The organism is Mucilaginibacter dorajii, from assembly GCF_024808255.1.
GTDB lineage: Bacteria > Bacteroidota > Bacteroidia > Sphingobacteriales > Sphingobacteriaceae > Mucilaginibacter > Mucilaginibacter dorajii.
In genome coordinates this window covers 346,028-403,698 of record NZ_JANTYS010000002.1, presented here as the reverse complement: position 1 = coordinate 403,698, position 57,671 = coordinate 346,028, and the positions used below count along the sequence as shown (strand labels likewise).

General features: G+C 43.7%; 40 protein-coding genes and 1 tRNA gene (2 of these 41 running past the window's edge). 21 read left to right on the top strand and 20 right to left on the bottom strand.

The features are described 5' to 3' along the window. A protein-coding gene (locus FHS10_RS03695; RefSeq protein WP_259087717.1) for a GLPGLI family protein crosses the window boundary here: on the bottom strand, positions 1-784 show its 5' portion. Its footprint begins 119 nt before the window's first position; only the first 784 of its 903 coding nucleotides appear in the window; its start codon is at positions 782-784; its stop codon lies off the left edge, out of view. 196 nt (positions 785-980) lie between these two features. Between FHS10_RS03695 and FHS10_RS03690 the strand changes: the two genes are divergently transcribed. Next, positions 981-2,156: a sensor histidine kinase gene (locus tag FHS10_RS03690; RefSeq protein WP_259087715.1), complete on the top strand. Its 1,176-nt coding sequence runs from the start codon at positions 981-983 to the stop codon at positions 2,154-2,156. Then, entirely contained in the window at positions 2,153-2,851 is a 699-nt protein-coding gene (locus FHS10_RS03685) for a LytR/AlgR family response regulator transcription factor (protein ID WP_259087708.1), read from the top strand. The genes FHS10_RS03690 and FHS10_RS03685 overlap by 4 nt, the downstream gene beginning before the upstream one ends. 337 nt (positions 2,852-3,188) lie before the next feature. Here FHS10_RS03685 and FHS10_RS03680 read toward each other — a convergent pair whose 3' ends face one another. Then, a complete protein-coding gene (locus tag FHS10_RS03680) occupies positions 3,189-4,085 on the bottom strand; it encodes a helix-turn-helix domain-containing protein (protein ID WP_259087706.1) in 897 nt (298 codons plus the stop codon). Between the two features lie 173 nt (positions 4,086-4,258). Here FHS10_RS03680 and FHS10_RS03675 point away from each other — a divergent pair, with 173 nt between their 5' ends. The 7 genes from FHS10_RS03675 to FHS10_RS03645 all read left to right on the top strand — a co-directional run bounded on the left by FHS10_RS03675 (position 4,259) and on the right by FHS10_RS03645 (position 8,707). Further along, positions 4,259-4,618, top strand: a complete 360-nt coding sequence (locus FHS10_RS03675) for a nuclear transport factor 2 family protein (RefSeq protein ID WP_259087698.1) — start codon at positions 4,259-4,261, stop codon at positions 4,616-4,618. Between the two features lie 90 nt (positions 4,619-4,708). Beyond that, a complete protein-coding gene (locus FHS10_RS03670) occupies positions 4,709-5,692 on the top strand; it encodes an aldo/keto reductase (RefSeq protein ID WP_259087696.1) in 984 nt (327 codons plus the stop codon). Positions 5,693-5,706: 14 nt separating this feature from the next. Then, positions 5,707-6,693 carry an aldo/keto reductase gene (locus FHS10_RS03665; protein ID WP_259087694.1) on the top strand — a complete coding sequence of 329 codons (987 nt, stop codon included), beginning with the start codon at positions 5,707-5,709 and terminating at the stop codon, positions 6,691-6,693. 18 nt (positions 6,694-6,711) lie between these two features. Beyond that, the gene (locus tag FHS10_RS03660; protein ID WP_259087692.1) at positions 6,712-7,116 is read left to right on the top strand and encodes a (R)-mandelonitrile lyase; all 405 of its coding nucleotides are present in this window, start codon (positions 6,712-6,714) and stop codon (positions 7,114-7,116) included. Between the two features lie 125 nt (positions 7,117-7,241). Next, complete coding sequence (locus FHS10_RS03655) at positions 7,242-7,526, top strand: SDR family NAD(P)-dependent oxidoreductase (protein WP_259087691.1); 285 nt, start codon at positions 7,242-7,244, stop codon at positions 7,524-7,526. Between the two features lie 32 nt (positions 7,527-7,558). After that, positions 7,559-7,993 (top strand): nuclear transport factor 2 family protein, encoded by a 435-nt coding sequence (locus tag FHS10_RS03650; protein WP_259087689.1) that lies wholly within the window; start codon positions 7,559-7,561, stop codon positions 7,991-7,993. A gap of 135 nt (positions 7,994-8,128) precedes the next feature. Next, positions 8,129-8,707 carry an NAD(P)H-binding protein gene (locus tag FHS10_RS03645; RefSeq protein WP_259087688.1) on the top strand — a complete coding sequence of 193 codons (579 nt, stop codon included), beginning with the start codon at positions 8,129-8,131 and terminating at the stop codon, positions 8,705-8,707. Positions 8,708-8,807: 100 nt separating this feature from the next. On the opposite strand, the gene FHS10_RS03640 is transcribed toward FHS10_RS03645, so the two are convergent. The 5 genes from FHS10_RS03640 to FHS10_RS03620 form a co-directional block, all read right to left on the bottom strand. Next, on the bottom strand, positions 8,808-9,698 hold the full coding sequence (locus FHS10_RS03640) for a hypothetical protein (protein WP_259087687.1): 891 nt from the start codon (positions 9,696-9,698) through the stop codon (positions 8,808-8,810). Next, positions 9,695-9,964: an acyl carrier protein gene (locus FHS10_RS03635; protein ID WP_259087686.1), complete on the bottom strand. Its 270-nt coding sequence runs from the start codon at positions 9,962-9,964 to the stop codon at positions 9,695-9,697. The genes FHS10_RS03640 and FHS10_RS03635 overlap by 4 nt, the downstream gene beginning before the upstream one ends. Positions 9,965-10,149: 185 nt before the next feature. Beyond that, positions 10,150-10,851, bottom strand: coding sequence for an outer membrane beta-barrel protein (locus FHS10_RS03630; protein WP_259087685.1), 702 nt, complete (start codon positions 10,849-10,851; stop codon positions 10,150-10,152). Positions 10,852-11,090: 239 nt separating this feature from the next. After that, positions 11,091-12,179 carry an MBL fold metallo-hydrolase gene (locus FHS10_RS03625; protein ID WP_259087684.1) on the bottom strand — a complete coding sequence of 363 codons (1,089 nt, stop codon included), beginning with the start codon at positions 12,177-12,179 and terminating at the stop codon, positions 11,091-11,093. A 418-nt stretch (positions 12,180-12,597) separates the two neighbouring features. After that, positions 12,598-12,975 (bottom strand): winged helix-turn-helix transcriptional regulator, encoded by a 378-nt coding sequence (locus FHS10_RS03620; RefSeq protein WP_259087683.1) that lies wholly within the window; start codon positions 12,973-12,975, stop codon positions 12,598-12,600. A 187-nt stretch (positions 12,976-13,162) separates the two neighbouring features. Between FHS10_RS03620 and FHS10_RS03615 the strand changes: the two genes are divergently transcribed. Further along, positions 13,163-13,765, top strand: coding sequence for an FMN-dependent NADH-azoreductase (locus tag FHS10_RS03615; protein ID WP_259087682.1), 603 nt, complete (start codon positions 13,163-13,165; stop codon positions 13,763-13,765). 90 nt (positions 13,766-13,855) lie between these two features. On the opposite strand, the gene FHS10_RS03610 is transcribed toward FHS10_RS03615, so the two are convergent. The 3 genes from FHS10_RS03610 to FHS10_RS03600 are packed head-to-tail and all read right to left on the bottom strand — an operon-like array spanning position 13,856 to position 18,881. Next, positions 13,856-16,126 carry a TonB-dependent receptor gene (locus tag FHS10_RS03610; protein WP_259087681.1) on the bottom strand — a complete coding sequence of 757 codons (2,271 nt, stop codon included), beginning with the start codon at positions 16,124-16,126 and terminating at the stop codon, positions 13,856-13,858. Beyond that, positions 16,126-17,451 carry a HupE/UreJ family protein gene (locus tag FHS10_RS03605; protein WP_259087680.1) on the bottom strand — a complete coding sequence of 442 codons (1,326 nt, stop codon included), beginning with the start codon at positions 17,449-17,451 and terminating at the stop codon, positions 16,126-16,128. The genes FHS10_RS03610 and FHS10_RS03605 overlap by 1 nt, the downstream gene beginning before the upstream one ends. Positions 17,452-17,456: 5 nt before the next feature. Then, complete coding sequence (locus FHS10_RS03600) at positions 17,457-18,881, bottom strand: DUF3500 domain-containing protein (protein ID WP_259087679.1); 1,425 nt, start codon at positions 18,879-18,881, stop codon at positions 17,457-17,459. Positions 18,882-19,441: 560 nt separating this feature from the next. Here FHS10_RS03600 and FHS10_RS03595 point away from each other — a divergent pair. The 8 genes from FHS10_RS03595 to FHS10_RS03565 all read left to right on the top strand — a co-directional run bounded on the left by FHS10_RS03595 (position 19,442) and on the right by FHS10_RS03565 (position 35,076). After that, a complete protein-coding gene (locus FHS10_RS03595; protein WP_259087678.1) occupies positions 19,442-21,742 on the top strand; it encodes a hypothetical protein in 2,301 nt (766 codons plus the stop codon). Positions 21,743-21,766: 24 nt separating this feature from the next. Further along, a complete protein-coding gene (locus tag FHS10_RS03590) occupies positions 21,767-21,931 on the top strand; it encodes a helix-turn-helix domain-containing protein (RefSeq protein ID WP_310504177.1) in 165 nt (54 codons plus the stop codon). A 750-nt stretch (positions 21,932-22,681) separates the two neighbouring features. Then, the gene (locus tag FHS10_RS03585) at positions 22,682-25,753 is read left to right on the top strand and encodes a CBM35 domain-containing protein (protein ID WP_259087677.1); all 3,072 of its coding nucleotides are present in this window, start codon (positions 22,682-22,684) and stop codon (positions 25,751-25,753) included. Between the two features lie 195 nt (positions 25,754-25,948). Beyond that, positions 25,949-26,038, top strand: a tRNA-Ser gene (locus FHS10_RS03580). A gap of 186 nt (positions 26,039-26,224) precedes the next feature. Then, positions 26,225-28,993: an AAA domain-containing protein gene (locus FHS10_RS03575; RefSeq protein ID WP_259087676.1), complete on the top strand. Its 2,769-nt coding sequence runs from the start codon at positions 26,225-26,227 to the stop codon at positions 28,991-28,993. Positions 28,994-29,246: 253 nt separating this feature from the next. Then, positions 29,247-29,411: a GIY-YIG nuclease family protein gene (locus FHS10_RS29280; protein ID WP_374759821.1), complete on the top strand. Its 165-nt coding sequence runs from the start codon at positions 29,247-29,249 to the stop codon at positions 29,409-29,411. A 138-nt stretch (positions 29,412-29,549) separates the two neighbouring features. Continuing rightward, a complete protein-coding gene (locus FHS10_RS03570) occupies positions 29,550-31,097 on the top strand; it encodes a serine hydrolase domain-containing protein (protein ID WP_259087675.1) in 1,548 nt (515 codons plus the stop codon). Between the two features lie 328 nt (positions 31,098-31,425). Further along, positions 31,426-35,076 carry an ABC transporter permease gene (locus FHS10_RS03565; protein ID WP_259087674.1) on the top strand — a complete coding sequence of 1,217 codons (3,651 nt, stop codon included), beginning with the start codon at positions 31,426-31,428 and terminating at the stop codon, positions 35,074-35,076. 110 nt (positions 35,077-35,186) lie between these two features. Here the strand turns inward: FHS10_RS03565 and FHS10_RS03560 are convergent, their stop codons facing one another. The 6 genes from FHS10_RS03560 to FHS10_RS03535 form a co-directional block, all read right to left on the bottom strand. Further along, positions 35,187-36,092 carry a VOC family protein gene (locus FHS10_RS03560; RefSeq protein WP_259087673.1) on the bottom strand — a complete coding sequence of 302 codons (906 nt, stop codon included), beginning with the start codon at positions 36,090-36,092 and terminating at the stop codon, positions 35,187-35,189. Between the two features lie 455 nt (positions 36,093-36,547). After that, on the bottom strand, positions 36,548-37,312 hold the full coding sequence (locus FHS10_RS03555; protein WP_259087672.1) for an SGNH/GDSL hydrolase family protein: 765 nt from the start codon (positions 37,310-37,312) through the stop codon (positions 36,548-36,550). A 79-nt stretch (positions 37,313-37,391) separates the two neighbouring features. Beyond that, positions 37,392-38,870 carry a RagB/SusD family nutrient uptake outer membrane protein gene (locus tag FHS10_RS03550; protein ID WP_259087671.1) on the bottom strand — a complete coding sequence of 493 codons (1,479 nt, stop codon included), beginning with the start codon at positions 38,868-38,870 and terminating at the stop codon, positions 37,392-37,394. Positions 38,871-38,895: 25 nt separating this feature from the next. Continuing rightward, positions 38,896-42,228 carry a TonB-dependent receptor gene (locus tag FHS10_RS03545; protein WP_259087670.1) on the bottom strand — a complete coding sequence of 1,111 codons (3,333 nt, stop codon included), beginning with the start codon at positions 42,226-42,228 and terminating at the stop codon, positions 38,896-38,898. Positions 42,229-42,459: 231 nt separating this feature from the next. Further along, positions 42,460-43,677: a FecR family protein gene (locus tag FHS10_RS03540; RefSeq protein WP_259087669.1), complete on the bottom strand. Its 1,218-nt coding sequence runs from the start codon at positions 43,675-43,677 to the stop codon at positions 42,460-42,462. Positions 43,678-43,783: 106 nt separating this feature from the next. Next, positions 43,784-44,386: an RNA polymerase sigma factor gene (locus tag FHS10_RS03535; protein ID WP_259087668.1), complete on the bottom strand. Its 603-nt coding sequence runs from the start codon at positions 44,384-44,386 to the stop codon at positions 43,784-43,786. Between the two features lie 957 nt (positions 44,387-45,343). Here FHS10_RS03535 and ppsA point away from each other — a divergent pair. The 3 genes from ppsA (at position 45,344) to FHS10_RS03520 (ending at position 50,244) form a co-directional block, all read left to right on the top strand. Then, complete coding sequence (gene ppsA / locus FHS10_RS03530) at positions 45,344-47,947, top strand: phosphoenolpyruvate synthase (protein ID WP_259087667.1); 2,604 nt, start codon at positions 45,344-45,346, stop codon at positions 47,945-47,947. A 521-nt stretch (positions 47,948-48,468) separates the two neighbouring features. After that, positions 48,469-49,287, top strand: coding sequence for an SDR family NAD(P)-dependent oxidoreductase (locus FHS10_RS03525; protein WP_259087666.1), 819 nt, complete (start codon positions 48,469-48,471; stop codon positions 49,285-49,287). Positions 49,288-49,353: 66 nt separating this feature from the next. Then, complete coding sequence (locus FHS10_RS03520; RefSeq protein WP_259087665.1) at positions 49,354-50,244, top strand: helix-turn-helix domain-containing protein; 891 nt, start codon at positions 49,354-49,356, stop codon at positions 50,242-50,244. 190 nt (positions 50,245-50,434) lie between these two features. On the opposite strand, the gene FHS10_RS03515 is transcribed toward FHS10_RS03520, so the two are convergent. The 4 genes from FHS10_RS03515 to FHS10_RS03500 all read right to left on the bottom strand — a co-directional run. Next, on the bottom strand, positions 50,435-51,415 hold the full coding sequence (locus tag FHS10_RS03515; protein ID WP_259087664.1) for a 3-keto-disaccharide hydrolase: 981 nt from the start codon (positions 51,413-51,415) through the stop codon (positions 50,435-50,437). Between the two features lie 104 nt (positions 51,416-51,519). Further along, entirely contained in the window at positions 51,520-55,200 is a 3,681-nt protein-coding gene (locus tag FHS10_RS03510; protein WP_259087663.1) for a T9SS type B sorting domain-containing protein, read from the bottom strand. 255 nt (positions 55,201-55,455) lie between these two features. Beyond that, entirely contained in the window at positions 55,456-57,363 is a 1,908-nt protein-coding gene (locus tag FHS10_RS03505) for a DUF294 nucleotidyltransferase-like domain-containing protein (RefSeq protein WP_259087662.1), read from the bottom strand. After that, on the bottom strand, positions 57,360-57,671 hold the 3' portion of the coding sequence (locus FHS10_RS03500; protein WP_259087661.1) for a 3'-5' exonuclease. The gene runs 390 nt beyond the window's last position; only the last 312 of its 702 coding nucleotides appear in the window; the start codon falls outside the window, past its right edge — the gene reads right to left on this strand; the stop codon is at positions 57,360-57,362. The genes FHS10_RS03505 and FHS10_RS03500 overlap by 4 nt, the downstream gene beginning before the upstream one ends.

Below are 57,671 nucleotides of genomic sequence, written 5' to 3'. Positions count from 1 at the left end.
CTTGCGCAAATGCGTTGGGGTCTTTCTCCATCGTCTCCTTCAGTTTATCAAATTCCTTTTGTGTGGTTTTGATCGTTCGGGGCGGTGTTCCTATCAAATTCATATCATCATCCAAATCCCGCAATATTGGAGGCTGATCTGCCTGGGGCTGGCTTTTAGGTGGCGATGGGATCGCGTGCTCCAAGCCGTCAAACTTAAATACTACTTCGTTTTTTGCATCGCGGGCGTCTACGATCACGCCGGGCAACCCGTTTAATTTCCAGGGGCCGGTATGCACCGGCAAATCGGGGCAAAACCATACGGTGTAGTCCCGGCCTTTAAAATAGCCAGTGGCTTTCTGGCAATGCAAACCACCAAAAGTTGACGTATCACTGCTGATCTTCCAGTCGATAGCAGGTATTGGTGCTTCTATCAGGTAGTTGTTAAACATCAGCTGATCTTTCGTGAATAATTTTTGATCATTCGGGTACTGGTAATATTCTACGGGTGTACCCACGCCCCTTCTGTTTATTCTAACCTGGCCATCCGGGCTGGCGGCGGCGGCTTCGGCATACGCTTTTTTAAACTGGGCATTTGCCGATATCCGGTCGTAACTCCTATATGCGGCCGCGCTTTTGCCTACATATAATACCATATTTTCGGTAAAGGGGTGTGCCCGATCTGTGGTGTCCCTTACATGCGTAAACTTATAGTGTACCAGTAGCCTTGCCGTATCTGTTTTTTGAGCTTCGGCAGTAACAAATGCCCCCAGTAAAATAACGAACAGTAGTAATTGCTTTTTCATAATTCATGAGATTTTTAAACAATACTATTTACAGGACAGCACTTCTTAAAAACTTTGGTATGAATATGGGTTTAGTGTGGTTGAAAAACGGTTATTTGTTATCCGGGGATTTCAAATACGCCGCGTTTGGCTATCAATTTGGCCGGTTAGTAATAATATTTTTTGATGGCAACCGCTATAATTTACCTTTGTTAATATGCGTTGGGCTAAAAAAAGACTTTGGATAGAGATATTGCTGCACATGGTGTTTTGGGCGGGTGTTTTCTATACGCTTACGTCATTAAACAGTTCGCATATTCACATATGGGCTAAAACCGCCCATGTGATCAGCGATCAGTATGATGAGATTGCCATCTCGTCCTACGTTTATCTTATTTTAGTATTCCTGGCCGTGCTTTTTTATGGCAATATCTTTTGGGTATTCCGAAAAGCGATCCGGTATAAGCGGGTGATCGTTCGCCTGGCCATTTGCGCCGGATGGTTCATTTTAATTTTTGGAGCGAATTATTTTGTGACTGGCCCCTTGTTCGACCAAGCCAACCGATCTGTTGAACCACCGCCGCGGGAGATCGCTGATCTTCGTAAGCTTGAGCGTATTAAGCTTGACTCAGGGATAAAGCCGGATATGCCACATGGTCCCGATCCTGCCCGTGTAGGGATGATCAACTTCATGATCAGCGACTGGCAGCACCTGCAACCGGTAATACTGGTCGCTTTCCTGGTAATACTGGGCATATCCTTTGCTTACTTTTTCCTGAAGCAATGGGCCAGGAGCGAACTCATCCAGCTAAATACCGAAAACAAGTTTCTCCGCTCACAGGTTAACCCGCATTTCCTGTTCAATACGCTTAATAACTTATTTTCGATGGCGCAAGGCAAAGGGAATGATGAGTTGGCCGACGGAATTTCCAAGCTTTCGGGCATGATGCGCTATATGCTCTATGAGAGTAACGAGGAGCGCGTGCCGCTGAAACAAGAGATAGAATACCTGCAGAATTGCATCGTGTTAAACAAATTACGCTATGCTGATGACGAGGTAAAAGTGATATTTGATTACCCCGATAAAACCGAAGGTGTTTTTGTTGCTCCTATGATGTTTATACCTTTCATTGAAAATGCTTTTAAGCATGGGGTGTCCATTGGTACTTCATCGCAAATCGATATCTCCATTTCGCTCAGCGATAAGCAACTGATCTTTAATTGCGGGAACGCCAATTATAGTTTTATCAAAAAAATGGAAGTAGGAATAAGCGGCATCGGCCTGGGAAATGTAAAACGAAGGCTGGAGCTGATTTATCCAGCGAAACACAGCCTTATGATTACCGATGAGGACAAGGAATTTATGGTTAAACTCAAAATAGATCTGTCATGATAAGCTGCATAGTCATTGACGATGAACCAAAGGCTCTGGAGGTGATAGAACGGTATTGCCAAAAAAGCAACCTTTTGAATTTGAAAGCCAGTTTCCGCGAACCGGTGAAAGCAATTGAATACCTGAACCGCGAAAAAGTGGACCTCATTTTCCTTGACATAAATATGCCCGACATCAATGGCATGCAACTGGTGCAAACGCTATCGTCAAAACCGATGATCATATTCACAACCGCCTATAGCACCTATGCTGTAGAAAGTTATGGCCTGAACGCTGTTGACTATTTGCTGAAACCCATCACCTTTGAGCGGTTCCTGGCGGCTGTAAATAAGGTAGCCAACCTGGTGGCCATAAAAAACAATGCCACTGCCCGGGATGATGAAGCGGCGACTGTTTTTATCAAAAGCGGCCCGCAAACCTACCAGGTGAAAGTAGCCGATATTCTGTACCTTGAAAAGGATGGCAATTACATTACCGTTCACCTAAAGGATAAACAAATATTGATCCGCGAAAACATGAGCGACATTTTTGACCTGGTGCCGGCGGCCGGCTTTGTGCGGGTACACAAATCATATGTGATATCCATCAGGCATATCACAATGATTGAAGTGCACCAACTGATCATCAACGGCGAAAAAATTCCTATTGGCACTACCTACCGCGACTCATTACGCGCACGGTTGGGAATGAGTTAGTTGCATAAAAGGGGGGGCGTCGCCGTTGCCTGAAGGGGGATGACAATATAAAGCTATGTCATTGCAGGTTTTAAAATCCCACGGACTGTGAAGGTGGAAATGACAATCACCGTTAACCCCGCTGTCATGCTGAACTTGTTTCAGCACCCCACGCGCTAAGTATACATCATACGGAAAACCTGTCCTGTGGGGTCCTGAAACAAGTTCAGGATGACTTCCGTTTTACAACTTGTCATGGGTAGGCACGAAGCAATCGCGAACTGTGCAGATTCGCCCTGTTTAGCGTGCGATGGCTCCGTGCCTTTTTTGTTTTAAACAGCTTTTAAGCAAATAAACCCTAATTCAAAGATCGGTATTCAACAGGCGTATAACCTACCCGTTGCTTAAATACGCGTGTAAAATGCTGTGGGTATTTAAAACCTAATTCATAAGCAATTTCGCTTACCGATTTATTTTTATCGAAGATCTTTTCTTTGGCAACATCCATTAATTTTAGCTGAATGTATTCCTGGGCCGATTTTCCTGTTTCTTTTTTAATCAGGTCGCCAAAATAATTGCTTGATAAATTCAGTTGTTCGGCACAATAGGTTACTGATGGCAAGCCAATGGTTTGCGGTTTGTTTGATTGAAAATATTCGGCAAGCAAATCTTCAAAGCGTTGGAGAATGCCTTTATGAGCAGTTTCGCGGGTAATAAACTGGCGATCATAAAAACGGATGCAATAATTTAAAAACAGCTCAATATTGGTTACAATGAGTGTTTTGCTATGCTTATCAATAGCGTGTTCTAATTCAAACTTTATTTTAGATAAGCAGTCGTAAATGATCTTACGTTCGCCTTCAGATAAGTGAAGCGCCTCATGTATATCGTAAGAAAAGAAAGAATAATCCTGGATATGGCGTGCAAGTGAAGTGCCTTTGATCAGGTCGGGATGAAAGATGAGGGCTGTGCCATGCGGCTGAAAATATTCGCCATTATTCTCAATGCCGATCACCTGCCCCGGCCCGATAAAAACCAAAGTGCCTTCTTCATAGTCATAGTAATTGCAGCCATATTTGAGATCACCACATTTGATCTCCTTTAAAAAAACGGTATAAAATCCAAAATTCTGCCGTGCATTATGCCTTCTGTTTGATTTTGAGAGGTCAACAACGCTCACCAGCGGGTGCAGGGTTTCATTGTTATTGAACGCGTTATACTGACCAACAGTGTCAAAATTGATTACGTTATCCATCTTCTTTCATTTAACTCATTCAAAGTTAACGCTTCGGATATGGTTTTCATTATTGTTAGCGGTCAATCAGTGATATTGGTAGGTAATACAGTGATTGGTATAACAACAAAACAGAATTTAGCGCAGACCTTTGTATTCGTAAACATTCACAAAAGCTATAATATAAATATCTGATGAGTACTGAAGCTGAAATCCTGCAATTATCCTTAGATAAATTCCGGTGGAAAACGGAAGGCAAAATTGACCTCGTTGCCGACCTGTTTGATGATGACCTGGTATTCATTCATATTACCGGGTACCAAACCACAAAGATCGAATGGATTGGGCAGTTACGCTCCGGGAGTTTTGTTTATAACCGCATTCATCAGCGCGAAGCGACTGTAAAGATTTATGGAGATACGGCAGTATTGGTTGGAAAGGCCGACTTTACCGTTAACGGCGGCAGCCTTTACAAGCTCATCTACACAGAAGTATATACTCAAAAAAACAACCGGTGGAAACTGGTGAATTTACATACAACATCTACTTACTAAATAGAAGCTAAAAGCAAAATGCACAAAGCTTAAAGCTAAGGTTTTGATTTGCAACTTTAATCGACTTTATATAAATAAAAGATAACCATCATGGAAAAAAGAAAATTAGGCAAAAGCGGCCTGGAAGTATCGGCCTTAGGATTGGGCTGCATGGGTTTAAGTTTTGGTTATGGCCCCGCCGCCGAAACGAAAGATGCTATTAAACTTTTGCATGTGGCTGTGGAAAAAGGTGTTACTTTTTTTGACACTGCCGAAGCTTATGGTCCTTTCAAAAACGAAGAGCTATTGGGCGAAGCGCTTGCACCTTATCGTGATCAGGTAGTTATTGCTACCAAATTTGGTTTCAGGGATGGCGATTCATCCAAAGGTGTTGATAGTGATCCGAAGCGCATCAGGCAGGTTGCCGAAGAATCCCTGATCCGTTTGAAAACAGATCGTATCGACCTTTTTTACCAGCACCGTGTTGACCCGAATGTGCCAATGGAAGACGTTGCCGGAACGGTTAAAGATCTGATACAGGAAGGCAAAGTGAAACACTTTGGCATGTCTGAAGCAGGTGCGCAATCTATCCGTAAAGCACACGCGGTACAGCCCGTTGCCGCCTTACAAAGCGAGTACTCCTTATGGTGGCGCGAACCTGAAAACGAAATTCTGCCAACACTGGAAGAATTAGGGATTGGCTTTGTTCCGTTTAGTCCGCTGGGTAAAGGATTCCTGACAGGGGCCATCAACGCGGACACTACCTTCGACAAAACGGATTTCAGGAACATTGTACCACGCTTTTCAGCTGATGCCAGGACAGCTAACCAGGTAATGGTTGATCTGCTTACCAAAATAGCGCAGGAAAAAGAGGCTACCCCGGCGCAAATTGCATTGGCATGGTTGCTGGCTCAAAAGCCGTGGATTGTACCCATTCCCGGAACAACCAAAATACACCGCCTTGAAGAAAACCTGGGAGGGGCGGCGATAGCATTGACAACAGAAGATCTGAAGCAAATTGAAGAAGCCGCTTCCCTAATCAAAATTGAAGGCGCGCGCTATCCGGAGCATTTACAAAAAAGGGTAGGCAATTAATATCAGCACAAAAAATGAAATTAAGAAAATTAGGAAACAGCGGGCTGGAAGTATCCGCATTGGGCATGGGCTGTATGAACCTGAGTTTCGGTACAGGGCCAGCCCGTAATATTAACGATGGTGTAGCGGTGATCAGGGCGGCCGTTGAACGGGGTATCACCTTTTTTGATACCGCGGAAGGCTATGGCCCTTATACCAACGAGGAGTTAGTGGGCAAAGCATTAGAGCCTTTGCGCAAAGATGTGATCATTGCCACCAAATTTGGTTTCAAGCTTGAAAACGGCCAGATCACCGGTGTGGACAGTCGCCCCGAAAATATACGCGCTGTTGTGGAAGCATCTTTAAAGAGGTTAAGGACAGATCATATCGATTTGTATTATCAGCACCGTGTTGATCCCAACGTACCCATTGAGGATGTAGCAGGAACATTAAAGGATTTGATACAGGAAGGTAAGATTAAATACTACGGCCTTTCAGAAGCTGGTGCGCAAACTATCCGCAGGGCCAATGCGGTTCACCCGGTTGCAGCCGTTCAAAACCAATACTCTATATGGACGAGAGAGCCTGAAGCCGAAGTATTACCCACCTGTTTAGAATTGGGTATAGGCTTTGTACCCTGGGGGCCATTGGGTACAGGTTTCCTTACCGGTAGTATCGACACCAATACCCGGTTTGACAGCAACACCGATTTGCGGGCAAACTTCCCGCGCTTCAGCCCGGAAAACATCAAAGCTAATATGCCGGTGGTGGATATGCTGCGCAGTATCGCAGCTAAGAAGAATGCTAACCCGGTACAGATTGCGCTTGGTTGGTTACTGGCGCAAAACCCCTGGATAGTGCCTATCCCCGGCATGGATAAAGTGGAATACATTGACGATAACCTGAAAGCGATTGAGCTGGAATTAACAGCCGAAGACCTAAAGGAGATTGATAACGAATTAGCAAAAATTAATGTGCAGGGCGACCGCTTAGATGCTGGTTTGCTAAGCATGTCTGAATAATTAAAAAACACAAATACCATGAATACCGAAGAACAGAACGCGATTTTTCCGAAGGGCAATCAAGGCCCCGCAGATTATTTTAATGGCACTGCCTGGGTTAACATATTAGTACCTAAAGACCAAACGGGCACTTACTCCGTTGGCAACGTTGTTTTTGAGCCGGGCTGCCGCAATAACTGGCATACCCATGCTACAGGACAGATATTATTAATTACAGATGGTAAAGGCTGGTACCAGGAAAAAGGCCAGGTTGCAAGACCCTTGACTAAAGGCGATGTGGTGGTGATACCTGTTAATGTAGAGCATTGGCATGGCGCTGCAAAGGATAGCAGTTTTACCCATATTGTAATTACCAATAACTCGCCCGAAGGCCCGGTGAAATGGTTGGAAAGGGTTTCAGACCAGGATTATAACGCTCTTTAATAACCCAAGGGTAAAAGGCCATGTAAAAGATAATCTTAATCAATGTTACCACGCTTTGTTGTATACAAGAACATTGAATGCCATTGTCTGCATAAGCGAGGTAACAGCCGCAAAAGCTTAAAAAAATGAACGCAGGAAAAGTATGGTTTATAACAGGAACCTCAAAAGGTTTGAGGTTGACATTGGTGAGGAACCTTCTGGATGAAGGATACCGTGTGGCCGTAACTACCAATAACCTCAATAGCCTTAAAACGCTGGTTAGTGACCTGCACAAAGGGCGATGCCTGCCCTTATTAGTAAATGCACGTGACAAAGCATCGCAAGGCAGGGCATTGCTTGAAACAATAAATTACTTTGGCCAAATTGATGAGGTGGTAAACGATGCCCGGCTTTGGAAAAACATGCGCTAAGTAAAAGAACTGGACATTTAAAATTAAAACTCATGAAATTAATTATTGCTATGGTAGTTATGCTATCAGCATTGACCGGTTATGCGCAGTCGCCGGCCGAAGTTGCAGCTCTTAAATTATCAGCCCGGGTATTTACCTGGGAGGTGGATAATAAGATTGATTCACTGCATAACGTATTTGATGCAAAGTTCATTGCTTATACAAGCAGCGGCGACCATCAGCTTAAAGAACAATACATAGCTACATTGAAAAGCGGCAAGGTGGTTCACAATAGCATAAACATCGAAGAAAGTAGGGCAACAGTAGCCAGCAATACCGCAACAGTAGGTGGTAAAGGTAAATTCACCATAACCGTTAACGGTAATCAAAAAATCATTCACCTGTCCTACCTGGAAGTCTTCATCAGAAAGGATGAGCGTTCACCATGGAAAATGCTGGCATTACATGCCGGCTTACTGCCAAATTAATTATTGATACAAACTGAAAAACATGGAAACAAAAAATGTAAAAGCCTTTGGTGCGGAAGCTGCCAAAGCACCTTTAAAAGAAATGACCATACAGCGCAGGCTCATTTGAGCGGGCTTCTATCAATAAAATAAATTATGAAAAATGTAATTATCCTTGGTGCAGGCGGCGGTATCGCAAAAAAGGTAACCGAACTATTGGTGGCGAATAGGGACGTTAATCTGACCTTGTTTCTTCGCAGCAAAAACCGGTTGAGTAAAAGCGAAGGGACAAAAGCTAACATCATAGAAGGGGATGTTTTGAATTACAACCAACTCAGGGCTGCAATATCCGGTCAGGATATTGTATACGTAAATTTGGCTGGCGATTTGGAAAATATGGGAACAAATATTGTTAAGGCGATGACCGAAACAGGCGTAAAAAAAATTATTGCCATCAGCTCCATCGGGATTTACGAAACGCCGCTTAAGGCAGTTTTAAAACCCTACCGCAAGCTTGCTGATATTATTGAAGCTTCTGAACTTGACTATACCATAATACGCCCAACCTGGTTTACAAATGTGAACGAAGTAGATTATGAAATTACTTATAAAGGCGAGGCTGAAAAAGGTTCTGTGATTTCGCAAAAAAGCCTTGCTGCATTCATTACAAAGGTGATTGAAAATCCTGAAGACTACACCCGAAGTAACTTAGGAATTAATAAGCCCAATTCTTAAAAGGCGTATTCCTCTGTCCGTAGTCTTCCGCTGTTCGAATGTCTCTGAACGACTCCCGTATCCCGAAGTTAAAAACTTCGGGATACGGGGAAAACTTAAGTTAAATTTGCACCTGGAAAGCAAATTGTAAAAAATTCTGGTCCTTTAGTCCGTTCAAGGGATCGGAGCCGAGGTTATAACTGGCACCTACAGATACTGTGGAGCTTGCACTGTTAATAAAATAATAATTGATGCCGGTGCTAAGCAGTTTGGTATAACGTTCGCCATTCCCGGTATTATTAGCAGCCGCGTACCGGTTGGTATAACTTGCGGCAAGCTCAAATTTTTTGGATGCTGCCAATCCCTTTGTCCGCGCGCTGTTCCATGCAAGGGAGGCGGCCAGGGAAACCAATGGCCGTACTATGCCCCCGGTGTGTAAATCATTGCCAAAGTACTGCTGATATTGCACCTGTACAGAGGGATCTATTTGATAAGTCATCTTTTGATTATCAAAACTACGCGGCCGGCCAAAATTTAAATAATCTTTACCTGTACGGTAAAAACCGATACTCAGCGTAGTTGCAACCGAATGCGCTGTATCTATCACGTCCCGCACGTATTTCGCATTGGCCGTCCATGATAAAGCAAACTGTCCGTCTGGTTTGGTATGTAAATAAGCATAGTTAAAACCCAGCTGCCAGTTATATTGGGGATTGCTGATCAATGTGTTGCGGTGAAATTCGCCCACGAGATTAGAAACACTATTTACACCACTCAGCGGCACCACCCTTGCAGCAACGCCTGCATCCACCAGCCAGCTGCTGCCGCCTGATGATGGAATGGTGAGCATCAATTGCGCCGGACTTTCTTTCGCAGTGGCATCCTGGAAAGATTGCCGCAATTGAAATTTATCAAACAACGGACCGCGACGCACGGTATCGGTGTCGCAACGCATGGCAAAACTACCTGCTGCTACCAGCAACAATGCAGCTGTTATGATTAACTTTCTCATGATTTGCATTTCTTTAATTTTCCCTTAACCATGCTAACCACATCGCCCACGGTAGTGCCGGTAGTAATATCGCCTGCCTTAATGGTTTGTTTACACCCTTGTTCGTTTTGTATAAAATCGTTAAGGCGGTCTTTGAGTTCTGAGCACATAGCGCTGGTAAAACCCAGGTCGGCTAACGCGCTGTCATCTTTCAGATCGCCGGGTTCGTCGGGTAGTCCGGCAACGTCGATGATGATTTCTTTAATGCGTGTTTCAATGGCATCCATGGCTAAAAAGGTTTAAGTTAAACAATCAATATTGATTAACTAAAAATACGGCAAGGAATTACTAATTCGGTACCGTATTTTTACCCTTTTTATCATGGCGGCCTGGAGTTTTCAGATGTTCGAAATAGGCAATAGGCCTTTATGCAGCGGACTTATTATTCCAAAAGTAGGTTATTGAACTTTCATCAAAATTTATAACCAAGCGAAATACCGAAACCCGAATTTTTTAGTTTGCCATTAGTTGTTGCACCATCAGTTTGGGGCTGCAGGTTAGCCAACCCTAACTGTGCGCCCAATTGAACAGACAACTTACTAAAGAACTCGTAGCCTGCTAAAAAATTCAAACCATAATCCAGCGGTTTTCCATATAGATATGAATTTAAATCCCCTCCGTCCATAGCATTGTTTTTGAAAATAATATTTCCTTTTTTTCCTACATTCATATCTCCAATAGCGGCATCATTGTCTGACTTCCAGTTGCCACCCGTTCCGTACCCCATATAGGGGCCGGCACCAAGTAATAAATTGCCGGTACCTAAATGTGGCTTAAACAGCAGATTGACCGGTACTTCTATATAGGAGGCGTTAACTTTAAAGTTGGTGGCAGAGCCATAAAAGCCACCAGTTGCCTGTTTGTACCCTTTACGGGCATATTGTGCTGCCGGCTGTATATAAAAATTACCGGTGATTGGGATATCAACAGTAAGCGCAAGGAGAATGCCCGGCACCGATTGGGTATTTATTTTATTGCCATTTTCATCGTTCATCAATACGTTTGAAAAATTCACCCCGGCTTTTATACCCACTCTGGTTTGGGCATTGGCCATGTTTACGGCGGTTATCAGGGCAGGCAATAATATCAGTAGATATAACTTTCTGATATTCATGAAATAGTTTTTGTTATATAATACGTTGCTCAGTGCTTAATCGCTACAATTACCGTATCCTTTACTGTTGCACTTTGTTGTAGGTTGACAACACTCCTGCTGCCCGCAGCCTTCCGTTGTTCGAATGCCTACTACTTCGAACTGCTATGCCGGTAGTTTATAACTACGGCTGAAACCCGAAAAATCAAACTGGAAGTGGTGCGGTGAAAAACACCGACCACATGCTGGAACGCCATTATTTATTTAAAATCCCACCAAACCTTCTGTTTAGGCGGATCGCCCAAAGTATAAGGTTCGCCGATACGTGGAACGTTTACCGGGATGCCCAGCTTTTGGGCAGCGGGCAGGAGCTTTTCTATAGGTTCGTTCCAGGGATGATTGGCTTCCACAAACTTAGCCCAGTGTACGGGCTGCAGTAGCCGGGCCTGCAGGTCAACGGCAGCCTGGGCGGCCTGCCCAAGCCAAAGATGTGTCCATGGCCAATTCAGACTGTACTGTCCGCATTCCAGCAACGCCAGGTCAAACGGTCCATATTGTTGGCCTGTTTTTTTAAAGTGTGGTCCATAACCACTATCGCCACTGTAAAACAGCCTGTATTGATCTGCCTGGATCACGTAAGCTGCCCAAAGTGTTTTATTTTCCTGGCTATACGAGCGATTGCTGCGGTGCTGCGCCGGCGTAGCGGTAATGCGCAAACCACCAGGCAGCAAGGCCGATTGGTTCCAATTGAGTTCGATGATCTTTTTGGGGTCAAATCCCCAGTATATTAAGTCTGAACCTACGCCCAATGGCACTACCGCCAGTTTAATGCGGTCTTTCAGTTTTTTGAGGGTGCGATAGTCCAGGTGATCATAGTGGTCATGGGAAATGATGAGCACATCAATTGGTGGCATATCGCTGGCATGGTAATGTGTGGTGCCTTTAAACGCAGTAATCAAGCCCGGCACCGGCCCGGCATGGTTGCTAAAAACAGGATCGATGAGGATGTTACCCTGCATAGTTTTGATGAGTAAAGACGAATGCCCGAACCAAACGATGGTTGGCGCAGGAGCAGCCGGCGTATTCAAATCGGTTTTAACCCAAGGCAGCTCGTGAGAAGGCCTGATGGTTTTAGGGCGGCTATGTAGAAAAAGAAATTTGCGCTTAACTGTGGAGTCGGCGCGTTCGGCCAGGTTTTCGAAACCGCCATTTTTGTAATTTGGCAAAGTATCCAGCCGGGCAAGGGCTTCTCCCCGCGGGTTTTCACCCATTGACCTTACCACCCCACAGCCGGCAATTGCCGTAAGTAACAGCGCGACAACCCCGACCCCCAAACAACTAACTTTCATATCCTAAAAAGCAAATAACGCTTAATGTTGAACATTGTTGGGGTTGGAGAGATTTAAGAGCGTGGGAATGTGTGATTTCTTCTTTGAGGGCTAAACATTGTGTAAATATCTTCTGAAATCGTTGTCCTAAACGAAAACGTTATCATTTCGAACGAACCTGGGGGATTGTGGGCGGAGGAGGTGAGGAGAAATCTTAGGCGAGCGGACAATCGGCTCTGCAGGTGTCGACGATTTTTCGCTGCGCTCAAGAGATAGTTTCTCTTTTGCTCCCCACTCACGCCCTGCCTTCGCTCTATCGAAATGACAGCATTTTCTTTATTAAGGAAGATGCCTACACAATGTTTAGCCCTCAAGGAAGTACTTAAACTAAAGTGAGCAAATGCAAATTCGACACCAATAAAAAAGTGTTTTGTAGCCCTCAAGACTGTCTCCGCATGCTTTGTTTAATTTTTTCCCGGTGTTGTTCGCCCCAGGTACTTAGTTCGCCTATTACCTTTTTTAACGTGAGACTGTACTCTGTTGCCTCATAAATAATACTTACCGGGGTGGTGGGATATACGTTACGTTTGATGAAGTCATTCAGTTCCAGGTCTTTTAGCTCTTTAGCTAATATCTTGGAAGATATGCCGGTTACTTCATGCTGAAGCTCGTTAAAGCGCTTTGATGACTGCACCAGCGAAAGGATTACCGCCAGCTTCCATTTTCCATTAAGCACATACAGCGCGTCGAGGATGTTTTTGAGCGAACCTGCGCATTCTTCCTTGCTTATAATGGGTTCATTTTTAATGACTTTCATAGATGCAAAGGTAATCACTTACCTCAATGAAACCGCTTTCCTTTAGGTAAGTAGTAACTTTTCACCACCTGGTAACCATACTTTTGCTCTCGATGATTCGGGCGAATGGAGCCTCCATTTTTAATCAGAAAGGCAATAGAACGATCCCGGATTTTAAAATCGATCATATTATTAAATCAGTAAATTTATGAAACACATCCTTCATTTAAAATCAAGCATACAAGGTAAAGACTCGTACAGCATTAAGCTGGGGCATGCTGTGGTAGAAAAAATTCAGGGCAAATATCCCGGTAGTACAGTCGAAGAATTGAACCTGGTGGATATCGATATTCCGCATCTTAACCCTGCTGTTCTTCGTGCATTTTTTATTCCCAAAGATCAGCTGACGGACGAGGAAAAAGAATCCATTCGTCTGTCTGACGAGCTGGTTAAACAATTATTTGCTGCAGACATCATCGTTGTTGGCGCGCCGCTCATTAACTTTACTATCCACTCTGCGCTAAAAGCCTGGATTGATCATATTACCAGGGCCGGGATAACTTTTGGGTATGGCGAAAATGGTCCTGTTGGCAAGGTAACAGGGAAAAAAGTTTATGTAGCCATGTCGTCAGGTGGTGTGTTTTCTGAAGGTCCGGGTAAAGCTAACGACTTTGTAGCACCTTACCTGAAAGCTTTCCTTGGTTTTTTAGGTATGACAGACTTTACCGTGTTCCGTGCCGAAGGATTGAAAGTGCCGGGAGTAAAGGAACATGCTATGGAGAAAGCATTAGATAGTATAACGATTGATTAAAATTGTCTTTAACTAACCGGAGTTGTGCAAACTTTAAGAAAGCCTTTGATCGTGAGATGGAAGGCTTTTGGGCATACCTGATTGACTGCACTATTTAAAGAAGTAAGTTACATGCGCCAGGGCGGCAAACTTAGTCCCGGCCGTAAAGGCTATGCCATCAATTGCCTGCTGGCCCTTTAAGCGGGTAGTGGTTTCAAACTGGGTTTCTTTCCATTTAACATTAAACAGGTTGTTGATGGTGATCCCGGCTTCGTATCGCTTTTGCGTGTAATTTAAAACCAGGTCGTTGACAAAATAACCACGCGCAGTGAGGCTGTAATCTTCGTTTGCTGCCCTGTTGCCTAAAAAACGATAGCGTAAACTGCCATTTAAGCCACTATTAGTAGTGTAGGTGACTCCGCCGGTACTGCTCCAAACAGGCGCAAGTGGTATATAGTTGGCACCTTTTGGATCATCAATGGAGCGGCCATGGGCATAGTTGAGGTCGGCATCTATATAAACCGGCGCAAAAGGCTGGTAACGTGCAGATAGGTCAAACCCAACCCTGCGGGTGCGTCCGCTAAAATCAACCGTGCCGCCATCACCTGCATACACATATTCTTTTTGGAGATAACTGTACCAGATGGCAGCGTTAAGCAATAAATTTTTAGCAGGCTTAAATACCGTCCCCAAATCCATACCATAAGCGGCAGGGAGCGTTTGCAGCCCTTTTTCTGCCACCACCACCCTGGTATCATTAGAATGAAAGCCCGTGCCTAACAACAGGTAGAACCGGGTTTTATCGGTAGCCTGGTAATAAAAATTTAATTTGGGGCTAACGATATTGTTGTGGGCTGTGTAAATACCAAGCCCGTTAAGCGTACTATCGCTTGCCAGTTTGTTGTTGTATTTATAGTAAAACTGATCGAACCTTAATCCTGCATTTAAACTAAATTTAGTATTGAATTGAAAAGTTTCGCTGAGATAGGCACCTATACCCAATTCGGTAATGTCTCCTGATTTAAGAGGATTGATCACTGTGAAGTTATTGACGGTGTTAGAGAGTTCGGAGTTCCGGGTCATATCCAGGCGTGCATTGATGCCGGCCTCTGTAGTGATTTTTGTATTGCCGATATAACTTTCATGCAGGTAACTCCCGTTATAGCCGTACAAATTACGGGCCTCCCGCTGCCTGATCTCGTCGCCATTAACGGTATCCACTAAATAAAAGGTAAAATTGGTATGCAAATCGAATTTATAGCGGGAGTAATAAAGTTGGTTTTTGAGAATGTCGTTATTGGGTAGTTTGGTTAATAACTGCGCGTTAACGTTGGTACGGGAAGTAACACCGCCCTCGTTGGGATCTATTGCCCCGTAAAAGCCAATGGTACCCGCATCAACCGCACTCTCGGGGATCTGGCCGGATGCCTTCCATTTACTGTATAGCGTAGATGCGGTCAGGCTTAGCCAGTTATTATCGTTCAGCTTGCCATGGTATTTGCTGAAAAAGTTAAAACGTTTAAAGTGCTGCGGGTTGTCAAAATAACTGTCGCTGTACCGGTATTCAGATGCGGCGTACCATGATTGGTTATTGGCCTTTGCTTTATAGCCCAGTAAATTGACCATCCCTAATACCCGGTAAGTGTGATATTGCCCCGCTTCTAATTTCAGCATATTGGTGCCGATGGCGTCAGCGGTATGAAAATCTACAAAACCGGTAACCGCCAGATCACCTTTTTCGGCATTGTACATGCCTTTCTGGTAAGTTGTGCTTTCGATGGTTTCTGGGATAATGAAATGGCTATCGGCGTATCCCTGGCCATGTGCCTGGGATACCATATTAATAGGCATGCCATCCACGCTCATATTGATATCGGTGCCATGGTCATTATCAAAACCCCGTAAAAAGATCTGCTCGGCCTTGCCGCCGCCCTGGTGCTGCCCAATGAACAGGCCCGGAACTATCCTTAATACTTCCTGCGAATTGGAGACCCCACGCAACTTGATATCGGTTTCGCTGATGGCTTTGTAAGGATTGCCGCTGGCGCCCGAAATAAGCACATCGTTTAGTTGGGTTTGTTGTTGTACAAGTGTTATCACCTGCCCGTCCTTGAATGCATGCAAACCGATGTTTTCTGCCCGGTAACCCACTGCAAACACGGTGATGGTTTGTGTACCCGACGGCACAGTTTTATAAAAGAACCGACCGGTTTCGTCGGTAATAACTGTTTTGTTGCCCGGTTTTAGCAACACTGTTACACCGTTAAGCGGTAAATTGCTTGCACTGTCTGTTACGCGGCCGGCAAGGTGGTGTGTTTGTGCATAGCCAAAGCTACAGGCAAAAAAAAGGAGGATTAGCAGGGATAAACGAATAAATGTCATCAAATAAGCAGTGCTTTTTTCAATCTTGAAGTGGCAAAAGCAACTACCGCAAATATAGCGATGGCCAGCACCAGCCACAATTCGTAATCTGTTAACCTCAATATCACTTTAGTAACTAAATTAGACTGGCTGCTAATCCGCTCGGTAATCCATGCCAGGGCCGCGATACCGGCAAATATAGCTCCGGCAGTTCTGAAAACCGGATAAACAGTTGTCCGGCTCATCAGCATCAGCCATGGGATCACAATTGCGATCACAAACAGCTGCATCAACTCGATACCGATGTTAAAACCAAGGATGCTCAGCGTCATGCGTAATCCATCCAGGTTCAAATTCAGCAAAGTTTCAGCAAAGGCCATTCCGTGGATTAGCCCGAAGCCTGCAGCAATATACATTTCCTTACCTGCAAATAAAGGCCGGTAAGCATGAATGGCAGATATCAAAATACTCAGCGCGATGAGCACCTCTATAACCCGGCCCGGAAAATGGAAGATGCCTAAAGCACCGATAATTAAGGTGATGGAATGACCGATAGTAAAAGCAGTAACTATTTTCAGAATATTAACCAAACTTGCTTTTGTACCGACAAAACCGTTCCATTTTTTATTTCTGACCATTAGCGTGGCCGGTAACAATAAAGTAAGTAAAAACAGCAAATGGTCGGTACCCTCTTTAATGTGGTTCATACCCAGGCTCACCATGTTGGTAAAACCCACCCAAAGTGTTCCTGCCTGCACATTAATCTCAACAGGATAAAGCTTGTTCTCCACGGTGTTCACGCGGATTACTGCAACCTGGTAAGGATGATCGGCTGTTTGAGCATTGTCCCAGTCACGCCTTACAGAAACCAGGGCAAAATGGGTAACTACCTGGTGAATAATAACGTCATAGTTCAACATAAAGTGACGCGGTGTTTCATTAGCCGGTGGTGTCCATGTTAATAGAACCCTTAGCTCGTTGTAGGGGCCACTCAGACTTTGTTGTACAGGCTGTACCAGCATTTTGTCTATTCTAACGGTCCATTTTTTACCATCCATACTCACCGGGTGAATATGCTGCAATAAATAAGCATTTAATTGTGGTCCCAACCGCGATACTAAGTCATCCGGATGCTGGTTTACCGCGTTACCGAAAGCAGTTTCCAGCTCACTTAGCGGCAATTGCAGCTCTGCCTTAACTTCACTGCCATTAATATCCAGCAGCAGCCATGAGTTGGGCATAGGGTGGGCCAACAGTTTTCCTGAAAAGGAAAGCAGAGCCAGGCCGATGAAAACCAGCCGCTTAGCAAAAGCTAAACGGCTGGAAAATATGTGGTTAATTATCATTTTAATTAAAATGTGAAGTTGCCGCCATAATCACTGATGTGATCGCGCCAGATGCTGTGATAATGGATCTGATTTTGGTAAACGATACCATTCTGACAAATAAATTCTATCCAAACATGCGGTCCGTCAATCCTTACGTAGTCGCCTTGGGCAGTGAAGAAGGTGCTGGCACTTCCCGCGGTGCCGCTGCTATTACCGGCATAAGAAATATAGGTGCCCGATAATTCGTTGGTATAAGTTGAAATTACGCTTGCTGCAGATAGGTCGTCTGTATCATAAACCCATGCTTTCATGGCTTCAACTACTAATGCCTGTTGTGCAGTTGTTAAGGCACTACCTGCAATACCAACCTTGGTTGATGGGAATTGACCATCCTGGCCGGGCCCTAACACAACATCGCTAAAGCTGGATGTTAATTTTGCAGTTGCCAATTGGGAGGTGGTAAAAGAAGCAAGCATAGCAGCCATTGCAGTTGATTTTACGCCCATTGGTGTATAAGTTACGCCAGAGGTGGTAAATGATTTTGGCTCAATACCTCTGAAGCTTGGCGTATTGCCGGTAACCGCGCCGCTGCCGTAAGTCTGGCTAACTGCAGTGTGGTGACCACCAAAATATAACTGCCAGGTGCCGGTTGAGCTTGGCGTGCCTAAAAACGCGATAAAATAGTCGCCGGAACCATAACCATTGGCAGATTGTGCCAATATATCATCAGCCAATAAATTTTGAACGATCTCTGAATAGCCCAGATTAGCAGTTGTACCGGTTGCAGCAGCTATTACAGCTTTGGCCGCAGTTAATTGTGCTGAAGTTAGTGTGCTATATTCCAGCCCTATACGGGTGGCCGCGCCAACTGGCAGGTTTGACCATTTAATGGCGTTTGCGCTGGTATAGCTGAATTGTACACCCGCAAGCTGTGTAGCTGTTAAAGTAGCTTCAAACGCTTGTACCGCGCATAATACTTTGGCAGCCGTTGTTGTTGCCGTACTGCAACCGGTTGTTTCGCTGGTGGCGGTGCTTACGGTTAAGGCAAAACTACAGGTTTGCCCGCCAAACGTAATGGCGAACGTAGCTGTACCCGATGCCGATGGTGTACCTGCAACGGTGTATACAAGGCTGCCGGCCCCGCTGGCCAGGGTGCCAGCCTGTAAGGTGGCGGTAAGGCCGGTAACACCAGCTGATGAAATGGCTGTGCCCGCGCTATAAGTGGCTCCGTTACCACCGGTGTAAGGTACAGATGCCGTGCCGGTAAAAGCTGTTGATGCATAAGCCGTTCCCGAAAATGTTGCACTGCCACAAGTAAGGGCAGTAATACTTGCCGTTGTAGTTGAAGTGGAGGTGTTGGTTTTGTCTTTCTGACACGCCTGTATGCCGGCGAGCATGAACAGGGCAGCCAGGCAGGAAAGAAAAGTGAGTTTTGTTTTGGATAGCATGAGATAATGGGTTAATGTTAAATCCTTATTTTAATTGATAAGCTAAGGTGTAACGGAAAATTTACAATGAATTAAATGTGTCGATAAGAAGATGGGATGTGTCGATGAATAAATTAATCTTTTTAACACAAGGGGTTAAGATTATAATTCCGTTAGTATTAGTATAGGAATGACAGGGGTACTTCCATTCCGTTAGGTGATTTTGGCAACCCCTCTGCTTCGCGTAGTTTGGAAACTACGGTATAATAAGCCGAAGTTGCAAACATCATACAGCGGGGAAACCAACGCAAAATGCATGACTACCTGGTGAATAATATAATAATGTCATAGTTTAACATAAAGTGACGCGGTGTTTCATTCGCCGGTGGTACAAATCATTTTTTTTGTAATCCATTAGAATGGCATAATTTGCAACACTATGATTAAAAGCAGATATCTTTATATATTGCTCATACGCTTTATTTTGACATACGAGGGCTTTATTTTTCACTATGCCCACTCTCCCGGAAATGGCCGGGCTTTTGAGCAATTAAAATGAAACTACATTATAAATAACCGATGTGAAGAAATTACTGCTGCAATGTATCCCTTTGTTTTTGTTGTTAACCACTGCCCTTGAGGTATTCCCCCAGCAAAATAAAGTAATAATAAACCAGCTTGCAGGGCGCTTAAACACATATACGGATAGTTTGGCTCTGGCTTCTGTTTATTTAAAAACAAGTAAGGATGTTTACGAGTCTCAGGAAGACCTTTGGTTTAAGGCCTATGTGTTGGATTCGCAATACCATAACCTTTTCAGTATAGACAAAACACTCTACGTCCGGCTTGTTAAAGCAGGCAAGGACAGTGTGGTATGGGAGGAAAAATATCCGATAACGCAGGGGGTAGTGAGTGGACATATCTATCTTGGTCAATCCCTACCCGAAGGAGATTATTATTTATCTGCATACTCGGCGCACTCTTTTTATCAGAACCAGTCTTATTTCCATGCGTTAAAAATGATTAAGTTTATCAAGGAAACCCGGTCTCTGTTAAAAGAAAAGCCAGCCAGAATACCAGGTGATGCAAACCTACCGCAAGATATCCAGTTCAGCATCCTTCCGGAAGGAGGGCAACTGGTTTCGGGCATTACCAATACGGTTGCCTTTAAAGCAGTAGATAAAAACGGCAAGCCTGTCGTCGTTTCAGGTGAATTGCTTCAGGAAAATTTACCGGTAACAACATTTAAGAGCATACATGCAGGTATGGGGAGTTTTTACTTCAAACCTGTACCTGGTGCCAATTATCAGGTCCGGCTAATCAGGCCAAAATCCGATAGGCTTTATCCTTTAGCTGCAATACACGATAAGGGCGTAATTCTTCATTTAGCAAAAAATAAAAAAGACAGTCTTATATTTAACATCGTTCAAAGTGCCGGTTCGGCAAAGCGGCCTGTTTATTTAAGGGTACAGGTACGCGGCAGGATACAGGCCGTGGCGGCCGCCATGCTTGGTGATAGCCTTAAGATAACTATACCTACGGCTGATGCGCCGCAGGGCATTGCTGAAGTAACCCTTTTCGACCAGGAGATGAGGCCGCTGGCCGAACGTCTCGTTTATCTTAATCCGGATAATGCATTAAATATAACTGCCAGTTTATCCAGGGAAGTCTATAAAACGAGGGAAAAGATCTCACTTAAAATCAGAACTTCCGATAAAAACGGGAAGCCCGTGCAGGCCAGTATTGGCGTAAACGTGTACGATAAACTATACCACAATCCTGAGGATGCCAAAGATATTCTTACCCACTATTATCTTTCCACCCAATTAAAAGGAAGGATATATGATCCGGCTTATTATTTTGATGCCGGTAATAAAGACCGAAACGAGGCCCTGGATCTGCTTTTGCTTACCCAGGGCTGGCGGTGCTATTTATGGAATGAGGATGAGCTGAAGGAATTCAAGAACCGGAAACAAGTACTTACCGACAGTACGAAAGGGCGGCTGATTGCTGTTGATGTTAAAAAGAACAAACCTAAGATACAGATGCTGATGGTGTTCAGCACCGACGAGCGCGAAAAGCGAAGCTTATTTACCGATAGTATTGGGAGATTTGCCCTTGCACCTGGGGACTTTGTTAAAGGAAGGTGGAGCTATCTCAAACACTTTGATGTGGGCAAGGCGGAATATATGGTAGCTGTAGAGGATCAATTTAAGGAGATAGGAAATGTCAGCAAAAACATCTTGTTTGAATATCCGGTTGGGGAAAAAGCCACAGCAGAAAAGGAAAACGACATTCCTCCGGGCAGGATAAGTATGGGCGCTATCAACCTGAATGAGGTCAAAGTAGTCGCGAAAAAGCAGAACGTCTTCCGTGATAAATATATGGGGCATTTAGATAGCCTGGCCAAATTAGAAGGGAATACTGATTTCGTATACCCTAACAGTAATTGGCTCAATGTTCCCAGTGGGGCTAACGGAACAAAGCCTATTGAAGGACAAAAATACACCATATGGGTTGGTGCTACCCCCCCAACCAAGGCCCCCTTCTCTTTTGGTACCGGTGATTTCAAAGAGATCATTTATCATTATCCAAAATTTACTGAAGAGGAGTTGTTAAAAAAGTTCAACCTTACAAGGATTAAAGGCTATTACGAAAAGCGGGAGTTCTACCAACCAAACTATGATAAAGAGTCCGATCCGCTGCCAGATTACAGGAATACATTATTATGGGCACCGGTGATGATTACGGATAAAAACGGAGAAGCTACGTTAAATTTCTTCTGCTCTGATATCAATAGTAATTTTATAGGCACTGTTGAAGGCGTAGGGTCAAACGGGTTGCTTGGTAAAAAGGAATTTTATTTTAATGTGATTAAGTGAAATGTCAGGCCTCTTTTATTACGATTGCAGGAAGCATATTTTCTGATCGACAAAAAGAACAAAAAAGCTTCGGAGATTTACCTCGACCTGGGCTTTGAAGATTTGTCGCACTTTTCATTCGCTTTTAAAAAACGCTTCGGACTAAGGCCAACACAACTGGCGGCGCAAAAAAACAATAGCACCTCCTGACAGTATCGCTGCTTTAAGGTTTAAGCCAGGGGCGTAAAGTATGCGTAATGCCCGTCGCCTGGCATAGTTTGTAGAGTCGGGTAATCTGGCTGCAATTGCATAGGCGCTGTAAAAGCCAGTAATTTTAGGCAACATAAAGATGTGGAGTATCGCTCACCAAAACCTTAATGATTATTTTGTTACATTGTTTTTTTAAGACATTACAGCAGCAGAGCAATTTGATTTTATCATCCACCACATCAATAAAAGGATACATTTTGTGTATATGGCATGTTTGATTGCTAACGCGGTTTTTTATTGCAGCTGTGTAATTCATAACAAGGGGATTATAAACTATAAGTACACACAATACACGCTAATTGTTTTGCCCTCATTGAGGGGGATAAACAGCATTTTTACTCTAATAAGCAGTAACAACGCGGCAAAATACTTTCTATATTAAAGTATGCTGTAAAAAAATAGTATTGTGCATCCATTTCGTAGCTTTCTCCATTTTTTAAGCTTTAAACACAGGTTAGCTTTAACGTACCAGTTATGCCGCGGCCTGAATGTTGATAAGCTTGTGATAAAACACAGCTTTATTTCCTGATCCGTGATTTTTATCAATTTATACTTTTTATAACTCAGCAATGCATGGAGTTTATAAACAGGTTTTGCGCTTTTTTTTGTGCAATTTAATTTAGAGCATTTTGGTAATACGTATTGGCCTGGGGTACTTACAGCTTAAACCAATTATCTAAATCATACACTATGAAATGTTTTTACTTTGTTACCAGCTTGCTGCGTACGTGCAGCAGGAAACCGCTTGTTTTATTGTCATTATGCCTGCTTTTTACCGCCGTAAACGGCTTTTCCCAAACCTGGGTTGAGGCCGAAACAGGTACGGTTTCAAATGGGGCGGTTGTGCAGGCTAATGGTTCGGCTTCGGGTGGCAACCAGGTGGGGTATTTGGGTGGGGCGGCAAACGGCACCGTGATTATCCCGGTAACGGTGGCCAATGCCGGGCAATACACGCTTTCGGTTAATTACCTATCGGCAGATCCGCGCAACCTGTACGTAACTGTAAACAGCGATGCGGCTGTAGTTGTGTCCTGCAACTCGGGCAGTTGGAGCACGGTGGCTACTGCTACGTTAGTGGTTAACCTGCAGGCCGGCTCAAATACCATCAAACTAAATAATAACAACGGCGATTATGCCCCCAATGTTGACAGGATTGGTACCGCACCTAAATATTATGAGGCAGAAGCAGGCACGCTGGCCGGCGGTGCTGCCATACAAACCTGCACCGCATGTTCGGGTACCTCAATGGTAGGCAACCTGGGTACAGGATCGGTAACCAACACGGTGAATGTGGGGGTTGCGGGCAGCTACATCCTAACGGTTTATTATGCAACGCAGGATCCGCGGTCGTTTTTCGTGTCGGTTAACGGTGCTGCCGGCACCGAGCTGGCTTGTTTGCCGTCGGGTGGATGGGCTACGGTTGCAGCGGCTACTATACAGGTTACCTTAAATGCCGGCAACAATACCATTAAGTTAGATAACAATGGCTGGTATGCACCCAATGCCGATAAACTGAGCCTTGCTTTTGTGCCGGCTACCACTAAAAATATAGGTTTTGGGGGCAGCAATCGAATTGAATATAACCTGGCCACAGGTAAATACAATGTTTATTTTAACGGCACTAAAGTTATTACAGATGCTATTGCTACGGCGCAGTCAAACAGTGCGCAATCGAGCCCTAATTATGCTACGCGCACTTATAGTTCGTCGGCATTGAGCGATGGATTGGGTATGGGTACCAAACACGTGATCTCGTTATCGGGCAACGGACTGATCCCGATGCAGCAGGTGTTTTATGTATATGATAACCGCAATTATTTTTATACAGAAATTTCGTTGAGTGGTACGGGGGCCAATTGCTATTACATGGCCCCTCTGATATCAACCAACGTAGTTTTGCCCGTAAGCGGCGATAACCGGTTTTTAAAAGTCCCTTTTGATAACGATACTTTTATATCATACGATGCCCAGGCCCTAAGCGGTGTAAACACCACCAGCAGCGAGGTTACGGCAATTTTTGATAACACCAGTCGCAATGGTATGGTGCTGGGTTCTATTGAGCATAGCGATTGGAAAACAGGCATCCAGGCCGTAGCTTCCGGTACTACTTTATCACAGCTTTCGCTTTTTGGCGGCCTGGCGCAGGAGGCCATTACCCGCGATAAAAGAGGCCATGGCTGGGTGGGGCAAGGCGGTACGTATGCTAAATCGCCCAAAATGATGGTGGGCTTTTTTAACGACTGGCGCGATGGTATGGAGGAATTTGGCAAATCGAACAGGATTGCCGAGCCTCCTTATATTTTTAACTGGACACAGCCCACACCTTTTGGCTGGAACAGCTGGGGATCTATCCAAAGCAGCCTTAACCTTACCAATGCCGAGGCTGTGGTCGATTTTTTTGCCAATACTTTAACAGGTTTCCGCAACGGCAGCACGGCTTACATCGATCTTGACTCCTACTGGGATAACCTTAACGATACACAGCTAAAGCAATTTGCCGATTACTGTAAGCTGAAAGGCCTAAAACCCGGTGTTTACTGGGCGCCATTTGTTGACTGGGGTAAAACAAGCCGGGGGGTAGAAGGCAGTACCTATAACTACACCGATATATGGGCAAAAGAAAACGGCGCTTACCATGACCTTGACGGCTGCCGTGCGCTTGACCCAACACATCCCGGCACCCAACAACGCATAGCCTGGATGATAGGCCGGTTTAAAACGGCCGGTTTCCAGATGATCAAGATTGACTTTTTGGGGCATGCCGCTATTGAGGCCGACAGCTATTACGATGGATCGGTACATACCGGTATGGAAGCCTACCGCAAGGGGATGGAATATTTAACAGATCAGCTGGCCGGGCAAATGCTGGTGTATGCGGCCATATCGCCCAATTTGGCTACAGCCCGCTACGCCCACATGCGCCGCATAGCCTGCGACGCGTTTTCATCTATCAGCGATACCAAATACACCCTAAACAGTACCAACTACGGCTGGTGGCAAACCTATATGTATAATTATATTGACGCCGATCACGAGGTTTTATCAACCGCTACCCTGGGGGCTAACCATGCCCGGGTAACATCGGGCGTTATTACCGGTACGGTTATCACGGGCGACAATTTTTCAACAACCGGCCAATGGACAACCGTTGCGCAAACTCTGTTTCAAAACCAGGAGGTGTTGGATATCGCTCGTAACGGGATAGCCTTCAGACCCGTGGACGGTAATACCGGCACCGGAACAAGCGAATTGTTTACCCGTGTTATTGGTAATTACCTTTATCTGGCGGCTATTAATTATGGTACAAGCAGTAAGTCATATTCGGTGCCTTACAGCAGGATAGGTTTGCAGGGAGGCACGTATACCATGAAGGAACTGTTTGGGGCTACAACCACAACTATTACCAGTTCGATTGGCTTTACAGTACCTGCCGGTGATGCAGCCATTTACCGTATTACTTTAAGTGCCGGTTTTTCGGCCGCCTCAACAAATGCGGATGCCATTCAAAGCGATGGCATATCAACCACAAAACTTACGTATTACCCCAACCCGGTTACCACAACATTAAACATTGACAACCCCGACGAAATTTCGACCGTGACGCTTACCGCTTTTGGAACCGGGGCCACCATTAAAAACATGGGTGGTGTTAACAACAAACATTATGAGTTAAATTTAAATGGTTTACAAATCGGTTACTACATCGTATCGGTAACCGATCATAAAAACAAAACCAAAAGCTTTAAGATCTATAAGAGGTAAAGGATGGAAGGAGCAAAGAACAAGGATTAAAAGAAATGGATAAAACCTGGCTTAAGCCAGGTTTTATCACAAGTTGAGGGTTTGCAGTAGTAAAGCGAAAAAATTAAATGCCTCGAACAGAGTGTGGTGTATTGATTTTGCTACAAATTTTCAAAATAATAATGTCGATTCGCTTCGGATTTCTATTTTTGCGGCGGAGAGCTGGCAGAGTGGTCGATTGCGGCAGTCTTGAAAACTGTTGAACTGTGAAAGGTTCCTGGGGTTCGAATCCCTAGCTCTCCGCCAGATAAAATGAAGCCCCGCAATAGCGGGGTTTTGTCATTTAGGGAATTGCCAAGCCCGCTCGGGTAAAGGCATTAAATAAGAGAAACCGGGTGCGAAACTCGCTGGCTTTATTTACTCTGCTGATAATAGTCAGCTCAAGGATTAATTTAGTAATTTCGAGGCTAAATACCTATAATAAACAGGTTAATGGATTATCGGTTCATAGTATTTTTAAAGAATAAAACATCTCTAAAGTTTGAATACAAAAGCGATGTTTTAACGGTTGTTAGTACAAACGCCGGATATCACATTACATTTAACAGTGGGAAAAGTTATTACTATGGAGCTGACAAAGTACAATACTATTCGCTTGTATCGAGACGAGAAAATGTGCGCATTTATGAGAATGGCAAATTAAACAAAAAATATAATGCGGTTGATGATTATGGCCGTTATTTAATTTTTCGAGAAAAAGACAGTTGTTCTGTTCCTGTTGAAAAAAACACCAATATTGAAATATGCTATTTAAAAAAGAATATTCATCAAGCGAAATCAATAATCAATTATTTTAAAGATATCCTAAAAGAAAGTGGTGGCGCATCATTCGACATTCAATCAGAAGAAACGACCAATGAAAATCCGAATCAAATAAGTGCTGAAATATTGCTCAAAGCCCTTAATGAAATAGATATTGAGGAATCTAGATCAGCACTGTCTAACTACATTGATGGGATCAATCCTGCCATTCGCGCTTCAAAAGAGACACTGATTTATCCTTTTGGGTGCAACGAGAGCCAAAAACTGGCGGTTGAGACTGCACTTAGCAATAGCATAAGTATAATAGAAGGTCCTCCGGGAACAGGGAAAACTCAAACAATCCTAAATATTATAGCCAATCTTATAGTACAAAACAAAACGGTTGCAATTGTTTCAAACAACAATGCTGCGGTATTCAACGTGTGGGAGAAGTTAAGGAAACATGGCTATGGAATGGTTGTGGCATCACTTGGAAACAACGATAACAAAGCCTCATTCTTCAACAATCTTGAAGAGCAAAAAATTAATCAAAATTTTGAGGTACCAGGCGATCGATTAAAAAAAGCAGAGAACGAGATTCGGGATCTGGATCCCATATTAACAAAGTGCTTTCAGTACCGAAATAAATTAGCCATCCTAAATACAGAATTGTCAGATGCTGAAATAGAATTTAGCCACATAAAGGCAGAACAACCACTCAATTCAGACATACAATTTGTACTCAACAAGAAATTATACCGCAAATGGAATTTCAGGACGACTTTGAAACTAAAAAAATTGCTATCGACCATCGACCTCAAAAGCAAGTGGTCAATCATAAACAAATTGCGACTTGCTTTGCAATATGGTTTATTTGACCTTCATGGTCTTTATCGATATAGTGAAGAATTTCCTGTTTATGTTAATTACAAATTCTATGAGTTATACATCGAAAAAATAAAAAATGAAATTATAGAGGTTGAAAACTGGCTGGCGGCTAACAATGAAGAAGCTAATCTTAAACAATTTATTGAGGCCTCTAAAGAAGTATTCGATGGGGTATTATTTGAAAAATATAATCACCTGGATAAAATTGCATTTAATGCAAAAAATTATCGTAATCAGTTTGATGATTTCATAAAGCATTATCCTGTGGTTCTGAGTTCCACACTATCGCTACACACGAGCATTCCGAAAGAACTTCTTTTTGACTATCTCGTCATAGATGAATCTTCACAAGTGGATATTATAAAATCTGCCATATGTTTTTCGTGTTGCCGAAATGTGGTTGTAGTTGGAGACAGCATGCAGCTTGCCCACATTGTAAATAAACAAAGTAATGCCGCTGCAGAACAATATTATACTAAACACAACATCTCTCCTGCTTACGACTATATCCAACAAAATATTTTGAACTCGTTAAAAAGCTTGTATCGGGATAATATAAAATCGGTTCTGTTAAAAGAACATTACAGATGCCATCCTGCAATTATTGGTTTCTGCAATAAAAAGTATTACGATAAAAAGCTGGTTATTATGACGCGTGCGGATAGCCATCCATTTAAAATCATTGAGACAAACATATCGGGTGGAAAGGACAATTACAATCAGCGACAGATAGATGAAACAGATTTCTATATCCGTAACAATTATGCCGCAGACTTCAAAAAAGTTGGCATTATTGCTCCATATAGAAAACATGTAGATATGCTGCAAAAACAGCTACCAGATGGAGCAGAAGCCGACACTATACACAAGTTTCAGGGACGTGAGAAGGATGTGATTATATTTAATACCGTGAAAAATAATATAGGAACATTTATTGACAATCCTAACCTAATAAATGTTGCTGTATCACGAGCTGTTAAAGAATTTATTGTGGTAAAACCGGCAGCGATGGATTTGCCGCACGGAACTAATATTGGTGATATGATACGTTATATGTGTTATACCGGCAACCCGAACGAAACAATCATCAAAGGCAATATCTGTTCCGTTTTTGATCTGCTGTATAAAGAATATAATAAGGCTTTTACATCGTTTCTTTTGTCGAACAAAAACATCAAAGGGTCTGCTGCAGAGATCATTATTCACAGGCTGTTAAGTGAAAAAATATTGTTAAACAATACCCAATTCTCGTCTATCGACATGGTCAGAGAATATAGGCTTAGTGATCTTATTCGGGATTTTCAACCATTCTCCGAAGATGAAATCAGATTCATAAGGAATAATTCAAGAATTGATTTTCTGCTGTACAACAAGATCGACAAAACTCCTGTCTTAGCTATCGAGGTGGACGGGGTGGCATTCCACAGCAATAAATTGCAATATGAAAGAGATAGCAAAAAGAATAATATTTTAGAGATTATCGGATTACCACTACTTAGATTATCAACCGATGGGCACCAAGAGGAAACAAGAATTATTGAAAGTTTAAGTGCTGCAATGCGACTATGTTGATAATACATCTAAATAATGTCTTTCCCATTCTCTAAGATTTCTCTTATAATCTCCAAAATTCCATCAAGGTGTTCTAATAGGTTCACATTCACCCCGCTTTCGCCCGCCGAAGCGGGTTACGGCGGACAGCGTCCGCTAATAGTCTGCGAAGGAGGGATTTGCCTTCGGTTTCCGAAGTGATATTGAAATTTAAAGGCCTGCTTATGAAAATTTGCGGGTCTTTTCTTATTTTGTGACAGAATTAACCTCTCAAATGTGGTATTACGTCTACATCCTTGAACTCAACAATGGAAACCATTATGTTGGCTGCACGGTAAACCTTAAAGAAAGATATTCCCGCCATAAAAAAGGATATGCTTCGGCTACCAAGTTTCACAGAGCACTGAAATTAGTATGGTGCTGTGCTCAAATGGTCTGATATGGTATGTGTTAAAAACGTACGTTTTGTGTACCATAGTCGAACACTCATACCTGTTGCGAGTTATTAAAACGTCAGATAATGAATTGATTATGATTTTGGCATAGCTTTGGCCTCGTTTAAGCTAAACGCTTTAAAATGAATAAAATTCAACTTTGTGCCTTATTCTTATTTGTTTTTGTTTGTTGTCTTGCTCAAGCGCCCCATGCACAAGAACGGGAAAAAGCGCTGGATGATTTCTTCTCCACGATCAGCCGGAATGGCGAGATCAATGGGAGTGTGCTGATAGCCGAAAATGGTAAAGCCCTTTATCAAAAATCCTTTGGATATACTGATGTTCAAAATAAAATCCTTAATACCCCCAGCACACTTTTTCAAATCGCTTCGGTATCAAAGCTTTTCACCTCAATTGCGGTTCTTCAGTTGTATGAGCATAAAAAACTGAATTTAACAGACCTATTTTCGAAATATTTTCCGGATTTTCCTTATCCGGAAGTGACCGTATACCAAATACTTGCAAATACTTCAGGCATCCCCAATAACGGCGATGTGTTTGTACCATTATGGCGATTAAACAGGGATACCATTTTTACAATAAATGATGTGATCCCTGCCTTAAAAAAGGATAAGTTGCCGCTGAATTTTCAGGCTGGAACGAACTGGGATTATTCCAATACCAATTATAGTTTATTAGCGCTGCTGGTAGAAAAACTGAGTGGCGAAAAATATGCGGCCTACCTTTCAAAAAATATCTTTATACCGGCAGGCATGAAAAGCACTTTTCAGAAAACATCGGGTTCAAATCCTTATTCCCACCCGAATGTAGCTTACAATTATGCGTGGCCTTTTATATCTTCCATGACGCCTGCCCGGGTTGACTCCTTTGCGGTTAATGAGTACAAGGTGCAGTACAGAACCTGGCCGTCTGAGGGGGATGCCAATATCTACACTTCGGTATTGGACCTGGCGAGTTTTAATCAGGCGCTGTTTAGCCATCGCTTGTTAAAGCAAAAAACATTGGCTTTGGTCTTCACCCCTTCTACCAGAAATAACGGTAAAAAGATCATTTTACAAGGCTTAGAATCTGAAATTGGCCTGATCGGTGATTTCTACTGGGGATTTGGTAACCGCATTGGAGTAGACAGCACTTTGGGGAAGATTGTATGGGAAAGTGGCGGACTACCCGGCTGCCGGGCTAATATCATCCAAAATCTGGCCAAACACCAACTGTTGATATGGTTGGACAACAAGGAAAGCCCGTCGGCAATGGATAATATTTTTGGTGCATTAAATATTGTTAATGGCAGAACCACGTCCGTAAAAAAAGCAAAACAGCAGGCGGCTGCGTGCTATGCCCGGTCGTTGATTAGCGAAGGCGAAGATGCCGCGTTTGCTAAATTAATAGCGATGGCCCCCGATACTGCGAATTATAGCCTAACGGAAAACACCCTGAATGATCTGGGTTATGAATTTTTTAATGATCAAAAGACCGACCTCGCGCTACAAACTTTTCGCGCCGCAGTATATGTATTTCCCAAAAGTGATAATTTGTTTAACAGCTACGGGGAAATATTAGCTAAGTCGGGAAAAAAAGAAGCAGCCATTATCATGTATAAAAGATCGCTTTTATTAAATTCTAAAAATGACGACTCAAAAAAAGCGTTAGAACAATTGGAAAAAAAATAGCTTAAAACTGAGCGACGGCAAGGTAAACGTAGAAGATAATTTATTCAATTTTAACATTTAAAGAGTCATTCGATGTTAATGGTTTTTCTAATAACCTCCAAAACTCGATCTAAGTCTACTAATAGATTCCCATTCGTCCCGCAAACGTTCGTAAGTACTGTGTTACCTGCGAACGTTTTTTGTTTATTTTGGTCAATCCTATATAACTTTGATACAAAAGCGGGCACAAGACGTACGCTTTCGTATCAATGAAATTTTTCAATATTAGTTAATTGTCTATACATCAATATAGTATAAATTTGGAATAGCGATTGATAGAGATAATAACTTGAATCACTATACATTCCATATCAACCTTTATGACCTGACTTTCCTGGGAGCGATATTTACCGGATTGACTTTTACCCTACAGTTATGGTTCGCCAAAAGAATTAACCGCACCGCAAACCGGTTTCTTGGTTTGGCGCTGTTAACTGTTGTTTTGTGGATGACCTGGGTATTAGGAATGGACATCGGGCTTGGGACTTACTTTCCCCGCTGGAGCTGGATGCCACTGCAATTTTCGCTGGCACTTGGACCCCTGATCTATTTTTATGTGCTTAAAATAACCCGGCCGGAATATAAATTCCGGTTTAAGGATCTGCTGCATTTTAGTCCGTTGCTGATGGAATTAGGTACACAGGTATGGAGCGTTAGCGATAGTATAAAAAACCGCGCGGCTACTTATGATACACTATCGTACCGGCAAATGAGCCCGGTATTGCACCTGTTAGCGTTTATTTCGGTCATCATCTACCTGTATTGGTCTTCCGGGCTGATAAAACGCTTTTACCAACAACTAAAATTTAACAATGAGAGCGACCGGCACCGCTACGAATTGCGCTGGCTACATCGCTTACTGACGGGTTTGGGCCTGCTATGGCTGTTGTGGATACCTTACACCGCGGTGAATTATTTTTATTACCGGTTAGGTATATCTGCTTATTATCCCTTGTACATCCTTTTAGCAATAATGATGATCTGGATAGCGGCAGCAGCCTTTTTTAAACAGCAAATATCGGTGCCGGTTCAGGGACCACCTGTTTCAAAACCATTGTCGACGGCGGCGCTGAGGCAAAAAGGTATTTGGCTAAAGAAGGCCATGGAGCTGAACCTGTTTTACCAGGATGCGGAACTAAGCTTAAGCACACTGGCCGGGAAATTGGATATACATACCCATGAACTATCGCGGATCATTAATATAGCGCTCAAAAAAAACTTTAATGATTTTATTAATGAATATCGCGTTAGGGATGTAGCCCGTAAAATGCAGGATCCGGCTTATGACCATTTAACCCTGCTGGGTATTGCATTTGAATCAGGATTCAATTCCAAAAGTGCTTTTCACCGTATTTTCAAACAGATGACCGGGAAAAGCCCGGCAGAACATAAGACCGAACTAAAAAAAGGTATCCTATCTTATAACCTGGGACTCTCTTCCCGAATTGCGCCCTTAATTTCGAATCGTGATACCACTCTCGGGTGGTCGCCTGAAAAATTAAAGCGCAATTATATGTTTAGAAATTATTTAAAAATCGCATGGCGAAATATCGTTCGTCATCAAAGCTATTCAGCCATTAATATAGCCGGGCTGGCCATAGGCATTGCGGCTTGCCTGCTTATATTTGTAGTTGTTCAGTATGAACTAAGCTTTGATACCTATCAGCTGCATTATAAAAGCACCTACCGTATTGTTACAAAAAAAGACCGGGAAGGCAACATCAGGTATAGTGCCGGGATTTCTGCACCCGCTGTAGATGCCTTCCGTCTTTATTTTCCGCAGGCCACCGTTACAGGCATCAACGCCATTTATGGAAGCCAGATGGTGGCCCAGGCGGCAAATGGCAACCCGGCGGGCGATAAAAAATTTGTAGAAAATACAGGCATCATGTTTGCCGAACCCCAGCTTTTCGATGTTTTTTCGGCAACCTGGCTTGCCGGTAATGCATCAGCTTTAAAGGATCCCAATATGATGGTGATTGATAAAAGCAGCGCGATAAAATATTTTGGTGATTGGCAAACGGCTGTAGGAAAAACGCTGCGGGTGGATAACCTGCTTACACTAAAAGTTGCAGGTGTAATACAGGATTTACCTCCAAATACAGATCTGCCATTTAAAGTGTTGATTTCCTATATCACCTGGAAACAAAATGCAAAAAGCTACAATTATTTAAATACCTGGGACCAGACAAGCAGCGACTGCCAGGTATATATCAAATTTCCTGCAACTGTATTGCAAAGCACTGTTGAAAGGCAAATGCTCAGTTTTTCTGAAAAACAGTTTAATAATAATAAACACACTGCCAAGAAAAGATACGCGGTGGCGCAACCCTTATCAACCATCCACTTTGATACCAGCTTTGGCGGTACCCTGGGCGATCACGTAACCAGCAGGTCAACACTGCGCACGTTGTCACTTATCGCGGTACTCATTATCGTTATGGCTTCCATCAATTTCATTAACCTATCAACCGCGCAATCCGTTAGCCGCTCCAAAGAGGTGGGCATCCGCAAGGTGCTGGGCAGCAGCCAGGGCCAGTTGATAGGGCTGGTAATGTGCGAAACTGCCATTATTGTTATGTTTTCGGCAGGGCTTGCGGTAGGTGTGGCCCAATTGGCTTTCCCATTACTTAAGCACATCGCCAGCGTGCCAGATACCATAAGTTTGTTCAATCCCGGCATATTGCTGTGCCTGGCTTGCGTAATATTTGCTGTGATCCTGCTTTCGGGGATATATCCAGCCATTATCGTATCAGGATTTAAACCCATCCAGGCGCTGAAAAACAAAATTAATTCTGCCGCGGTAGGCGGCATATCGCTCCGCCGGGTGCTGGTAATTACCCAGTTTGCCATTTCACAATTGCTCATTATCGGAACGGCCATCGCCGTTAAACAAATGGATTTTGTAAACAACGCCGACCTTGGCTTTAATAAAGAAGCCGTATTGGCCATACCATGCCCTGCCGATAGCGTCGGTTTAGTGCGATTGAACAGCTTTAAACAACAGGTGCTGGCATTGCCGGGTGTAAAAGCAGCCAGCTTTTCGGCCGATGTACCATCGTCTGCGCATAACAATTCCAGTAATTTTTACTTCAATCGTTCAGAAAAAGATCCGGGCTTTGATATTTTCATTAAAGTAGCCGATGCAGATTACTTTAAAACATTTAGCCTAAGGTTTATAGCGGGCAAGGGCTATGAGCCCAGCGATACAGCACGCGAGTTGGTGGTTAATGAAACTTTTATACGCAAGCTTGGCCTTAAACGTGCGGAAGATGCTTTGGGCAAAACCCTCACCTTTGATAGTTATGGAAACCTGCCTATAACAGGCGTAGTTGCCGATTTTAAAACAAACTCTATGCGTGAGGAAATTAAGCCTTTGGTGATATACCCCTCAAAACAGCAGGAGCAGGAAATAGCAGTAAAAATTGAAGGCCGAAAGCTTGCCAAAACTGTAGCATTGGTACAAAGTACCTGGGAAAAAAAATATCCTGAATATGCTTACACAGGCTTTTTTGTTGATGATAGCATTGCCAAATTTTATAAGCAGGAAAACCAGCTGGAGCTGATCTACAAAATATTTGCGGTTATTGCCATTTTTATTTCCTGTCTTGGCTTATATGGCCTGGTTTCGTTTATGGCGGTACAGCGTACCCGGGAAGTTGGTATACGAAAAGTGTTAGGCGCCTCCATAGGCAGTATTGTGTATTTATTTTCAAAAGAATTTATAGCGCTTATAGCGCTGGCATTCGCGCTTGGCGCCCCGGCAGCCTGGTACCTGATGAATGGATGGCTGCAAACCTTCGCCTATCGGATCTCGCCGGGTGTGTGGGTTTTTGTGGCAGCCATTGCAATCTCGTTATTGATAGGCTGGCTCACGGTAGGTTATAAGGCTTTGAAAGCCGCCCTGGCAAACCCGGTAAAAAGTTTGCGGAGTGAGTGATCAGTTCACTTGGTAAGTTGAGATACGGCTCATTAAGGGCCAAACAAAACAAATAAAAGCCTGTAAATAATTATCTACAGGCTTTTATATTTCCCTTAATTTCTCTCGATCTACCCATTGTAGGCCTGTTGCAAAGTCGCAACATCAACTTTTTTCATGGCCATGAAGGTCTGCGTAACGCGTGCAACTTGTTCGGGGCTGCCATTCTTAAGCGCCTCAAACATTACGGTTGAAGCTACCTGCCAGGATACACCGTATTTATCCTTTAACCAGCCGCATTGCCCGGGTTCGCCGCCGGCCGAAAGGGCCGACCAGTAGTAATCGATATCTTCCTGTGTTTCGCAGGTGACGAGCAATGACACGGCGTCATTAAAAGCAAACCCGTGCGGGTGCGCGCTATCCATGGCCGCCAGCCAGGTTTGGTTTAAGTAAAAATCAGCAAACAGCAGGGTACCTGCCTTGTCGGGACCCATGTCTACAGGGCGAGGAGCCGTGGTGCCGCGTTTACTGTCTTTAAATACCGAGCAGTAAAAGTCGATAGCTTCATTGGCTTTTCCGGCTACATCGCCGGTATACAGCAGTGACGGAACGATCACCGGCCTTTCCTCGCCGGTTGGGTTAGTCAGGATCAACTGCCAGGACACGCCGTATTTATCCTTTACCCAGCCGTAGCGTTCGCTAAAGGGGTAGCGATCCAGCGGCATCATTACCTCTCCGTTTGGTAGCAGCTTGTGCCAAACCTCATCTATATGTTTGGCAGCATCCGGGTCGCGCGAGGGATCAAAATTGATCATAAAGGATATAGCGGGACTGATAGTTAATCCATGCCCCGCACTGATGCCCAGGAAGGGCTGTCCGGCCACAGTAAATTCAACTGTTTCGCATTCGCCGCCACCGGGCATTGCAAAATGATTCACATAGTTTAAGGCCGAATCGGGCATTAATGACGCGTAAAATTCGGCAGCTTCTTTGGCTTTATTCTGGTCGAACCAGATGTGCGGTTTGATGGGGAACATAGGTCAATGATTTTGGTGTAAATATGAATCAAAAATAACGCCAAAACACAAGAACGTGTTAGGCTTATTCCAGACATTTTAGGGGTGTACTTGCGACAAATAACAATTGCGGGGAGGAACGACAAAAACAGATCCTTCGTTCCTATCCATGATGTGTTTAAAAAACACCTGTCATCCTGAGTTGTAAAATTTTGCGAAATTCTGAAGGTGGAATGACAAACCGGCGAAAAACTTACGAAGTTTTAAAAACTTCGTAAGTTTGGGATCTACAACATGTCATGGGTAGACACGAAGCAATCTCATGCTATACAGGGCGAATCTGCACAGTTCGCGATTGCTTCGTACCTCGCAATGACATAGCTTTATATTGTCATTCTATCTTCAGAGTTCGCGGCTTTTACCACTCGCAATGATAGTTTTTTTAAAACTCCTTCATATGAAACTTCTCCGATACCTTAATTTTTTCTGTTACTTATGGCACTTTGTAATAAGGGTTCCATTATTTTATACCCGGCAATATTAGGATGAACACCATCTTTGGTCAGGTTCTTTTTTAATCCACCTTCGTTGTTCTTCATAGCATTATAATAATCAAGATAGGTTATTTGATGAGCAGCAGCGTACGCTTTTAGTTGATGATTAAGATTGGCAATTTTACCGGCAGGTTCCTGGCCCGTTTTCCATGGGTATTCAATTGTCGGAAGTATTGAACAAATCACAGGTTTTATATGATTTGCCTTTGCCAGCTGCACCATGGATACCAGGTTGCCAAATATTTCATTTATAGTAGCCTGCCCGGTATTTCCTGCTATATCGTTGGTACCACCTAATATCACTACCATTTTGGGTTTAAGATTGATAACGTCCTGCCTGAAGCGTAGCAGCATCTGTGGGGTTGTTTGACCGCTTATTCCTCTATTGACATAGTTTTTATTTGCATCGAAAAAGAGAGGGTCAAGTTCGTCCCAAAGTTCTGTAATAGAATCGCCGATCAGCAATACCAAATCCTTTTTAGTGCTCACCAGTTTTTTATTATCCTCCTGGTAATATTTAAGATTGGGCCAGTCGTTATGCAATTGATAATCCTCTTCTTTTTGTTCTTTATTTATAGTTGCTGCCACATTGTTCTTTGTAGTATCAGTGGCATTTTGTCCATATGCGGATACTTGAAAAGCCGTGATCATGATGGTTACCTTGATTATGTTTTTTAAGAGTATCATTATTTTCAAATTAAAAATTTCATCTCAAAAAAAGAGGAGGTGCATTACCTCCTCCTTCCTGTAGTCCGATATATGCTGTTTAAAAGCCGGGGTTTTGTTTTGCTAATGGGTTTGAATTTAATTCATCCAGAGGAAGCGGGTACAATAAATAATTGGCATTAGCCGTACCTCTTTGTAGTTTGATGATGTCCATTGCCGATACTTTATGCACAGCCGAAGGATCGGCTATCATTTGGTTGCTGTACCTCACCAGGTCAAACCACCTATCGCCCTGAAAAGCCATTTCAAATCTGCGTTGCTGGTCTACCTCGTCCCTGAAAAGGTTTTTGCTGGCCAATATAGCAAGCGATGTTTCACCAATTCCAGCCCTCACCCGTATGGCATTAAGCCGGGCAAGGCCGTCGGCTGTAGGTCCATTTAGCTCGTTCGATGCTTCTGCAAACATCAGGTAAACATCATCCAGCGTTAGCAGCGGATAGTTATCATTACTGGCAAAAAAGTTGGTGTTACGCCATTTGTATACAAACCAGCCCCCGTCATTACCATCTCCCGTTCCAAGTATAGCGCTGGTATAGCTGATACCACCTTCCACTGTTCCCCTGTTTTTCCACCTTTCGTCATTAACCTTATCTACCGCGTTCATCAGGTTGTCTGTTGGTATATTGTATTTAGGAAAAGAATAGGAGGCGGGAGGGGAGGGCAAAACAAGGTCGGGCAGGGTAAACCCACCATCATCAGAGCCGGCATATTGCACCTCAAATATGGATTCCTGGTGATTTTTGAAAGGCAGCAGGTCATTAAAAGAGGTGTTTAAACTTGTTCCATAGTTTGCATTGCTCATCACTTTACCGGCAGCGCTGATACATAGTTGCCATTTGCGCTCATACAAGTAAACTTTAGCCTGTAGGGCGTTCACCGCGCCTTTGGTAGCTCTTGTGCGGTCGATACCTGTATTGCCAAAACTTTCGGGCAGCAAACCTTCCGCTAAGGTAAGGTCACTTTCAATTTGTATATAAACCTGGCCGGTTGTTGAACGGGCCATAGCCGATTGGCTTTCTGTTTCTGTAGGTACTAAATGCAATGGCACACCACCAAAACATTTTACCAGGTTAAAATAATGCAGCGCCCTTAAAAAATAAGCTTCGCCTAATATCTGGCCACGTCTTTGGGTAGTAATACCCGTTGTGATAGATGGCACATATTTAATTACCGAATTGGCCCTGTTAATACCCTTAAAAGCGTTTTGAAAAAGCCTGCCTGGTTGGCTGGTTGTGGCGGTCCACTGAATTTTATCGAGCGCGAACACATCAGCATTAGCCGAGCTAACATCGTCAGAAGGCATTTCGCCCAACAGGTTCAATACAGAGCCGTAATAGCCATCGTCCTGTAAAGCATCATAGCAGCCTGTAATGGCCGATTCTGCGTCATCGCCATTTTTGAAATAATTATCGGCAGTAATGGCGGTCAATGGTGGTTTGTCAAGCACTTTTTTACATGACATCGTGCTGCAAAGCAGGATAGCCAGTACAAAAAGGAATTGATTAATATATCGTTTCATATGATTTAAGCTATTTAGTCATGAATTAAAATTGAACATTGATACCCAGTGTATAGGTCTTGGCAGGCGGATAAACACCATAATCCCTGCCAAAGCCCGTGTTGGATAGCGGATCGGCATTTACTTCAGGATCATAGCCTTTGTATTTAGTAAACGTTAATATATTTTGCCCCGTAGCAAAGATCCGTAAGGAAGAAATCCCTACTTTTTTTACCAGGTTTACCGGAAAAGTATAACCAAGGGTTAAGTTTTTCAATCGCACGTAAGTACCACTTTCCAGGTATTGGGTAGAAAAACTGCTGTTACCATTCGGATCGCCATAAACTTCACGTGGCAGATTGGTTTTTTGCCCGGCGTGGGTCCAACTGTTCAATACATCAACAGATTGATTAAACGGGTTCACCATATTCTCTAACAGGGTACGGTTTTGATTGTATATCTGGTTGCCAAAGCTACCCTGGAAAAGGAAACTCAGATCGACACCTTTATAACTAAATGTGTTGGTAATACCACTGATGAATTTGGGGTTCGGGTCGCCAATAACCTTACGGTCCTTTGCATCAATGACGCCATCATTATTCAAATCCTCAAAGCGCAGATCGCCGGCAGCAGCATTGGGCTGGGTTGGGGCTGCTGCCACTTCCTGGGGTGTCTGGAAGATTCCTTTAACCACGTAGCCATAAAACGCACCCAAAGGCTGGCCTTTTTCACTAATGGAGTAGTCTCCTATGATCTGTCTATCCACAGTTTTTCCGTTCTCATCCACTAATTTCCCCAAATCAAGCACTTTGTTGCGGTTAAGGCTAAAATTGAACTGCGTACTCCAGCTAAAGCCATTTGATGAGCGGATATTGACGGTATTGATGCCCAGTTCAAAACCTTTGTTTTGCACCTGGCCCAAGTTTTGAACAATGGTTGTAACCTCGGCCCCTGAACTGATGGAAAGTGGCACCTCTGTCAGCAAATCTTTGGTTCGTTTCAAATACACATCGGCTGTAATATTTACCCGGCTATTAAACAAATCCATATCAAACCCCGCGTCATATTGGTAGGTTGTTTCCCATCTTAATTTATCGTTGCCTATACGTTGAGCAGCTATGCCACCCGCCACAGAGCCATCGCCCGTATAATTGCTGTAATTATATCCTGTTCCATAAGTGCTGTAACGGTCATACACCCCTACGTTCTGGTTGCCATTGGCACCAAAACTGCCCCTGAGTTTCAGTTCGGATATGATGCTGTTTTTGTTGAAAAAAGGTTCCTGCGAAATTCGCCAGGCCGCGGAAATCGCGGGGAAATAACCGTAACGGTTATTGGCTGCAAAACGGCTTGATCCATCGGCACGCATACTGGCCGATGCATAATACCTGTCTTTGTAATTATAATTTGCCCTTAAAAAATAGCTCACCAATCCCCATTGCTCTTCATAACTGGAAATACTTTGTTTAATACTGGCAGCATATAAATAAGGTACCGCGTTTGACGGAAAACCATAACCGGCGGCACTTGAAGTAAACAGTTCTGAATTTTGTGCCGATTGACCGGCCAATAAGGTCAGGTTATGGTCGTTTTTAAATGTGGTTTTATAGGTAAGTGTATTTTCCCATAACCAAATGGTGCCGGTATTGGTTCCGGTGGCCGCGCTACCCCTGCTGGCCGAGGGGGCGTTTTCAAAACCCGGATTTTCCCTGTCAATAAACTGGTTTTCTATCTGCGCCCTGTAATCAATACCTATTGATGAACGGAAAGTAAGGTTTTTAAGAATATTATATTCGCCGTACATGTTACCAAAAATCTGGTTTAGTTTTATAATGTTATGGGTGGTTTGATTATCCCCGTAAGGGTTATCTGATTGCGAAAAAGGGTTCAGGGCATAAGTACCATCGGCATTATAAATAGCCAGCGTTGGTATTTGTTCCAGCGCCCCCAATACCACGCCCGAGTTGTTCAACTGCATCTCTGACCGTGTGCTGCGGTTGTTTTTGGTATTGGCTAAACTTAAGCTCGTTCCTATTTTAAATTTGTCGGTTACCTGCTGGTCAAGGTTGATCTTTACAGAATAACGTTCAAAGCCCGAGTTACGGATGATCCCGTCCTGGTTAAAATAAGCACCTGATATATAATATTTTGTTTTATCGTTACCGCCCTGTACGCTCAGTTGATAGTTTCTGATGGGCGCGTCATGATAAAGCAAATCCTGCCAGTTGGTATTGGTGGTTACCGTATCTACGTCATAAGCGGGATCTTCGCCGGCATTAACTAATGATTGGTTAAAAACAGAAGCGAATTGTTTCCCATTCAATAATTTGATCTTTTTAACCAGTTTTTGCTGACCGTAATACATGTTAAAATCTACCTGTGGCTTGCCGGCTTTACCCCTTTTTGTGGTTACCACTACCACACCATTTGACGCGCGGGAGCCGTAGATGGCCGCCGCGGCGCCATCCTTCAAAACATCAATAGATTCAATATCACTGGTAGCCAGTGTGCTCAAAGGGTTAGGGCGCTGATTGCCAATTCCTAATTCTTCGTCATATCCGGGTTGTACGGGTACTCCATCTATCACATATAAAGGCGAAGTACTCAGGCTTAAAGAATTTTTGCCCCTGATGCTGATATTAATTGCCGAACCCGGTTGCCCGGTTGGATTGCTAACCTGTACGCCCGGTGCCTGGCCCTGCAAAGCATTTTCAAAACTGCTCACAACCTGCCTGCCCAGCGCTTTTGAACCTACGGTTGCTACCGCTGTACTCAGGTCTTTTTTGTTTTGCGTACCATAACCAATTACAACAACCTCGCCCAGTTTACCCGTTTGCGGGCTTAAAACAATGTTTAAATAAGGCGTACCCGCGGTAATTGTAATTTGTTTTGGGGTAAGGCCGATGTAAGAAATCACCAGTACATCGCCCACCTGGGCATCTATGGCAAAAGTTCCGTCAACCCCGGTAACCATTACGCCTGCCTTGCCTTTAATTGCTATGGTGGCCGCGGGTAAAGGGGCTCCGGTGGTATCTGTTACCTTCCCCGTTATCCTTACTGGTGAAACCGGGGTACTTACCTGGTCTTTTGCAGCCGAAATTACGATGGTTTTGTTCTCGATAGTATAATCTAAAGACTGGCCCGCAAAGCAATCTTTTAAAGCCTGCTCCAATGGCATATTCTTAATATTAAGGTTTATAGGCCTGGCTTTTTGCATCAGATCATAACTATAAAAAAACACGTAACCGGTTTGCTTTCGTATAGATTTAAACACCTTTTCTAAAGCCACATTGCGGCCCGAGTAGGTTACTGTTTGCGAATAACTACTGGCATGTACATGCATAAATGCAATAGTTAATAAAATTAAGGTCAGCTTCATGATCCGCCAGGTTTGATAGTATTTGTTTCCGGTATTCCTGGCTTTATAAAGCGCAGGAGACAATCTGCCGGAAATACGACAAGTAATAAAATTCATTACATTTGAATAGTTTGGAGTGAAAAAATAATTGAATTGCAAAAGAATTTTGTTTAAACCAATCCGGACTTAGTAGCCGGGAGCGCGCCAACGCTTCCGGTTTTTTTTCGGATGGTTTATTATGTTATATAGAATTTATTGCATAACAACCACCTCCTTTCCGTTGATGATAAAGTGTAACTGACTTTTTTCAAGGATGTGTAATACTTGTGATAAGCTAAGGTTGCGTTGAATGGCACCTCCAAAATCTTTTGATGATATCGTACCCTTGTAAATCACGGTTACGTCATACCAGCGCGATATTTGCCGCATTACTGTTTGAATATCAGAATGATTAAACTGAAAATAACCATCTTTCCATGCCACTGCGTCGCCGGTATCCAAATCTTCGTCTACCGTAATTTTGTTTGCCAATCCTAAAGTGATGCGGGCAGTTTCACCTGGTTTAATCAAAGCCTTTGCTTGCTGATACGCAATCTGGATGCTGCCTTCCAGTAACGTTGTTTTAATAACCCGCTCGTCCTCATAAGCGTTGATGTTAAAATGGGTGCCTAATACCTTCACCGTTTGCCCCGCCGATTTAACATAAAATGGCATAGCTGCATTTTTCGCAACCTCAAAATACGCTTCGCCAGTTAGCTCCACATTTCTTTCGGCACCTCTAAACGCTGTTGGGTATTTTAAGGATGAGGCAGCGTTTAACCAAACTTTACTGCCATCGGGTAATATAACCTGGTATTGGCCCCCACGGGCGGTAGTGATCGTATTATAACTTACCTTCAGATCATCAGCTAATTTATCTCCGCGCTCAATCTTATTAATAAGTTGTCCGCTTTTTGTTTTGATAGTAGCTGTCCCGTTCTGCCGGGCTATAATTCCATTTTTGACGTCATTTAACTCAATTTTTTTACCATTGCCCAAAGTCAGTACTGCTTTATTACTGCCTGGCAATACATCATTTTGAAGTTGCTTTGCTGCCATTTGATTGGGCAGAGGTTTTATAGCGTCCTTTTTTAGATAGAAATAAACACCTGCCGATATAAAAATTAAAATGGCGGCAGCGGCGGCAACTTTTGACCACATTAGCCCATAGCGGGACTTGCTAACAGCAGTATCTTTCCTTATTTGATTAATAAGATTATAGTGAACTTCCTGTACTGCGGCTTCAGCATCTGGTTTAATTTCGGTTTCTGCCTCGGTGGCCGCTTCAAAATAATTTAGGATGGCAGCCTTTAATGCTTCTTCATTTTGGGGCTGCCCAAATGCCTGCATTAAAATATTGATCTCATCAACAGTACATTGCCTGTTCAGAAATTTTTTAATTAAAATATCTGTTTGTTCTTTGTTTTTCAAAACACCTCTTTTTTACTAATACGCTACAGAAAAAAATGATGTCTGCTCTGAATTGAAAATAATTCAAAAAAGTAAAACTATAGCAGGAAAAGTTCTTTTGGGGTATTTAATATAGGAAGATCATGGCCGCAAGTGAATAAGCAACGAGGTCGGGGTGGCTATTCAGGTAATTCCTAACGGCATAATTGGCTTTTACCATATGATCATGAATGGTGGAGGTAGAGATATGCAATTCCTGGCTCACCTCTTCATAACTTTTCCCTTCAAGCTTACATAAAATAAATACTTTTTTGCGCTGGGGCGAAAGCTTATTCACGGCGTTCCTGATCAGGTTCATGTTGTCTTTATTAACAATGGCTTCTTCAATATGGGTATATTGATCAACAGCCATCAACAATAACTGAGATGCCAGCTGTTTATCCCTGCCGGCTTTACGAAAATGATCATAAACAAGATTGACACCAATTGTATACAGGTAAGATTTGAATGACTTTGCGGGATCTATATGCTTACGATTCTCCCATATTTTCATAAATAGATCCTGGAGGAGCTCTTTAGCGGTATGCTCATCATTAACCATATGAAGTATCTTACGAAACAGCTGTTTACTATATAACACATATATCGCGTTAAAAGCAGTTTCATCGCCTTTTTGAAAAAGACGCAATAATTCCTTTTCATTACAATCGCCTTCCGGGGTAATATGCATTAAAAAATGTTAATGTGGTTTATAAGCTCAGTGGGTTTACCGGGAACAATATCGCCAATATTTCTATTATATTAAAAAAGTTTAACTGGTATACTTAGGGCAAAGGCATCTAAATAGTTAACGGCGATAAGCTTATGGCGTGGGGAAGATATAAGCATCAAACGATACTTTGTTTTTATTGACCAACAACAGGCACAAATATTTGGACACACTTAAATTGTGCAATACATCAGTTTAGTGTTAACCTTGTGAAAAATTAAAGTATTGGTTATTAAGTACTTGTGTGGTATTGTATCTGAAATATGTTAAGTTATGTTAACCCAATTAGATGCGTTTGCAGGTAATAGAAAAGATTGTTCGAACACTAAGAGCCTGTTTAAAAATGGATAAAAAGGATTGTCATAGCGAGTTTTAAAATTCGCAGACTCTGAAGGAAAGCATGAGGTAAACCGGGCGCAGACGACTCACCCCGACGAGGCTCCGCCCGTCTGCCCCTCTCTCCGACTGCGTCGCATAGAGGGGCTAAAAAGATTTTTGTTTTCCCTACCCTCTTTGCGGCGCAGCCGGAGAGAGGGTGGTCCAGCGAAGCGTAGACCGGGTGAGTCTTAACCAGCGTTCAAAGCCAATGTTTGTGTAAATATCCAATACGTCATGGATAGGGGGACTACGAAGCAATGACGTATCTATTGCACTATAATATTTTACAAAACCGTTTTTAAATGGCTTTTAAGGATTTTCATTCCATTACACTCCAAATTTGATTGTATTTAAAGCTGTGATGCAACAGGCTTACCGGTGGCGACCTTGTTTAAACCCTTCCGATTAAATGAGAGAATATAATTGGTAAACGCAAAAAATGAAGATATAGTTCGCCTGAAAAAATATAGTTCAAAAACTGGTTTTGGCTCTAAAACCATGAATATATTTGACCATACGTATATCAAAAACGGGGGAAATATGAAGCCTTACATACTTGGTTTTCAGGAAATCGACAAAACAAAACTGGCAATGGTTGGGGGCAAAGGTGCCAACCTTGGAGAACTAACCGGGATTGAAGGGCTGCAAGTGCCCCAGGGTTTTTGCGTTACCACACAGGCTTATAAAGAAGTGATTGAAAATAGCGCAGCGTATAATTCATTGCTAAATCAGTTAAGCATTTTAAAAGCAGGGGATAGGAAAGCTATTGCTGAAATGAGCTCAAAAATTCGAAAGGTGATTGAAGAAATAGCTATCCCCGAGGCCATCGATAATGAGATTACCCTACATCTGGAACAATTGGGTGGAAATGGTGCTTATGCGGTACGCTCCAGCGCTACAGCCGAAGATTTGCCGACAGCTTCTTTTGCCGGGCAGCAGGACACCTATCTGAACATCATTGGCAAAAAGGCTATCCTGAAAGCTATTAGCAAGTGCTGGGCCTCGCTGTTTACTGATAGGGTAGTAATTTACCGTTTGCAAAATGGATTTGATCATAACAAGGTCTATCTATCGGTTGTGATCCAGAAAATGGTTTTTCCGGATGCAGCCGGTATTATGTTTACGGCACACCCGGTTAACTCAAATAGGAAAGTAGTATCCATTGATGCCAGTTTTGGACTTGGTGAAGCGCTGGTTTCGGGACTTGTAGATGTCGATAATTATCAAGTTTGTGAGGGGAAGATTATAGATAAGAAGATATCTGCCAAGAAACTGGCTATTTATGCCTTAAAAGATGGCGGCACCAAAGAATATGAAATTGAGCCAGCACGGCAAAACAACCAGGTGCTCACGGACGATCAGATTTTACAGCTTGTGCGCTTAGGCCGAAAGATTGAAGCGCATTTTGGCTGCCCGCAGGATATTGAATGGTGCCAGGCCGATAATATGTTTTATATTGTACAAAGCAGGCCAATTACTACTTTATATCCTATCCCCGAGGCTACCGACCGGGAAAATCATGTTTATATATCCGTCGGTCATCAACAAATGATGACGGATGCTATGAAGCCTTTAGGCTTATCATTATGGCAGTTAACCACCTTTAGGCCCATGTTTACGGCAGGCGGCAGGTTGTTTGTAGATGTTACCCCACAATTGGCTTCAATAGCTGGTAGTAGGGTGTTTATAAATGCCATTGGGCAGCATGACCCGCTGATAAAAGACGCGTTGACAACCATTGTAGAACGTGAAGATTTCATAAAACAAGAAGCAGGCACGGAGCAAGGCTCTGTTAAGAGTAATCCGTTGTCAGTTCCGCAGCAACAAATTGAAAATAACCCGGCGATAGTTGCCGCTTTGATTGGGAGAAATGAAGAATCGGTAGCGCGGTTAAAACAAAATATTCAAGGTAAATCGGGTACTGCTCTGTTTGATTTTATCAGGAAAGATATCGGGCTGTTAAAGCAGTTTTTGTTTGATCCGCAAAGTTCGGCTGTGTTCATGGCTGCAATTGACGCTTCATCATGGATCAACGAGAAAATGAACGAGTGGTTAGGTGAAAAAAACGCGGCCGATACGCTTTCGCAATCTGTACCAAACAATATCACTTCTCAAATGGGCCTGGCACTGCTGGATGTGGCAGACATGATTCGTCCTTACCCCGCTATAATTGATTATTTGCAGCAGGTGAAAGATGATAACTTTTTAGATGGCCTGGCTCAATTTGATGGCGGGTGCCAAATCCGGAACACCCTTCTTGCTTATCTTAATAAATACGGAATGCGTTGCGCCGGCGAGATAGATGTTACCAAAACTCGGTGGAGCGAAAAGCCGGCCACGTTGATCCCGGTTATTCTTACTAACGTCAAAAACTTTGAACCAAATGCTGGCAATAGAAAGTTTGAGCAAGGGCTGCAGGAGGCCCTGAAAAAGGAACAGGAATTATTAGATCGTTTAAAGCTACTGGCCGATGGTGAGCAAAAAGCCGCAGAAACAAAGCTGAAGATCGACCTGCTCAGGAATTTTATAGGCTACCGCGAATATCCAAAATATGGTATGGTTAATCGTTACTTTATTTATAAGCAGGCTTTACTGAAGGAAGCCGCGCACCTGGCGGAAGCTGGAGTTATTCATGAAAAAGAGGATATATACTATCTCACATTTGAAGAATTCAGTGAAGTACGCACAAAAAAACTGGATTACCAGCTTATCCGCACCCGAAAAACCGAACACAAGTTAAATGAAAAACTAACGCCTCCGCGTGTAATAACCTCTGATGGTGAAATTATTACAGGTGCATACAAGCGGGAAAACCTTCCGACCGGTGCTATTATAGGGCTTCCTGTTTCTTCGGGAATTGTAGAGGGAAGGGCACGCGTTATTTTGAACATGGAAGATGCCAATATAGAGGACGGCGATATATTAATAACCAAATTTACCGACCCCAGCTGGACGCCATTGTTTGTATCTATCAAAGGCCTGGTAACCGAAGTTGGAGGCCTGATGACCCACGGCGCAGTCATAGCCCGTGAATATGGCTTACCCGCCGTTGTTGGGGTAGAAAACGCGACCGCATTGATTCAAGATGGACAACGGATTAGGGTAAACGGAACAGAAGGATATGTAGAAATCCTGAAATTCTGAAGGTAGAACTACAATATAAAGCTATGTCATTGCGAGGAACGAAGCAATCGCGAACTGTGCAGATTCGCCCTGTATAGCATGCGATTGCTTCGTGCCTACCCATGACAAATATAAAAATATGTCATTGCGAGCGCAGCGTGGCAATCTCGTAGCCATACAGAGCGAATATGCATGGCGACGAGATTGCTTGGTTCCTCGCAATGACAAGAGGGCGATGTTGTCATCCCCTCCTTCAGAGTCCGCCCGATTTTACAACTCGCAATGACATGTGGACTTGTCATGGGTAGGCACGAAGCAATCCCAAACTGTGCCGGGCAAACCTACAAAGCCGGGGGAGTGCCCTGCAACATAAACCTTCTTGGTAGGCTGTTGCCTTGCGTTAAGCAGCCTTTTTGCCGATCATGACAATGCTATTACCAATTATCGACACTTAGGTAAAAATGTATCAGTGTTCCCTACTTCTGTATAAATCCAGCTGTAATAGTCGCCCTAAATTTGTCTCAACATTTAAAATTAAAACAATGAGCAAAACAATTTTTATTACCGGTGCCTCACGTGGCTTTGGTAAATTATGGGCCGAAGCATTATTGCAAAGAGGCGATAAAGTAGTAGCTACAGCCCGCGACCTTAGCAGCCTTGACGACCTGGTAAGCAAATACGGTAACAATATTTTACCCCTGCAATTGGACGTTAACGACCGCGCTGCCGACTTTGCAGCCATAGCCAAAGCAAAAGAACACTTCGGCAGCATTGATGTACTGATCAATAACGCCGGTTACGGCTTGTTTGGCACCGTTGAGGAAACCTCAGAGCAGGAAGCCCGTGCCCAAATGGAAACTAACTTTTTTGGTTTGTTATGGCTATCACAAGCGGTATTGCCCGTAATGCGCGAGCAGGGACATGGCCATATCATCCAGCTTTCAAGCGTATTGGGGCTTATTACCCTGCCTGTACTGGGCTTATATAACGCGTCTAAATTTGCGGTAGAAGGTTTAAGCGAAACTTTAGCCGCCGAAGTAAAAGGCTTTGGTATTAAAGTTACCCTGGTTGAGCCAAACGGTTTTGCCACTGATTGGGCCGGTGCATCTGCCGCTCAAACGGTAGCGATGACCGAGTATGATGGTGTTCGCGCCGCTTTCCAGGCCGGTTTAACCGACGAAGCCTTTGGTGTACCGGAAGCTACAACCCCAGCTGTATTGAAATTAATTGACGCCGAAAATCCTCCGTTGCGTTTCTTACTTGGTAAACAAGGCCAACCATGGGTTAAACAAAATTACGATGGCCGCTTTGCCGAATGGGCAAGCTGGAACGAGGTAGCGGTTGCTGCCCACGGTAAATAATATATTATAATCTGTTGACATGATCTACGCCGTATTTCGGCGTAGATTTGTGTAACTTGTATCATTATGCAGCATTTTAAAAACTTAGCCGATATGCACCGGGCAAACGGTTTCCCGATGCCCGAGAACCCGCTGATCAGTATTTACAGATGTACTAATACCTGTAGCCTTGGCGGTAGGGAGTTTACATCTGATTTTTATATGATCGGCTTTAAAAAGCTTAAATCGGGCACTATCATGTACGGTCGTACCAGGTACGATCATGATAATGGCAGCATGATGTTTATTAAGCCCCGGCAAATCATTGAGTTTAAAAGTGTAGAATTTGAAGAAGATGCCTTTATGATATTTATTCATGAAGATTTTTTAAACGGTCATCCCCTGCACGCAGAGATCATTAAATACGCGTATTTTGATTACGAGGCAAACGAAGCCCTGCATCTTTCGCCACGAGAAGAAGAAATTATGTGGGATCTTTTTTATAAAATAGATACCGAATACCGCAGCAATACCGATGAGTACAGCAGGGATATTATGCTTACGCATATCGATTCGATGCTCAAATACTCGCAGCGTTTTTACAAGCGCCAGTTTATTAACCGTACAGAGCTTTCGGGTAAAACGGTTTCAAAATTTAATGATGTGCTGGCGGCTTATTTTAAAAGCGGTTTGCTGCTTACCCAGGGGCTGCCTACTGTAAGCGTGCTGGCAGCACAGCTTAACTTGTCATCCCGCTACCTTACCGATATGTTGAAACAGGAAACAGGCAAAACCGCTATGGACCTGATCCATATTTACCTGGTTAACGAGGCCAAAAATAGGTTGAAAGGCGACGATCAAAGCGTTTCAGAAATAGCCTACGAACTCGGCTTTGAAAACCTGCCGTATTTTTCAAGACTATTTAAAAAAGAAACAGGCATCAGCCCCAACCAGTTTAAAAAAGGTTTGGTTAATTGAGATGTGTAAACGTGAACGAGGGGATGACAAGCTAAACAATAGAAGTCATGCTGAATTTATTTCGGCACCCCACAGCACAGTTCACTCGCATGAAGTAAACTTAGCATATGGGGTGCCGAAATAAATTCGGCATGACGTTAGAGGCCAGACTTACGAAGTTTTAAAAACTTCGTAAGTCTTTCGTTGCCCCTTATTTTGCCGGCGTTATCACGATATTCCTGTAATCAATAGGCCCATGATCACCCTGTATCAGGATGGGGCCTGGCTCGCCTTCTTTGCTGTCAATAGCACCGCCGGTAATACCCGGAATTTCCTGCCTGCATATCACCATAGTGCCGTTGGCCACTATGGTAACTAAGCGGCCAACCAGTGTAATATCATAGGTTTGCCATTGGCCGGCATCTTTAGCCATCATTTTGTTGGGCGGCAAAAAACCGTAAATGGCGCTAAACTGGTTGTTGATAGGCTCCGGCGCGCCGGTTTTGGTGTCAATTACCTGTACCTCATATCGGCCACGCAGGTAAATGCCGCTGTTGCTGCCTTTTTGATACCTGAACTCTATATGGAGTTTAAAATCAGTAAATTTTTTATCGGTGATGAGGTTGGCTCCCGAATGCAGGCTGCGCAGGATGCCGTTTTCTACCGTCCATTGGTTTTTGCCGTCGGTATGCCAGCCTTTGGTGTCTTTGCCATTAAATAATTTAACAGGTTTGCCCCAAACAGGCGTTGCGGTTTTGGCAAGCAAGGGGGCACGTACACCGGTAAAATTATAAGTCAGGCCATCGGTGTAAACCATAGTGCCTTTTATCTGATTATCGTTTACAACCTCAACCTCAAAATCCATATTCCTGGTACCTTCTTCCCATTGCGGGGGAATAGAGAAGCTATATTTGCCGCCATCTGGCTTAACTTCAGAAATGGGCCTGGCACTGCCAAATGCATAGGTAAAGCGGCCAATCAGCGTATGAGTACCAGATTTTTGCACCTCCAGCCACGATGGCAGGCTTTTACCCGCCTTATCAATTGTAATGTCCCAACGGCCAATTACCGGAATATCTTTTGTTGTTTGCGCCAGTACTTGTATTGCCGAAGCCAGCAATAAACAAAAAATGACTTGCATCCGCATAAAGCGGGATGCTTGATTGCAGGTTAAAAGCAGTGAATTTCTCATAATAGATAAATGTACAAACTAACAACTAATATTGAATAACCACCGGCGTTTTTTGGTTTGGTGGATGTGGATGCTTTGCGTAGCTTTTGCTGCACAACTAACAACTATTTTAAAATAGCTACATAGCCCGAAAGCTTGGTTGAGGTGCCATCATTTAAATTGATGATGTAGTAATAGGTGCCAACGGGTAACCGCTGGCTGTTGTAAGTGCCATCCCATGCCTGGCTGTAGCCACGGGAATGGTACAAATGTTGGCCGTAACGGGCATAAACCTCCACGGTGCAGGTGGGGTAATATTGCAGGTCTTTAATGTTCCACAAATCGTTAACACCATCGCCATTGGGTGTAAAAGCATTGGGTATTTTGATGTTTTGCGGAGCCGCGTAAACAGTTAGCGTACCGTTTATATAGCTGATGACATAATTGGCAGAGAGGGCACCGCTGGCCGTAATGGGGTACTGTCCTGCCGGCGAGGTGAGAACAGCCGTAGTAGCCACCGTGGGTAACACGGTAAGTTGTTCCGGCCCTTCGTTATTAACAAAACCGGCATATGTTACGGTTAGTGTTGGATTTGGCGCTATAAAAGCCCTTGATAGATTGTCGGCCGCTATGGTGAGTGAAGCTTGATTAACAGTAATGCCGGCCGGGTTATAAGTAATAGTATAATTGGCAGCATTAAAACTACCACCAGTAGCGGCAGATGGAATCAACGAGGCGTTATAAACTCCTATGGGGTTGCCCGCTGCCGAGCCGTACCCGTATGTTAAAGTAACAGATCCAACAGTTTCGCCCTTTTGCAAACCGGTTGTTGTGAACGCGGTTGATCCGGCACCGCCCACGAGTGTAGCCCCATAAGTTTTAATTGCCGGTTTGGCTGCAATAGTAAGCGGTGCCGGAATCACAGTCCCTTTAAGCGGAACGTTAATGATGCCGGCAGTGGGGCTGTTTAACGCCAGGTTACCCGCATAATTGCCTGCCGGTGTAATTGCCGATAGCCTGATATAAATTGTTGTTGTTATTACAGTGCCAGTGGTATTGGGTGTAAGGGTGATGTTACTGCCAAAGTTGCTATTATCGGTACTGATCTCAAACCCAGTGGGTGGGGTTATGGTGATGCCGGTAGCAAGGTTTGCACCCGATACCCGGATACTCGTAGTTACAGATGGTGTGCCATAAACGGTTTGAAGCGCCGATGGCAAATCTGTATAGGTTATAGCCGGTGGCGGGGGGGTATTAACGGTAAGGTTGGCGGGTTGGTAAGTGATACTATAATTGTCGGGCGAAAAGGTGCCTCCCGTAGCACCCGATGGCACAACCGATCCAGGGTACAAACCCGGTGGTGCTGATGCCAAAGCGCCGGATCCGTAGCTTATCTTCACATTGCCAATCGTTTCGTTATTCTTTAAACCTGTTACGGTAAAATTGGTTGAAGCAGGCTGGTCTGCTAATGTGGTGCCATAGGGCTTGTTTACATTTGCGGTGGTGATGGTGATTGGAGCCGGCAGTACAACAAGGTCAAACGGGAAATAGTTAATCGTATAGTTAGCAGCCAGGAAACCGTTATCACCTTCAAAGTCAGACAACGTTACCGAGCCTGCATATACACCTGTCGGGTCGGTGCTGGCGGCGCCATCGCCGAAGGCAAATTTGACAGATTTAAAGGTATTGCCGTTGCGCAGGCCGGCCAGGTTAAAAGTGAAGTTAGGCGTATTGTAATAAAGTGTAAAATCGGGCGTAACATCGCCATACAATTTGTTATAGGTACCGGTAAGATTCAGAATAGCAGGGGATACCTGGCTAATGGGCATATTTACGTTTACACTTGCAGCGCCATTGCTGCTTAATGCAATATTACCGCTATACATCCCAACGTTGGTTTGCGTAGCCAACCGGATATAAATGGTAAAGGTGCCGGTAATATTAGGGCCGCCAACTGTTACGGTGCTGCCAAAGTCTAAATTGTTTGTACTTACCTCAAAACCAGCCGGCGGTGTAACGGTGATACCCGCCGACAGGTTGGTGCCCGATACCGTAAAACTTGCCGCGGCCGATGGCGTACCATAGGAAGTGGCAACAGCATTTGGGCTCCCCCATGCTGTAATAACAGGTACAGCCGGGTTAACTGTAATGGTAAATACTATGGGGCTGCCAGTACAGCCGCTGCCTATGCTAATTGAATTGCCGGTGATAAGCGGATTTAAGCCAACCGGGATATCCGTAATGCGCGTGTTGGTGGCTGTATTAATAACATGGATAACATTGGAGCCATCATCTGTAATGTATAAACGTGTGCCATCGGGGCTTATTACAGGGTTATCCAGTGAACCACTTACCGGAATGGTATTAACCACGGTGTTGCTGGCCGTGCTGATTACGCTTACTGACTGTGATACCCGGTTAACGGCGTATAGTAGTTGCCCATCTGCCGATAGTGCGCAGCCGGCGCTATAGTTGCCGGTGGGAATGGTAACAATTACACTGTTGGTGGCCGTGTTGATAACGGAAACATTGTTTGATAGTTCATTAGCGACATATATCCGGCTATCATCGGCATTCAGAACCGGTTGCAGCGGGAAGGAACCCAAAGGAATATCAGTTATCACGGTGTTGTTGGTGGCGTTGATTACGCTCATTCCGTTACCATGTGTAACGTAAACCCGGCTACCATTTTTATTAACAGTTATGCCTATGGGAGCGGGGGGGAGGGTAAGCGTGGTAATTATCGCGTTGGTGGCTGTATTAATAACATATGTAGGACCAGAACCGTTGGTGCCATAGGTTACCACATACAAACGACTTCCATCTGGACTTACAACCAGCAATTCTGGCGTAGGGCCGATGGGTATGGTAGCGCTTAAAACGTGGGTTACGGTATTGATAACCGAAACGCTGGCCCCGCCGATATTTAACACATACAACCTATCCCCGTCGGGACTGATGGCCATAAACTCCGGATTGTTGCCTACCGCAATTTTAGTGATGACGCTGCCTGTTAAAGCATCTAAAATATCAAGTTCATTTTGGTAAAAGCAGCTCACATAAACCTCGCGTTGGTTAGGGTTTACCAATGTAACATAGGGGCCTTTGCCAACGGGTATTGTTGCTGTAACAGTATTATTACCGGTATTGACCATCGAAACTGTACTGCTGTTTGCATTGCCCGTAAAAATAAATCCGGCAGGTACCGGCGTAACTATAAAATTTGCAGTTACCGGAGTGGTGCCTGTATTTATCGCGGTAAACGCGGGGATATTGCCAGAGCCGTTGGCACCAATGCCGATGCTGGGATTGCTGTTGGTCCACTGGTAAGCCGGCGCGGTACCGGTAAAATTAACAGGCGTTGTTAAATTACCGCCAATTACTGTTTGGCCGCTTACTACGTTAACCACAGGCAGCGCTTTTATAGTAGCCGTTACCTGTACTTTGGGCAGGTTTGCGCCTGCTGATGAAAAACTTACATTGCCCGAGGGGCTTCCTGCCGGTGCGGTAGCTGCAGAGCGTACGTAAATGGTTCCACCTGTTTGCGGTAAGGTAATGGTATTGGCATAAGTGCCGGCAGCTGTTAATGATACTTCAAAGTTTGCGGGCGCGGTTGCCGTAATATTTGATGATAAACCACTACCGTTAACAATAATTTGCTGCAGGTTGGGACTTGCAGAAACAGAACCCACACAACCGGTAATAGTACCTGTGGCATTTGAGGCTGTGATGGTTTGCCCATGCAATATCAGCGTTTTTATACACAAAAGGCAAATAAACCCTACTATCAATAATTTCCTGTGCATAATTTAGGCCAAACATTTTTAAAGGATCGAAGATACAGGTTTATTTTTTTTGTTATTGTGAATTTTCTGTTGAGTATCAGGGTGGTGTCTTTTTTTGCGAATAACCAATCCTAACTGCCTATGGTCATATAGATATAGTGCTACTTGAAAGCTTCCGAAGTATAGTAGTTTCGGGGAGATTTAATTTAGCTTAAATGCCTGGAGTAAATTTTTTTTATTAAAACTCAAATGAAGATACCAATTACCACCAGTTCATCAACTCAACAAACTCCCTGTAAATGATACCTTGATTTTTGATTGGAAGTTTTCAATGATCTTGAAGATCTCCTTGAGGGTAACACGTTCAATTTTTGAAAGCTGGGAAATGTCTATATAGTTATCAGGTTCGGTATGGTCCTGGATGATCTGCTCGGTTTGTTTTTTTAGTCTCAAGTTCATCAGAAAATAGTACGATTGGATGAGCTCATGGTATTCCGATTCGGAAAAAATACCTTTTGCCTTCAGGGTCTTTAAACGTTCGCCGGTGTTTACTTCAAAAACACGGTTTTTGAGGGCGTACACACGTACCAGGTCTACAATGGGGCTCATGGTTCTTTTGATATCAAAAACCTCGCGGCTATCCTTTTTAAAGGTGCGGATGTTGTTGAAAAACGTTAATGGTGGCTCATATTGCAGCGCGTTTTTTGCCATGTGGAAAAATAGCTTGTCTAAGGGATGCTGCAGCCGTTTATCTAAAAACTCCCGCAATTCATCCATAATAGCGCTTTCGCCATAAATGGCGCGGCAGTCAAAAAAGGTAGAGAAGTTGATAACCGTTTCGGGGATCGATTCATCCATCCAGTACTCATAATTGCGTTTCCAATGTGATAGCGAATGTGTCCACTTGGGGTTTTGAGCCATGAATTCGCCGGTGCAATACACAAAACCAATGTGGTTTAAATCGGTAGATACACGGGTTGCCAGGTCAAGGAAGTAAGCGCGTACCTCTTCGCGGTGCTCATTTGCCTTATCTTCATAAATAATGGCGTTGTCCTGGTCGGTTTTAAAGGTTTGTTCTTTACGGCCTTCACTGCCCAGCACCATAAACACAAACTTGGCGGGGGGCGGGCCAATTTGAGTAATTACACTTTCAATTACTTTTTGAGCAATGGTATCGGCAATGGTAGTTATAATCTGGTTTACAATTTCGGCGTTAACACCGCGGCCAAGCAACTGGGTTACAAATTGCGGTACACTTTGCCATTTGCGCTTCAATTCATCGGTTGATAAAGCCAGCTTAACAGACTGTATAAATACCAATGGCGATTGGGCTTGTTCGCTTAACAGTTTGTTACGACTGATAAAGCCCACATACGCGCCCTCTTTTTGAATGAGAATGTAACGGGTTTTGGTTTGAAACATCATCAGCAAGGCCTCGTAAACAAAGGCATCGGCGCCTATGCTTACTATGGGGGCATCCATCACCGAGCTTACGGCTGCGCCGGTATCCTGCTGTTGGGCTATTACTTTATCGCGAAGTGTAATGTCGGTTACGTAGCCAACAATTTTTTGATTGTCATCCAGTACAAACAGGCAGCTGGTTTTTTGCGCAGCCATCAGTTGGGCTACCTTAAATACAGGTGTTTGCCCGTCGCATGAAACTACCTGCCGGTACTCAACACTTTCAATACGGCGCGAGTATAATTGCTCAGAAGCTATATAGCTTTCGGCAAAGGAAGCCGGTTGCTTAAAAAAGTGTACAAACTCTTCATTTTGCATCCGCTTGCCAAACTCGGCAGTAAAATGCAGGAAGAAATCTTCGTAGGTTTTGCATAGCACGCGAAAATCTCGCCGATGCAAAAAATAAACCACTGTCCCTTTTTTAGCTACCACCATGCGTAAGGAGCGTCGCCTGTTTAACAATACCGAAACGCCGCCATAACAAAAGCCTGGTTGATGGTGCTCTATGAGGCGTTTATTGCCTGTAGTATCATAAAAAAAAGATTCATAGCTGCCTTCAACAATAATATCAACGCCTTTCATCATGGTGATATCCTGCTGATAAATCACCGCATCTTTTTGATAGCTAATTTCCTGTAGCTGTTGGGCCACGCCTTCCAATACATCTACCGGCAGGGCATTGAAGGGGGCAATAGTTTTCAGAAATTCCAGTCGGTTGCTCATAAGCTGTAAATGATGATAGCCACTAATAATATGATCACTAACGCGGGTATCAGGCAGCCGCTTTGTTTTTTGGTTGGGTCACGCTGTTGTTCAAAATCCCGGTTTTGGTCTCTGATACTTTTATCAGATATTTCGCCACGATGGCGCAACTCAAAAAAGCAGGCTGCTGTAGCCTCAGCGTCATGCAGGGCATTATGTTGGTTTTGCAAATTGCTGCCAAACAGCATATAGTACAACTCTTCCAATCGTAAATGGCGCGTAAGCGGTCTGTTTATCAATTGAGTGGTGGCTACCATAGTGCAAAAAAC

Coding starts and splice junctions, on each gene's coding strand:
- FHS10_RS03685 (WP_259087708.1), top strand. CDS start 2,153: ATGATAAGCTGCATAGTCATTGACGATGAACCAAAGGCTCTGGAGGTG.
- FHS10_RS03615 (WP_259087682.1), top strand. CDS start 13,163: ATGAAACACATCCTTCATTTAAAATCAAGCATACAAGGTAAAGACTCG.
- FHS10_RS29280 (WP_374759821.1), top strand. CDS start 29,247: ATGTGGTATTACGTCTACATCCTTGAACTCAACAATGGAAACCATTAT.
- FHS10_RS03570 (WP_259087675.1), top strand. CDS start 29,550: ATGAATAAAATTCAACTTTGTGCCTTATTCTTATTTGTTTTTGTTTGT.
- FHS10_RS03665 (WP_259087694.1), top strand. CDS start 5,707: ATGAAATTAAGAAAATTAGGAAACAGCGGGCTGGAAGTATCCGCATTG.
- FHS10_RS03670 (WP_259087696.1), top strand. CDS start 4,709: ATGGAAAAAAGAAAATTAGGCAAAAGCGGCCTGGAAGTATCGGCCTTA.
- FHS10_RS03600 (WP_259087679.1), bottom strand. CDS start 18,881: ATGCTATCCAAAACAAAACTCACTTTTCTTTCCTGCCTGGCTGCCCTG.
- FHS10_RS03610 (WP_259087681.1), bottom strand. CDS start 16,126: ATGACATTTATTCGTTTATCCCTGCTAATCCTCCTTTTTTTTGCCTGT.
- FHS10_RS03525 (WP_259087666.1), top strand. CDS start 48,469: ATGAGCAAAACAATTTTTATTACCGGTGCCTCACGTGGCTTTGGTAAA.
- FHS10_RS03505 (WP_259087662.1), bottom strand. CDS start 57,363: ATGAGCAACCGACTGGAATTTCTGAAAACTATTGCCCCCTTCAATGCC.
- FHS10_RS03675 (WP_259087698.1), top strand. CDS start 4,259: ATGAGTACTGAAGCTGAAATCCTGCAATTATCCTTAGATAAATTCCGG.
- FHS10_RS03630 (WP_259087685.1), bottom strand. CDS start 10,851: ATGAATATCAGAAAGTTATATCTACTGATATTATTGCCTGCCCTGATA.
- FHS10_RS03575 (WP_259087676.1), top strand. CDS start 26,225: ATGGATTATCGGTTCATAGTATTTTTAAAGAATAAAACATCTCTAAAG.
- FHS10_RS03585 (WP_259087677.1), top strand. CDS start 22,682: ATGAAATGTTTTTACTTTGTTACCAGCTTGCTGCGTACGTGCAGCAGG.
- ppsA (WP_259087667.1), top strand. CDS start 45,344: ATGAAGCCTTACATACTTGGTTTTCAGGAAATCGACAAAACAAAACTG.
- FHS10_RS03645 (WP_259087688.1), top strand. CDS start 8,129: ATGAAAAATGTAATTATCCTTGGTGCAGGCGGCGGTATCGCAAAAAAG.
- FHS10_RS03515 (WP_259087664.1), bottom strand. CDS start 51,415: ATGAGAAATTCACTGCTTTTAACCTGCAATCAAGCATCCCGCTTTATG.
- FHS10_RS03620 (WP_259087683.1), bottom strand. CDS start 12,975: ATGAAAGTCATTAAAAATGAACCCATTATAAGCAAGGAAGAATGCGCA.
- FHS10_RS03555 (WP_259087672.1), bottom strand. CDS start 37,312: ATGATACTCTTAAAAAACATAATCAAGGTAACCATCATGATCACGGCT.
- FHS10_RS03535 (WP_259087668.1), bottom strand. CDS start 44,386: ATGCATATTACCCCGGAAGGCGATTGTAATGAAAAGGAATTATTGCGT.
- FHS10_RS03545 (WP_259087670.1), bottom strand. CDS start 42,228: ATGAAGCTGACCTTAATTTTATTAACTATTGCATTTATGCATGTACAT.
- FHS10_RS03510 (WP_259087663.1), bottom strand. CDS start 55,200: ATGCACAGGAAATTATTGATAGTAGGGTTTATTTGCCTTTTGTGTATA.
- FHS10_RS03655 (WP_259087691.1), top strand. CDS start 7,242: ATGAACGCAGGAAAAGTATGGTTTATAACAGGAACCTCAAAAGGTTTG.
- FHS10_RS03680 (WP_259087706.1), bottom strand. CDS start 4,085: ATGGATAACGTAATCAATTTTGACACTGTTGGTCAGTATAACGCGTTC.
- FHS10_RS03640 (WP_259087687.1), bottom strand. CDS start 9,698: ATGAGAAAGTTAATCATAACAGCTGCATTGTTGCTGGTAGCAGCAGGT.
- FHS10_RS03605 (WP_259087680.1), bottom strand. CDS start 17,451: ATGATAATTAACCACATATTTTCCAGCCGTTTAGCTTTTGCTAAGCGG.
- FHS10_RS03690 (WP_259087715.1), top strand. CDS start 981: ATGCGTTGGGCTAAAAAAAGACTTTGGATAGAGATATTGCTGCACATG.
- FHS10_RS03520 (WP_259087665.1), top strand. CDS start 49,354: ATGCAGCATTTTAAAAACTTAGCCGATATGCACCGGGCAAACGGTTTC.
- FHS10_RS03635 (WP_259087686.1), bottom strand. CDS start 9,964: ATGGATGCCATTGAAACACGCATTAAAGAAATCATCATCGACGTTGCC.
- FHS10_RS03625 (WP_259087684.1), bottom strand. CDS start 12,179: ATGAAAGTTAGTTGTTTGGGGGTCGGGGTTGTCGCGCTGTTACTTACG.
- FHS10_RS03660 (WP_259087692.1), top strand. CDS start 6,712: ATGAATACCGAAGAACAGAACGCGATTTTTCCGAAGGGCAATCAAGGC.
- FHS10_RS03560 (WP_259087673.1), bottom strand. CDS start 36,092: ATGTTCCCCATCAAACCGCACATCTGGTTCGACCAGAATAAAGCCAAA.
- FHS10_RS03550 (WP_259087671.1), bottom strand. CDS start 38,870: ATGAAACGATATATTAATCAATTCCTTTTTGTACTGGCTATCCTGCTT.
- FHS10_RS03650 (WP_259087689.1), top strand. CDS start 7,559: ATGAAATTAATTATTGCTATGGTAGTTATGCTATCAGCATTGACCGGT.